Annotated in this window: 48 protein-coding genes and 1 pseudogene (1 of these 49 cut by a window edge); 27 read left to right on the top strand and 22 right to left on the bottom strand. The window is 71.5% G+C overall.

From position 1 onward, the window contains the following. Positions 1 to 375: 375 nt before the first annotated feature. From ABT342_RS08395 to ABT342_RS08385, 3 genes are all read right to left on the bottom strand, one after another. The gene (locus ABT342_RS08395; protein WP_351568859.1) at positions 376 to 918 is read right to left on the bottom strand and encodes a DoxX family membrane protein; all 543 of its coding nucleotides are present in this window, start codon (positions 916 to 918) and stop codon (positions 376 to 378) included. Positions 919 to 1,246: 328 nt separating this feature from the next. Next, positions 1,247 to 1,900, bottom strand: a complete 654-nt coding sequence (locus ABT342_RS08390; RefSeq protein WP_351568856.1) for a pyridoxamine 5'-phosphate oxidase family protein — start codon at positions 1,898 to 1,900, stop codon at positions 1,247 to 1,249. 9 nt (positions 1,901 to 1,909) lie between these two features. Then, positions 1,910 to 2,446: an HPP family protein gene (locus ABT342_RS08385; RefSeq protein WP_502965486.1), complete on the bottom strand. Its 537-nt coding sequence runs from the start codon at positions 2,444 to 2,446 to the stop codon at positions 1,910 to 1,912. A gap of 122 nt (positions 2,447 to 2,568) precedes the next feature. Here ABT342_RS08385 and ABT342_RS08380 point away from each other — a divergent pair, with 122 nt between their 5' ends. Further along, on the top strand, positions 2,569 to 3,258 hold the full coding sequence (locus ABT342_RS08380; RefSeq protein ID WP_351568853.1) for a CGNR zinc finger domain-containing protein: 690 nt from the start codon (positions 2,569 to 2,571) through the stop codon (positions 3,256 to 3,258). A gap of 60 nt (positions 3,259 to 3,318) precedes the next feature. Here ABT342_RS08380 and ABT342_RS08375 read toward each other — a convergent pair whose 3' ends face one another. After that, positions 3,319 to 4,731 (bottom strand): vanadium-dependent haloperoxidase, encoded by a 1,413-nt coding sequence (locus ABT342_RS08375; protein WP_351568850.1) that lies wholly within the window; start codon positions 4,729 to 4,731, stop codon positions 3,319 to 3,321. Between the two features lie 267 nt (positions 4,732 to 4,998). Further along, a complete protein-coding gene (locus ABT342_RS08370) occupies positions 4,999 to 5,610 on the bottom strand; it encodes a CGNR zinc finger domain-containing protein (RefSeq protein WP_351568847.1) in 612 nt (203 codons plus the stop codon). 255 nt (positions 5,611 to 5,865) lie between these two features. On the opposite strand from ABT342_RS08370, the pseudogene ABT342_RS08365 reads away from it, so the two are divergent. The 7 genes and pseudogenes from ABT342_RS08365 to ABT342_RS08335 form a co-directional block, all read left to right on the top strand. After that, positions 5,866 to 6,072: pseudogene (locus ABT342_RS08365) on the top strand (helix-turn-helix domain-containing protein); the annotation flags it as partial. A 57-nt stretch (positions 6,073 to 6,129) separates the two neighbouring features. Beyond that, entirely contained in the window at positions 6,130 to 6,810 is a 681-nt protein-coding gene (locus tag ABT342_RS08360; RefSeq protein ID WP_351568910.1) for a substrate-binding domain-containing protein, read from the top strand. A 251-nt stretch (positions 6,811 to 7,061) separates the two neighbouring features. Further along, entirely contained in the window at positions 7,062 to 7,478 is a 417-nt protein-coding gene (locus ABT342_RS08355) for a cupin domain-containing protein (protein WP_351568844.1), read from the top strand. Between the two features lie 155 nt (positions 7,479 to 7,633). Then, entirely contained in the window at positions 7,634 to 8,149 is a 516-nt protein-coding gene (locus ABT342_RS08350; RefSeq protein ID WP_502965485.1) for a cobalamin B12-binding domain-containing protein, read from the top strand. A gap of 116 nt (positions 8,150 to 8,265) precedes the next feature. After that, positions 8,266 to 9,585: a methylaspartate mutase gene (locus tag ABT342_RS08345; protein ID WP_502965492.1), complete on the top strand. Its 1,320-nt coding sequence runs from the start codon at positions 8,266 to 8,268 to the stop codon at positions 9,583 to 9,585. A 201-nt stretch (positions 9,586 to 9,786) separates the two neighbouring features. Then, a complete protein-coding gene (locus ABT342_RS08340) occupies positions 9,787 to 11,814 on the top strand; it encodes an FAD/NAD(P)-binding protein (RefSeq protein ID WP_351568838.1) in 2,028 nt (675 codons plus the stop codon). After that, positions 11,811 to 13,508: an AMP-binding protein gene (locus ABT342_RS08335; protein WP_351568835.1), complete on the top strand. Its 1,698-nt coding sequence runs from the start codon at positions 11,811 to 11,813 to the stop codon at positions 13,506 to 13,508. Before ABT342_RS08340 ends, ABT342_RS08335 begins: the two co-directional genes overlap by 4 nt. Positions 13,509 to 13,619: 111 nt before the next feature. Here ABT342_RS08335 and ABT342_RS08330 read toward each other — a convergent pair whose 3' ends face one another. Then, complete coding sequence (locus ABT342_RS08330; RefSeq protein WP_351568832.1) at positions 13,620 to 14,195, bottom strand: CGNR zinc finger domain-containing protein; 576 nt, start codon at positions 14,193 to 14,195, stop codon at positions 13,620 to 13,622. Between the two features lie 159 nt (positions 14,196 to 14,354). On the opposite strand from ABT342_RS08330, the gene ABT342_RS08325 reads away from it, so the two are divergent. From ABT342_RS08325 to ABT342_RS08310, 4 genes are read left to right on the top strand one after another with little or no spacing between them, the layout of a single operon-like run. After that, positions 14,355 to 14,810, top strand: a complete 456-nt coding sequence (locus ABT342_RS08325) for a VOC family protein (RefSeq protein ID WP_351568829.1) — start codon at positions 14,355 to 14,357, stop codon at positions 14,808 to 14,810. Between the two features lie 46 nt (positions 14,811 to 14,856). Continuing rightward, entirely contained in the window at positions 14,857 to 15,783 is a 927-nt protein-coding gene (locus ABT342_RS08320; RefSeq protein ID WP_351568826.1) for a pyridoxamine 5'-phosphate oxidase family protein, read from the top strand. 57 nt (positions 15,784 to 15,840) lie between these two features. After that, complete coding sequence (locus ABT342_RS08315) at positions 15,841 to 16,038, top strand: ferredoxin (RefSeq protein WP_351568823.1); 198 nt, start codon at positions 15,841 to 15,843, stop codon at positions 16,036 to 16,038. Then, complete coding sequence (locus tag ABT342_RS08310; RefSeq protein WP_351568820.1) at positions 16,035 to 17,294, top strand: NAD(P)/FAD-dependent oxidoreductase; 1,260 nt, start codon at positions 16,035 to 16,037, stop codon at positions 17,292 to 17,294. Before ABT342_RS08315 ends, ABT342_RS08310 begins: the two co-directional genes overlap by 4 nt. Before the next feature lie 163 nt (positions 17,295 to 17,457). On the opposite strand, the gene pssA is transcribed toward ABT342_RS08310, so the two are convergent. The 9 genes from pssA to ABT342_RS08265 all read right to left on the bottom strand — a co-directional run bounded on the left by pssA (position 17,458) and on the right by ABT342_RS08265 (position 28,250). Next, entirely contained in the window at positions 17,458 to 18,321 is an 864-nt protein-coding gene (pssA, locus tag ABT342_RS08305; RefSeq protein ID WP_351568817.1) for a CDP-diacylglycerol--serine O-phosphatidyltransferase, read from the bottom strand. Next, on the bottom strand, positions 18,308 to 18,955 hold the full coding sequence (locus tag ABT342_RS08300; protein WP_351568814.1) for a phosphatidylserine decarboxylase: 648 nt from the start codon (positions 18,953 to 18,955) through the stop codon (positions 18,308 to 18,310). Before ABT342_RS08300 ends, pssA begins: the two co-directional genes overlap by 14 nt. A gap of 170 nt (positions 18,956 to 19,125) precedes the next feature. Next, complete coding sequence (locus ABT342_RS08295; RefSeq protein ID WP_351568811.1) at positions 19,126 to 20,331, bottom strand: acyl-CoA dehydrogenase family protein; 1,206 nt, start codon at positions 20,329 to 20,331, stop codon at positions 19,126 to 19,128. A gap of 2 nt (positions 20,332 to 20,333) precedes the next feature. Continuing rightward, complete coding sequence (locus ABT342_RS08290) at positions 20,334 to 20,846, bottom strand: MaoC family dehydratase (RefSeq protein WP_226727006.1); 513 nt, start codon at positions 20,844 to 20,846, stop codon at positions 20,334 to 20,336. Positions 20,847 to 20,851: 5 nt separating this feature from the next. Next, complete coding sequence (locus ABT342_RS08285) at positions 20,852 to 21,817, bottom strand: HpcH/HpaI aldolase/citrate lyase family protein (protein ID WP_351568807.1); 966 nt, start codon at positions 21,815 to 21,817, stop codon at positions 20,852 to 20,854. Next, on the bottom strand, positions 21,814 to 23,841 hold the full coding sequence (locus tag ABT342_RS08280) for an ethylmalonyl-CoA mutase (protein WP_351568804.1): 2,028 nt from the start codon (positions 23,839 to 23,841) through the stop codon (positions 21,814 to 21,816). Before ABT342_RS08280 ends, ABT342_RS08285 begins: the two co-directional genes overlap by 4 nt. A gap of 10 nt (positions 23,842 to 23,851) precedes the next feature. Then, complete coding sequence (gene ccrA, locus ABT342_RS08275; RefSeq protein ID WP_351568801.1) at positions 23,852 to 25,189, bottom strand: crotonyl-CoA carboxylase/reductase; 1,338 nt, start codon at positions 25,187 to 25,189, stop codon at positions 23,852 to 23,854. A 381-nt stretch (positions 25,190 to 25,570) separates the two neighbouring features. Continuing rightward, positions 25,571 to 26,377 carry a TetR family transcriptional regulator gene (locus ABT342_RS08270; protein ID WP_351568798.1) on the bottom strand — a complete coding sequence of 269 codons (807 nt, stop codon included), beginning with the start codon at positions 26,375 to 26,377 and terminating at the stop codon, positions 25,571 to 25,573. Between the two features lie 91 nt (positions 26,378 to 26,468). Continuing rightward, entirely contained in the window at positions 26,469 to 28,250 is a 1,782-nt protein-coding gene (locus tag ABT342_RS08265; RefSeq protein WP_351568795.1) for a 3-hydroxyacyl-CoA dehydrogenase family protein, read from the bottom strand. 353 nt (positions 28,251 to 28,603) lie between these two features. Here ABT342_RS08265 and ABT342_RS08260 point away from each other — a divergent pair, with 353 nt between their 5' ends. Next, on the top strand, positions 28,604 to 29,179 hold the full coding sequence (locus ABT342_RS08260) for a HEAT repeat domain-containing protein (protein ID WP_351568792.1): 576 nt from the start codon (positions 28,604 to 28,606) through the stop codon (positions 29,177 to 29,179). Positions 29,180 to 29,201: 22 nt separating this feature from the next. Here ABT342_RS08260 and ABT342_RS08255 read toward each other — a convergent pair whose 3' ends face one another. Beyond that, entirely contained in the window at positions 29,202 to 30,782 is a 1,581-nt protein-coding gene (locus tag ABT342_RS08255; protein ID WP_351568789.1) for an alpha/beta hydrolase, read from the bottom strand. 108 nt (positions 30,783 to 30,890) lie between these two features. After that, the gene (locus ABT342_RS08250) at positions 30,891 to 31,931 is read right to left on the bottom strand and encodes an Rv2578c family radical SAM protein (RefSeq protein WP_351568787.1); all 1,041 of its coding nucleotides are present in this window, start codon (positions 31,929 to 31,931) and stop codon (positions 30,891 to 30,893) included. Between the two features lie 129 nt (positions 31,932 to 32,060). Between ABT342_RS08250 and ABT342_RS08245 the strand changes: the two genes are divergently transcribed. From ABT342_RS08245 to ABT342_RS08190, 12 genes are all read left to right on the top strand, one after another. Next, positions 32,061 to 32,450 (top strand): VOC family protein, encoded by a 390-nt coding sequence (locus ABT342_RS08245; protein WP_351568784.1) that lies wholly within the window; start codon positions 32,061 to 32,063, stop codon positions 32,448 to 32,450. A gap of 174 nt (positions 32,451 to 32,624) precedes the next feature. Beyond that, positions 32,625 to 33,098, top strand: a complete 474-nt coding sequence (locus ABT342_RS08240; protein ID WP_351568781.1) for an SRPBCC family protein — start codon at positions 32,625 to 32,627, stop codon at positions 33,096 to 33,098. A 245-nt stretch (positions 33,099 to 33,343) separates the two neighbouring features. Continuing rightward, positions 33,344 to 35,698 (top strand): MFS transporter, encoded by a 2,355-nt coding sequence (locus ABT342_RS08235; protein ID WP_351568779.1) that lies wholly within the window; start codon positions 33,344 to 33,346, stop codon positions 35,696 to 35,698. A 477-nt stretch (positions 35,699 to 36,175) separates the two neighbouring features. Further along, positions 36,176 to 38,527: an ATP-binding SpoIIE family protein phosphatase gene (locus ABT342_RS08230; protein ID WP_351568776.1), complete on the top strand. Its 2,352-nt coding sequence runs from the start codon at positions 36,176 to 36,178 to the stop codon at positions 38,525 to 38,527. A gap of 235 nt (positions 38,528 to 38,762) precedes the next feature. Further along, positions 38,763 to 38,954 carry a hypothetical protein gene (locus ABT342_RS08225; protein WP_502965484.1) on the top strand — a complete coding sequence of 64 codons (192 nt, stop codon included), beginning with the start codon at positions 38,763 to 38,765 and terminating at the stop codon, positions 38,952 to 38,954. A 159-nt stretch (positions 38,955 to 39,113) separates the two neighbouring features. Next, positions 39,114 to 39,947: a M55 family metallopeptidase gene (locus ABT342_RS08220; protein WP_351568773.1), complete on the top strand. Its 834-nt coding sequence runs from the start codon at positions 39,114 to 39,116 to the stop codon at positions 39,945 to 39,947. After that, positions 39,940 to 41,295, top strand: a complete 1,356-nt coding sequence (locus ABT342_RS08215; RefSeq protein WP_351568770.1) for a M20/M25/M40 family metallo-hydrolase — start codon at positions 39,940 to 39,942, stop codon at positions 41,293 to 41,295. The genes ABT342_RS08220 and ABT342_RS08215 overlap by 8 nt, the downstream gene beginning before the upstream one ends. 89 nt (positions 41,296 to 41,384) lie before the next feature. After that, positions 41,385 to 43,388: an LpqB family beta-propeller domain-containing protein gene (locus ABT342_RS08210; RefSeq protein WP_351568768.1), complete on the top strand. Its 2,004-nt coding sequence runs from the start codon at positions 41,385 to 41,387 to the stop codon at positions 43,386 to 43,388. A gap of 16 nt (positions 43,389 to 43,404) precedes the next feature. Beyond that, entirely contained in the window at positions 43,405 to 44,349 is a 945-nt protein-coding gene (locus ABT342_RS08205; RefSeq protein WP_351568765.1) for a S66 peptidase family protein, read from the top strand. Positions 44,350 to 44,482: 133 nt separating this feature from the next. After that, positions 44,483 to 46,333 carry a CocE/NonD family hydrolase gene (locus tag ABT342_RS08200; protein WP_502965491.1) on the top strand — a complete coding sequence of 617 codons (1,851 nt, stop codon included), beginning with the start codon at positions 44,483 to 44,485 and terminating at the stop codon, positions 46,331 to 46,333. 182 nt (positions 46,334 to 46,515) lie between these two features. Further along, positions 46,516 to 47,442, top strand: coding sequence for an NACHT domain-containing protein (locus ABT342_RS08195; RefSeq protein WP_351568762.1), 927 nt, complete (start codon positions 46,516 to 46,518; stop codon positions 47,440 to 47,442). A 583-nt stretch (positions 47,443 to 48,025) separates the two neighbouring features. After that, positions 48,026 to 48,286 (top strand): hypothetical protein, encoded by a 261-nt coding sequence (locus tag ABT342_RS08190; RefSeq protein WP_351568759.1) that lies wholly within the window; start codon positions 48,026 to 48,028, stop codon positions 48,284 to 48,286. Between the two features lie 10 nt (positions 48,287 to 48,296). Here the strand turns inward: ABT342_RS08190 and ABT342_RS08185 are convergent, their stop codons facing one another. After that, positions 48,297 to 49,376, bottom strand: coding sequence for an adenosine deaminase (locus tag ABT342_RS08185; RefSeq protein WP_351568756.1), 1,080 nt, complete (start codon positions 49,374 to 49,376; stop codon positions 48,297 to 48,299). 32 nt (positions 49,377 to 49,408) lie between these two features. Next, positions 49,409 to 50,161: a GntR family transcriptional regulator gene (locus ABT342_RS08180; RefSeq protein ID WP_351568754.1), complete on the bottom strand. Its 753-nt coding sequence runs from the start codon at positions 50,159 to 50,161 to the stop codon at positions 49,409 to 49,411. An 87-nt stretch (positions 50,162 to 50,248) separates the two neighbouring features. On the opposite strand from ABT342_RS08180, the gene ABT342_RS08175 reads away from it, so the two are divergent. After that, entirely contained in the window at positions 50,249 to 51,145 is an 897-nt protein-coding gene (locus tag ABT342_RS08175; RefSeq protein WP_351568752.1) for an arginase family protein, read from the top strand. Between the two features lie 75 nt (positions 51,146 to 51,220). On the opposite strand, the gene ABT342_RS08170 is transcribed toward ABT342_RS08175, so the two are convergent. From ABT342_RS08170 to ABT342_RS08160, 3 genes are all read right to left on the bottom strand, one after another. After that, entirely contained in the window at positions 51,221 to 51,574 is a 354-nt protein-coding gene (locus ABT342_RS08170) for a VOC family protein (protein WP_351568749.1), read from the bottom strand. A 37-nt stretch (positions 51,575 to 51,611) separates the two neighbouring features. After that, positions 51,612 to 52,421 (bottom strand): class I SAM-dependent methyltransferase, encoded by an 810-nt coding sequence (locus ABT342_RS08165; RefSeq protein ID WP_351568746.1) that lies wholly within the window; start codon positions 52,419 to 52,421, stop codon positions 51,612 to 51,614. 114 nt (positions 52,422 to 52,535) lie between these two features. Continuing rightward, positions 52,536 to 54,050: a bifunctional phosphatase PAP2/diacylglycerol kinase family protein gene (locus ABT342_RS08160; RefSeq protein ID WP_502965483.1), complete on the bottom strand. Its 1,515-nt coding sequence runs from the start codon at positions 54,048 to 54,050 to the stop codon at positions 52,536 to 52,538. Positions 54,051 to 54,129: 79 nt separating this feature from the next. Here ABT342_RS08160 and ABT342_RS08155 point away from each other — a divergent pair, with 79 nt between their 5' ends. Further along, on the top strand, positions 54,130 to 54,254 hold the start of the coding sequence (locus ABT342_RS08155; protein WP_351568740.1) for a TIGR03086 family metal-binding protein. Its footprint extends 466 nt past the window's final position; 125 of the gene's 591 nt are visible here — the first part of the coding sequence; its start codon is at positions 54,130 to 54,132; its stop codon lies off the right edge, out of view.

Raw genomic sequence — 54,254 nt, 5'->3', positions numbered from 1 at the left:
TACCCCCGAGCCAACTGCACACCCGCCACATACAACTCACCCGCAACACCCACCGGCACCGGCCGAAGAGACTCCGGGCGGGCCCGCGGCCGTTCGCGGGATCGGGGAAGGATCCCGCGCAGGCGCCCGGGTGGCCCGGCTGGTCAGGCCGTGCCGGGCCGGTCCGATCGACCGGCCCCGGGCATCCTGTGGATCGTGTCGGGCGCGAAGTCCGCACGAGGGAAGAGACAGGACCTCAGCGGGCTCGGCGACGTCCGGTGCGATTCGGCAGCGCTCCGAAGGGGCGCGGGGCTGTATCGATGTGCGGCTCCGTCGCGTGGGCGCGACCAGCCACGACGCACCCGCGGGTATCGCACCGGACTTCCAGCGGAGCGTTCAGCGCACGCCGGCGCCCGCCTTCTCCCGCTGCTCCTCCGCGCGCTCGTGGACCGTCGGCCGTTCGGCGCCGCCCCGTACCGCAGCCGTGGCGACCGAGAGGCATGCCGCCACCAGCACCAGGTTCTTGATGATGTACTGCCCCTCCATCGAGGGGACGAAGGGGTGCTGCCACACCTCGCCAGGCAGGATCGCCAGGGTGGCGAAGACTCCCGCCATGTGCACGAAGAAGACCGCGAGCGTCAGCGGCAGCAGCCGTCCGGTGATCAGGCCGACCCCGATCAGGACCTCCATGGCGGCCAGCAGAGGCTGGGACACGCTCGGCGGCACCATGTGGAACGTCATCACGCTCATCGCGTGGGTGGCGATGTCCTGGGCCGGGCTCAGGCCGGGGATGAGCTTCAGCACGCCGAACCAGAGGTACAGCACGCCCACGCTGACCCGCAGCGCTGCGGTCTCCCGGCGGCGGTAGCCGGCGGAGAAGGAGGACAGCCAGCGGCGGCGGTGCCGGAGCGGGCGCGGGGGTCGGAGGGTGCGTCTCATGGGGTTCCTCGGTCAAGGAGCGGGGCAGCGAGCTGCCGGGGTGCCAGGGCCTGTCTTCTGGATCAGGCCGGATCAGCGAGTGGGGTCGGATGTGCGTGTGCCAGGGCACGCGAGCCCGGCCGGATCCGAAAGACAGGCCCTGGGGAAGGAGTCCCCGCCGGCGGCGCGGTGGCGGCGGCACGGCGTCCCGGGACACGCGTACGGCAGCGGACGGCCGGCCCGGACGGCGGTCCGCTGCGGTACGCGGTGACGGCGGGCGGCGATGCGCTCGGCCCGCTGGTGTGTGTCCGGCCCGTCGGGTGGTCAGCCCCGTCGGACCGTCGTGCGCTCAGGCAGGTGCCTGCTCGGCCGTCGTACGCCCGGCCTGCGCGCGCTCGGCCTTGAGCTGCGCGTTCTCACGTTCGAGCTGGGCCATCCGCTGCCGCAGCGGGCCGAGCGCGTCCTCCAGCTCGGCCGCGGTGTAGCGCGGCTCGATGTGCTGGGGGCAGTTCCAGTCGTACGCCTCGACGTCGATGAGGATGATCCGCTCGACGGTCGCCCGGTACTCGCCGGGCACCAGGTCACCCGCGCCTTCGGGCCATTCGCCGGGCCCCACGGCGCGGGCTCTGCCGAGGATCTTCAGTCGGCTTCTGGACGGGTAGTCCATGAGGAACAGCGACACCCGGTTGTCGGAGTCGAGGTTCCCGGTCGTGATGTACTGCTTGTTCCCCCGGTAGTCGGCGAAGGCCAGCGTCCGGTCGTCGAGGGCCCGCAGGAATCCTTCGGGGCCGCCCCGGTGCTGGACGTAGGGCCAGCCCGTGGAGCCCGTGCTGGCCAGGTAGAAGCTGGTCCTGGTCGCGGCGAACTCGGCCTCGGCGGCGGTGAGCCGGTCCGCGTCCGGAGGTCCCGCGGTCATGTGCGCGTAACTGGCGCGGCTGCCGCCCAGCGCCTGGTGCCGCTGGACCGGTTCGGTGAAGAGCAGTTGCCCGTATCGGCTGGTCATCGGGGTCTCCTACCACCAGTAGGTGGGGTAGCGAGGCGTCTTTCCGCTGCGTCCCGCCAGGATGCCGACGGCGACGATGACGATCGTGGCCAGCAGCAGAAGCAGCAGGAACGTCGCGGTCGCGGGTTCGGTGAGCACCACGATGACCGAGGTCGCGGCGGCGGGGGAGTGCGGTGTGCGGGCCAGCGCCATCGCGCCGATGGCGAGTCCGCCGGCCACCGCCGCCGTCCACACGGAGCTGCCGCCCACCGCCAGGGCGAGGAAACCGACGACGGCGGAGATGAGCTGGCCGCCGATGACGCTGCGGGGCTGGGCCAGCGGGAGCGCCGGGGCGGCGAAGACGAGCGCCGCGCTGGCGGCGAGCGGCGGGATGAGCACCGCCTGGTCGAGCACCTTGCCGATGCCGACCAGGAGGACCAGCGCCGTCACCCCGCCCAGGGTGGCGATCGCGATGGCGGCGGTCGCCGCGCGGGCCGGGGCCTTGCCTGCAAGAGCGGTGGCGAATCGTCGTGAGGAGGTGAGCTCGGTCACCTGGGTGTCGGACACAGATGTGTTCCTTCCGCAGAGTCTGCGCTGAACCAATGCTGAACTTTTGAGCTAATGCGGAATCATAGTTTCATGCATTAGTTGCGTGCAGGTTGCTCGGGTACGGCAGGCAGGATGGGGTGATGGGCGACAGGACGAACCAGGAGTGCGGCGTGCGGGCGGTGGATCAGCTTCCGCTGTCCGGCGAGCCATTGCCGCTGGACCTGGTGAACACGACATACATCAAGGGCGGGGTGCGCGGTCACCTGGTGGACGCGCTCACCTGCCCCGAGGAGCTCGACCAGTGGCTCCAGGCGCACCGGGAGCGGTTCAGCCCGGCCCTGGCCTCCGCCCTCGGGCCGGCGGGGCCCGCGGGCGCGGCCCACCTCGAAGCGTCGCTCGTGCTCCGTCACGCGCTGCGCGAACTGGCCGCCGCCCGGACCTCCGGCCGGGCCCCGGAGCCGGTGCACGGTGCGGTGGTCAACGCGACGGCCAGGCTCGCCGCGCAGTGGTGGGAGCTGTCTCCCGGGGCGTCGTTCGAAGCGGTCCCCAGATGGCTGGAGTCCGATCCGCTGCGGGCGGCGCTCGGGGAGATCGCGGCGGCGGCGGTCGGCCTGTTCGCCGGTGAGCAGGGCGACCGGATCCGGGCGTGCGCCGCGCCGGGCTGCATCCTCTACTTCGTCAAGAGCCATGCCCGCCGCGAATGGTGTACGGCGGGCTGCGGAAACCGGGTACGGGTGGCCCGGCACAGCCGCCGTGTGCGCGGCGACGGCGCCGCGGACACCGACACCGGCACCGGCACCCGTGCGGGCGCCGGCACCTGCACCGACTGACCGGCCGGCCGCCTCCCCGAGGGGCTGCGGCCGGCCTGCCCGACGGCTCGGCCGCGCGGGCTAGTTCAGGATGCTCTTGTACACCTGGTCGGAGACCTGGGTGCCGAGGTCGAGAGCCGCGGCGTTGTCCCACTCGAAGTGGACGCCGATGTACTTACGGCTGTCGGCCTTCTCCTGGGCCGCCCCGCTCAGGGTCGTGAACGAGCGCGTGACGCCCTTGGCCAGCGGGTCGTCGGTGCCGGCGGTGAAGGAGATGTTGTCGGTGCCGAAGTAGCTGCGCACGATGCCGGCCCAGGCGCCGGCGACACCGGAGTGGCCCGAGACGTACGTCGGGAAGTTCGGGGAGAAGCTGTTGCCCGCGAGGTCCTGCTCCTGCGGCTCCCACGTCGGGTCGGCGACCAGGTCGGGGTTGGGCACCTCGCCGGCGCGGCGGATGGCGTCCGTGGGCCGCCAGACGTCCCAGTCGCTTTCGAACTTGGAGTCCCAGATCGCGATCGCCGCGTCGGCGAGCGCCACCGAGGTCAGGCCGAAGAGCTTGGCGCTCTCGAAGGAGCTGCCGTTCGGCCGGTACTTCTTGAAGATCACGATGGTGTGGTCGTACTGCTGGCCGACCGGCTTGTACGTGCCGTCCAGGTCGTTGGCCCAGTAGTGGGCGATCTCCGTCTGGTCGGCGGTCCGCTCGGTGGAGTTCTTCCGGCCGATCCGCTTGATCTCGTTGACCTGGGCTGCGTACTCGGGGCTCTTCAGCAGCTCCTCGGGCGAGGAGAAGCCACCGATGTTGCCCGGGCGGAACTGGTCGCCGGAGGCCAGCGCGAAGGGCTTGACCTTGCCCCAGTTGGGCGCGCCGGCCGGCCGGCCGGGGGCGGGCGCCCAGTAGCCGGGACCCTCGGTCGCCACGTACGGGGTGGTGTCGCCGGAGTTGTCGTAGGCGCGGTTGGCGACGAGCGCGTTGCCGGTCTTGATGCCGAGCTTCTTGCCCTTGTCGCGCTGCGCCGCGTTCCCGCTGTCGGGCATCGCGAGCGCCGCCTTGAGCTTGGCGTCCAGGTCGGTGCGCGGGTAGTTGGGGAAGGCGTTCTTCAGCGTGGTGTACGCCGCGTAGTCGATCGCCGTGTTGAGCGAGCCGTAGGAACCGGCGGCGGTCGTGTCCTTGGTCAGGTACGGCTTGCCGATGGTGCGGATGGAGTTGACCGCGTCGTAGATGGCGAGGTCCATCATCGCGCCGCCACGGGTCAGCGGCCCGGGGGTGCCGCCGGCGTGGCGGAAGATGTCCAGGATCGCGTTGTTCCAGTACAGGACGTGGTCGTTCGAGCCGCGCGAGGTCGAGGGGATGGACGCCGCCTCCTCGGCCGTGGTGCCCGTCTCGTCGACGGCGTGGGCCTGGGCGGGCGCGAGGGTGGCGATTCCCGCGATGGCCGCGATCGTGGCGACTGCGGTCTTCAGGGCGGTCCTGCCCTGACGTGCGGTGCGGAGCATGAAGTGATCCCTGTCTGTCGGCACCTGGCGCGTCTCAGGACGAGAGGCTTCCAGGGCGGTGCTTTCTCGCCTTGGAAGCTATGGCTTCGCCGCACGCGGTCACCGGGGTGTTTCTGGATGACAGTCATCGGGAAGTCCGATGGGCTCCACAGGGCCGTCTTCAATTTATTGAATGGCCATGTGTTCCTAACGGGATATTCACGTTCCAGGCGTGAGGCAGGGGGAGGGGTGCCCGGCGGGTGCGAGGGCCGGCGGGGCGGACGCACCTCAGGCGGTGCGGTGGTGGCGGGCGTAGTGCCGCGCGGCTCTGGCCCGGTTGCCGCAGCCGGTGGAACACCACTCCCGTCGTGACCGTGCGTGGTCGAAGAAGAAGACACACCCGGGTGCCGGACACGCTCTCGGCTCCAGGCCGGAGGTCCCGTCCAGGACGCGGATCAGGGCGTGGGCGATCTCGGCCTGGACGGCGAGGACGGGCGGGGTGATGCTCACCTCGACCGACGACGGCGTCCCGTCCGCCTCCCAGCGCAGCAGCGGCCACGGGCGGCCCATGCTCGATGCCCGGTTGATCTGGGCCACGTCCCAGCCGTCGGGCTCGCGCTCGTGCACATAGGCGCTGACCAGCCGGTGCGCCGCGTCCCGGAGCAGGATGAAGCAGTGTGTGTCGGTGGGGGTGATCCCGTTGAGCGCGTCGTCCGGAAGGTCGGTGGCCAGGCGGCCGCGACAGGAACGCAGCCACCAGATGAGGTGCTCCGGTGTGCGCAGCCCGTCACGGAGCGTGCCCCGCACCGGAAACACGGTGTTGACGAACTCGAGCGGTAGCGGCTCGCCGTTCAGGGGAGGAACATCCGCAGGTGCCGTAACTGGGGCATGGAGGAACATGCCACTCCTTAAGGGGTCAAATCGGGACGGGGCTTGTCGCGGGCGCACGGGTCGTGGCAGGATCAAAAACCTAACGCAACATAATTCGGTAGACCGTTAGTCCGTTAGGCTGATGAGAGTGTCCCGGAGAGGCGGCCCGTGGGGAAGGGGTCGTGCACAGCCGGGAGACAGCCGATCCCAGGATGTCGGTCGCACGGCTCCCCAGAGGTCCTGCGGCCCATATCCCCGAGGATCGGTTTCGTAGTGCCGTGATTCGTGTTACTTGGGGGGAAGTACGTGACGTTAGACCTTGCGCTCTATCAACTGAGAACCTTTCGGGAGGTCGCCCGCCTGGGTAGTTTCACCAAGGCGGCACGCAGTCTTGGTTACGCCCAGTCGAGCGTGACGTCGCATATTCGCTCGCTGGAGTCTCGCGTCGGTATGCAGTTGGTCCAGCGGTTGCCGCACGGTGTTCGCCTCACGGCGTCGGGCGAGATCTTTCATCAATACGCGAAGCGTATATTCCATGTGGTCGACGAAATGGCCAGTGCGCTCAATCCGTCGGGCGAGATGGAAGGGCGCGCGGCGGTCGGCGCCTCCGCGCTCCTGCTGGAGACCCGCGTCGGTTCGCTGATACGCGACTGCCGCTACCGGTACCCCCGGGTGCAGGTCTCCCCGCGCCAGCTGACGATCAGCAACGCGCGTGAGGCGGTCCGCGGCGGCGAGGTGGATCTGGCCCTCGTGCACGGCGACTTCAGTGGATCCGAGCCGGTCCCGGCCGGAATCGTGGTCGAGGAACTGCCGCCGCTCGAAGTAGTGCCGGTCGGTTCGGCGGCCCTGGTCGAGTCCGCCGACCCGGCGGCCGCACTCGCCTCGGTCCGGGTGCTCGCGGTCGACCCCGACTGTGCGTCGCACCAGGTTCTGGTCACCGCCCTGCGTGAGCTGTACGGCATCGACGCGCAGGTCATCGAGGCCGGATCCATGGGCGGCGCGCGGGAGCTCGCCCGGGCCGGCTACGGCATCGCGATGCTCCCCGCCGAATCGGTGCGGCCCGCCGACGGGGGCAGCGGCCTCGCCGTGCTGCCGGGCCTGCCACGGGTCCGTCTCGACGTACGCGCCCTCTGGGTCGGCCGGGAGTCCGCGATGTCGGCGGTCTCGGCGGTCTGTGACGTGGCGACCCGCATCGGCAAGGAAAGGGAAAGGGTTCCCCAAATGGCGTGAGTTTCGTCACCCGGCCTTCATCGGGCCTTTATCTGAAATACGGGCGTTGACCATCGCCCAAGGCGGGCGGACCGAGCAGCGGATTATTCGCTGTCCGGTCCGCCCGCCTTCTTTTATTTGCCCTCCGCTGTCGCCGGAACACCCCCATCGGAAAACGTGATACCGCCCATCGAGGGTTTCGTGGAACGGTTCGGTTTGGGCCCGCATAACCTTTTCCAGGTATGTGGATAATTTCCCGGAGAGGTAAATAAGTGTCCGACATCGCTTACATCCCGAACGCGTTCCGCAGTGGTTTCGAACTCGACAATCTCGACTGGGTCACCTGGTCGGAGCCGGGCCGGGTCGGAGTCGAGCACCACGTCCTGTGGGCGCCGGACGAGTCGAAGGGCGAGGACTCGGTCGGCCTGCTGCTGCGCTTCCCCGCCGGCGCGCACGGTGACTTCCACGAGCACCTCGGCTACGAGCTGATGCTGGTGCTGGACGGCGTCCTGGACCACAGCGACGGGATCTCGTACGTGAAGGGCGACCTGGTCGTCGAGGGCCCGGGGACCGAGCACCAGATGTCCAGCCGTACGGGCTGCACCGTGCTGGCGATCCGCACCCGCCCCGCCGCCGCCCGCACTCCGCAGAAGGAGCTCCGCCCCGTAGGCATCACGGCCGCTCCCTGACCGGTCCGGGGCAGGGCGGCCCCACGCCCTGACCGGCCGCCCTGCCCCGGTCCTCCCTCCCCGGGCCGTGTCCTCAGAGCCCCGAGCCTTCGCGTTGCCGCAGTCACCGCGCGTCCGCCCGCGCACCCGCACCCGCCGACCGAAAGAGCCCTGCCTTGTCTTCGTACTCCGTCCAGCCCCTCCCCACGCGCCCGCCGCAGGAGCTGGAGCCGAACACCGAGAACTCCGCCGTGCGACGTGGCCGCCGGGTGCTCGTCTCCAGCGTCTCCTCCGACTCCCACACCTGGAACCTCGTCTTCCTGCAGCTCCTGCTGGAGGAGATGGGCCATGAGGTGACCAACATCGGATCCTGCGTGCCCGACGAGCTGCTGATCGAGGAGTGCCGGCGGATCAGGCCGGACCTCGTCGTCATCAGCAGCGTCAACGGGCACGGGGCGCTCGACGGGGCCCGCGCGGTCCGCCGCCTGCGGGGCGAGTCGGACCTGCGGGACCTGCGCGTCGTCATCGGCGGCAAGCTGGGTGTGCGCGGCGCCGAAGCCGGCACCTACGGCCCGGAGTTGGTGGCCGCCGGATTCGACGCCGTCTTCGAGGACGCGGCGGGAGTCGCGGAGTTCCGCCGCTACCTCGCCCTGCAGTCCACCCCCGAGCTCGCCGCGTCGGGTGCGCGGTGACCGCCACGATCCCGGGGCCCGCCGGCCACGACGCGCGGCCCGCGTCGCCGTCGGCCGCGTCGCCGTCCGTCGCATCGCTGTCCACAGCGACGCCGCCCACCGTGTCGCCGCCCACCGTGTCGCCGTCCGTCGCATCGCACCCGACACCGTCGCCCGCCGTCGAACTCGGCTCGTTCGCCGCGGCGGTCGCCGCCGCGGGCCGGGCCGGGGAACTGGTCGTACAGCCCCGGATGGGCTTCGCCGACATCCCGCGCATGCGCGACGGCCTGCACCGGGTGAAGCAGGCACGCGCCCGCACCGTCGGCACCCTCACGATCGACAGCTACACCCGCGTCGGCGACAACGACTCCGCCCGGCTCGCGCTCGCCGACGGCACCGACCTCAACGGCTACCCCATCGTCGCCCACGGCGCCGACACCACCCGCGACCTCGTCGCCGGGCTCACCGGCGACGGATTCGCCGTCCAGGTACGCCACGGCTCCGCCAACCCGCTCGGCATCATCCGCGCCCTGCTGGACGCCGGACTCGACGCCACCGAGGGCGGGCCCGTCTCCTACTGCCTCCCGTACAGCCGGACCCCCATCCGGGAATCCGTCGACGCCTGGGCGCGCAGCTGCGAGCTGCTGGCCTCCCGCCCCGGCAGCCATCTGGAGAGCTTCGGCGGCTGCATGCTCGGCCAGCTCTGCCCGCCGAGTCTGCTCGTGGCGCTCTCCGTGCTGGAAGGGATCTTCTTCCGGCAGCACGGGCTGCGCAGCGTCTCGCTGAGCTACGCCCAGCAGACGCACCACGACCAGGACGTCGAGGCCCTGCTGGCGCTCCGTACGCTCGCGGGCGAGCACCTGGCCGGACTCGACTGGCACGTCGTCCTCTACACCTACATGGGCGTCTTCCCGCGGACGACCGGGGGAGCGCTCGGGCTGCTGCGCGACAGCGCCCGGCTGGCCGCGCTCACCGGCACCGAGCGCATGATCGTCAAGACGCCGGCCGAGGCGCACCGGATCCCCACCATCGAGGACAACATCCACGCACTGGAGGAGGCCGCGCTGGCCGCCGCGGCGCACCGGGGACGGACCCCCGCCACGGGCGACGAGTTCGGTGTCCTGGCCGAGGCGCGGACGCTGGTCGAGGCGGTGCTGGAGCTCCACCCGGACGTGGGCCGCGCGCTGACGGTGGCGTTCGAACGGGGCATTCTCGACGTTCCGTACTGCCTGCACGCCGACAACGCCCAGCGCTCACGCAGCTATATCGACGCCCGCGGCAGCCTCCAGTGGCACACCACCGGCTCCATGCCCATCCCCGCACTGCCCGCGCCCGGCCGCGACCGGCTCCGCGCCGACGATCTGCTCGGCATGCTCTCGCACACCCAGGAGGCGTTCGACAGAGCCGCCCTGGACCAGGGCAGCGAGAGCGGCGACCGCGCCGCGCTGTCCGGCTGACCACCGACCGCGCAGCCCGTACCGGCTGACCACCGACCGCGCCGCGCTGTCCGGCCGACCACCGATCGCGCAGCCCGTACCGGCTGACCACCGACCGCGCAGCCCTGTCCGGCTGCCACTGCGCACCGGCCTGTCGGGTCGTGCGCACGCCCACCCTGGGCCTCCTTCCCGCGCGTTCCTCCTCACCACCTAGGAAGTTCTGTGTCCGGCTCTTCATCCGATACGCGCCCACTCGTCCTCGCCATCATCGGCAGCGGCCCCCGGGGCATCTCCGTTCTCGAACGGCTCGCCGTCCGCGCGACGGCCGAGGCCGAGGAGGCGGCCGGCGGCGGAGCCACGCCCCGCCCGGTGCGCGTCCACCTCATCGACGCCACCGAGGTCGGGGCCGGCCGGGTGTGGCGTACCGACCAGGACGACTGGTTCACCATGAACACGGTCATCAGTCAGGTGACCATGTACTCCGGCGACCCGGACGGCGGTCCCGCCCGCCCCGGCGCCGGTCCCTCGCTCGGCCAGTGGATCGAGCACCGGGCCGCCGAGTTCGGCGAGGAGCCGCTCGGCCCGGACGACTACGCGCCGCGCGTCCGCTACGGCCACTATCTCGTCGACGTCTACCGGACGATCGCCGACAGCCTGCCGGCGCACGTCCGGCTCGTCCCCGTCACCGGCCGGGTCACCGCCCTGCGGACCGGCACGGACAGCGGCTATCTGCTCAGCCTCGACGGCTCCCCGCACCTGCTGGAGGCCGATCGCGTCGTCATCGCCACCGGCCACCCCTTCAACGCCCCGGACGGCTTCGAGCGCGACATGCTCGACTTCACCGCCCGTGTGCCCGGCACCCGTTATCTGTGCGGCGACTCGGCGGCCGACATGCCGCTGGACGAGGACGCGATCCCGGCCGGCACGGCGGTGGGCATCCGCGGCCTCGGCCTCTCCTTCTACGACGTGATGCTCTCGCTGACCGTCGGCCGCGGAGGCGAGTTCCACCACGGCGAGGGCGGCACGCTCGTCTACCGGCCCAGCGGCCGGGAGCCGCGCATCGTCGCCGGTTCCCGCAGCGGCCTGCCGATCCCGGCGCGCGGCCGCAACCAGAAGGAGCCGAACTTCAGCCACAAGGCCCTCTTCCTCACCCACGACGCGCTCCTGGCCGCCCGCGCCGCCCGCCGCGCGGCATCCGGCAGCGACCAGCTGGACTTCGCCGAGGACGTCCTCCCCCTGCTCCTCCACGAGGTGGAGCACATCTACTACGTCACCCACGTCCGGATCTCCCAGGGGCAGGCGGCCGCCGACACCTTCGCCGACGTCCACGCCGCCGCGCTGCGCTCCGGAGCGGACCGGGGCCCGCTGCTGGCGGAGGCCGGGCTGGCGAACGTACCGCCCGTCGATCTCGACGCTCTCGCCCGGCCGTTCGGCGAGGCGCGGTTCGACTCTCCCGAGCAGTTCCGCGAGCGGCTGCTGAAGGTGATGGACGAGGACCTCGCTGCGGCCGCGCTCGGCACCCTGGACGGTCCGCTCAAGTCCGCGCTCGACGTGCTGCGCGACATCCGCAACGTGGTCCGCGAGGCGGTCGACTACGGCGGCCTGCTGCCGGACTCGCACACCGGCTTCTTCCACGGCCGCTTCCTGCCGGTCAACGCGCTGCTGTCGGCCGGGCCCCCGATGTCCCGGGTCGAGCAGCTGAGGGCGCTGATCACGCAGGGCGTGGTGGAGGTGGCCGGTCCCGGCACCCGGTTCGAGGCCGACGAGCGGGCGCGCGCCTTCCGGGTGAGCTCCCCGCAGGTGGCCGGATCCGGACGGCTCGTGCACACCCTCATAGACGCCCGCATCCCGACCCCGGACCTGAGCCGGGACACCTCGCCGCTGACCAGCAGGCTCGTCGAGGAGGGCATGGTCCGCGAGTACGTGATCGAGGGACCGGTCGGCAGCCGCCACGTCACCGGCGGTCTGGAGGTCACCCCCAGCCCGTTCCACGTGGTCGACGCGGAGGGCGAGCCGCAGCGCGATCTGTACGCGATCGGCATCCCGACCGAGCACACCCGCTGGTTCACCCAGGTCGGCAGCAGCCGCCCCGGGGTCAACACGCTCTTCTACCGGGACGCCGACGCCATCGCGGCGGACGCCCTGCGCCCGGTCGAGGCCACGGCGCGCCCGGTGCCGGAGCCGCTGATCATCCCGAGCCAGACGGGCGCCTCCGGTGTGGTCGTCGCCGGCCGGGGGGACGCGGCATGAGCGCCCTGTCCCCCACGGAGGAGTTCCTGGCGGCCCGGGACGTCCTGCTGCTCCACCGCACCGATCCGGCCAAGGCCGCCGCGGAGTTCCGCTGGCCCCGCGCGGCGGAGTTCAACTGGGCGCTGGACTGGTTCGACACCATCGCCGGTCGCCGGGACCGGACCGCTCTGCGGATCGTCGGCTCCGGCGGCCCCGACACCGACCGGCTCATCGGCTTCGGCGAGCTGGCCCGCAGGTCCGGCCAGGTCGCCAACTGGCTGCGCCACATCGGTGTGCGCCGTGGTGATCCGCTGCTGCTGATGCTCGGCAACCGCGAGGAGGTGTGGGAGACGATGCTCGCCGCCATCAAGCTCGGCGCGGTCGTGATCCCCACCTACACGACGGCGACCCCGGCGGAGCTGTCCGACCGGCTGCGGCGCGCGGACGTGCGGTACGTCGTCGCCGAGGCCGCGCTGGCCGACCGGTTCGCCGGGGCCCCGGGGGAGTGGACGGGCATCGGCGTCGGCGGCCGGGCCGAAGGCTGGCTGCCGTACGAGGAGGCCGCCCAGGCCCCCGTCGACTTCACGCCGGACGGACCCACGCGGGCGGACGACGCGCTGTTCCGCTACTTCACCTCGGGCACCACGTCGAAGCCCAAGATGGTGGAGCACACCCACGTCAGCTACCCCGTCGGGCATCTCTCGGGCATGTACTGGAACGGGGTCGTGCCGGGCGACGTGCACCTCAACATCTCGGCCCCCGGCTGGGCGAAGCACGCCTGGAGCTCGTTGTTCGTCCCCTGGAACGCGGAGGCGACCGTCGTCGCCCTCGACGCCGCGCGCAGCACTCCCGCGCAGGTGCTGGAGATTCTCCGCAGCCGGCGGGTGACGACGTTCTGCGCGCCCCCGACGGTCTGGCGGGGCATGGCGGCCGAGGGGCTCGGCCCGCGGCCGCCCGCCCTCAGGGAGGCCGTGGCGGCCGGCGAGCCGCTGGAGCCGTCGCTGATCGAACTGGTCGCCCGGGAATGGGGCGTCGACCTGCGGGACGGCTACGGGCAGACCGAGACCACCGGCCAGATCGGCAACCCGCCGGGACACACCCCCGTCCCCGGCGGCATGGGCGTCGCGCTGCCCGGCTACACGGTCGTCCTGCTCGACCCCGACACCGGCCGGGAGGTTCCGGACGGGCAGCCCGGAGAGATCTGCCTCGACCTGAGGGACCGTCCACTGGGGCTGATGCGGGGGTATGTCGGCGACGAGGCCCGTACGGCGAAGGCCTTCGCCGGCGGCTACTACCACACGGGTGATCTCGCCGTCCGCACACCGGAGGGCGGTCTGACCTACCTGTCCCGCGCCGACGACATGTTCAAGGCGTTCGACCACCGCATCTCGCCCCGTGAGCTGGAGGACGTGCTGCTGCGTCATCCACTGGTGGCCGACGCGGCGGTCGTGCCAGTGCCCGATCCGGTGGGTCTGTGGGCGCCGAAGGCCTATGTGGTCCGCTCGTCGGGGCGCCCCGACGACTCCGAGGCGCCCGGGGCGGCGCGGGCGATCCTGGAGCGGGTGCGGGCGGAGCTGCCGCCCGAGAAGTGGGTGCGGGTGGTGGAGTTCGTGGCGTCCCTGCCGCGCACGACGTCGGGCAAGGTGCGCCGGGCGGAGCTGAGGGAGCGTGCGCCGGGCGGCGCCGAGTACCGGATCGGCGCCGCGGAGGGCTGATTCCCCCCGGTGCGTCGCCGTACGACGAAGGGCCTGGGCCTCGGTTTCACGAGGCCTGGGCCCTTCGTCGTACCCGGCCGGTCTCGTACCCGGCCGGTCACGGTCCCGGAGTCAGGGCCGGCGGCCGCGTTCGTAGTGCCGCTGAGCCTTGGCGCGGTTGCCGCAGCCGGACATCGAGCACCAGCGCCGGGTGCCGTTCTTGGACACGTCGAAGAAGTGCAGCGGGCATTCGGGGTTCGCGCAGCAGCGGATGCGGCCGGGGCGGTCGGCGACGAGCCGAAGCCAGTTCTCGCACGCGGCCCAGGCGGGCAGCCAGAACGGGGCGTCCACCTCGACATCGGTGTCCGGCACGCCGTCGGGCCGCAGCAGCCGGCGGACCCGGCCGTGGGCCAGGACGGCGTTGAGGGCGGCCACCGCGTCACCCGGTGGCCGGGCCGGATCGGTGGCGACGGCGTCGAGCGCCGCGCGGGCCTGGCGGAGCCGCTCCAGCGTGGCCCGGTCGGCCGCCAGGGGGCGCTCGCCCAGGGCCCGGCGTACCGAGGTGCCGCTGAGCCACACCGTCAGTCCGCCGAGGGATTCCAGCAGGTCGTGATGGCAGTCCGCGTCGACCCAGCGGGTGTTGAGGAGATCGATGGAGAGGGGCTCGCCGGTGAGTGGCCGGGGATCGGCCTCGATGGAGGGCGGCACGGGGCAGGTCCTTCCTTCGCGGTGGGCGGTGCGACACCCAGACAACCATAACCGGTCATCTCTTGATCACCGGTTGACGAGGTGATGCCTAACCACTAATGTCATCTTCACTGGTTACGACATCCCATCGTGGCCCTTACCGAAAGCGTGTGATCGATCATGAGCAAGGCCCCCAACCTGCAGACGGGCCACGTCGGCCTGAACGTCACCGACCTGAGCCGCTCGCTCGACTTCTACCGCGAGGTCTTCGACTTCGAGGTGATCGCGGAGGGCAAGGAGGACGACCGCCGCTGGGCCTTCGTCGGCCGCGAGAACCGACTGATCCTCGCCCTGTGGCAGCAGAGCAACGGCGAGTTCGCCAAGGACAAGCCCGGTCTGCACCACCTGTCCTTCCAGGTGGACACCATCGAAGAGGTCAAGGCCCACGAAGAGGTCCTGCGCGGCCTGAACGTCGAGTTCAACTACGACGGCGTCGTCCCGCACGGCGAGAACGGCACCTCCGGCGGCATCTTCTTCACCGACCCCGACGGCATCCGCCTCGAGATCTACGCCCCGACCGGTGCCGACCCGGCCGCCGCGCCCACCCCGGGCGCGCCGACCTGCGGCTTCTTCTAAACCGGCGCACCAGTCGCACCGTTCGGACCGGAAAGGAATGCCTGCCGTGGCCAGCTATCACAGCGGTGAGATCGCCGTACAGGAGCGTGCTGAGCTCTCCGACGAGGCGAGCTTCTCCCTTGGAGCCATCGGGGAGACCGTCCCCGCCGTCGCGGCGGCATTCCTTGCCGAACAGCCGATGATCGTCGTCGGCGGCACGGACCGGGCAGGGCGGCTCTGGGCCACCCAGCTGACGGGAGAGCCGGGCTTCCTCCGGGCGCCCGACCCCCGCACCCTCAGCATCGACGCCCTCCCGCTCCCGGAGGACCCGCTGGCCGAGGTCCTCACCGGCGCCGGTGACCCCGCGCTCATCGGCATGATCGCCATCGAGCCCGCCACCCGGCGCCGTATGCGGATCAACGGCCGCGCCCACCGGGAGGGCGACGGCCTGCGCGTCGACCTCGACCAGGTCATCGCCAACTGCCCCAAATACCTGCAGAAGCGGGACTACCGCCTCCTCGCCCCGGCCGAGGAGGAGGCCGCGGCCCGCACCCGTAGCGCCGTCGACAGCACGGAGCTCAGCGCGGACCAACAGCGCCGGGTGCGCGCCGCGGACACCTTCTTCGTCGCCACCGCGTCCGACCGCGGCGACGCCGACGCCTCGCACCGCGGCGGCAACCCCGGCTTCGTCCAGGTGCTCTCGCCGACCCTGCTGCGCTGGCCCGACTACATCGGCAACGCGATGTTCCTGACGCTCGGCAATCTCGCGCTGAACCCGGCCGCGGGCATCGTGATCCCCGACTTCGAGACGGGCGCCACCCTCCATCTCACGGGCACCGCCCACACCGTCTGGGACGCCGACGAGATCGCCCGGGTCCCCGGCGCGCAGCGGCTGGTGGAGTTCTCCGTCGAAGCCGTACGGGACATCTCCGCCGCGTCGCCGCTGCGCTGGACGGCGCCCGGCTACTCCCGCTTCAACCCCCCGGTCGCCTGAACCACCTGACCGCTCGGTCTCAGCCCCAGTCGACCCCGACTCGCAACGGAGCAAGCCATGCAGATCACCGTGGACATGAATCTCTGCGAGAGCCACGGGCAGTGCGTCTTCGCGGCGCCCGAGATCTTCTCCTTCGACGACGAGGAGTATCTGGTGTACGACGCCGCCCCCGACGCCGCTCTGCGCGACAAGGCCGAGAAGGCCGCGGCCGTCTGCCCGGTGCGCGCCATCACCGTGAGCCCGGCCGCGGCGTGAACGGCACCGGAACCGGCCCCGAAACCGGCACCGCGACCGGCCCCCGTGAGCTGGTGATCGTCGGCGCCTCCCTCGCCGGGCTGCGGGCCGCCGAGACCCTGCGCTGCGAAGGGTTCACCGGCACCCTGACCATCGTGGGAGACGAGCCGCACCTGCCCTACGACCGGCCCCCGCTCTCCAAGCAGGTGCTGACGTCGCGGAACGACCAGCCCCCCGGCACCGAACTGCCGCTGCCGGACCGGCTGGACGCCCGCTGGCGGCTCGGCCTGCCGGCCGTCGGCCTCGACCCGCACGCGCGCACCGTCACCCTCGCGGACGGCGACCGCCTCGCTTACGACGGCCTGCTCATCGCCACCGGAGCCGCCGCGCGCGGCCTGCCGACGGGTGAGGTGATGCCGTCCGAGGGTGTGTTCACCCTCAGGAGCTGGGACGACACCCTCGCACTGCGCGACCGGCTCAACTCCAGGCGGCGGCTCGTCGTCATCGGTGCCGGATTCCTGGGCGGCGAGATCGCTGCCGCCGCCCGCGCCCGGGGGCTGGACGTCACACTCATCGAGGCCGGCGGCCAGCCGCTGGAGCGTGCCGTCGGAGCGGTGGCCGGTGCGTACGTCGCCGCGCTGCACCGCGAGGCGGGCATCGAGCTGCTGACCGGTACCACCGTCACGGAGTTCCACACCGACGCCGAGGGCCGCCTCAGCGGCCTCACGCTCTCCGACGGCTCGCGGCTGGACACCGACACGGTGGTCCTCGCCCTGGGCGCGGTCCCCGCGACCGGCTGGCTGGCGGGCTCGGGAATCGCCCTCGACAACGGTGTCCACTGCGACCGGTACCTGCGGGCCCTGCACCCGGACGGCTCGGTGGTGCCCGCGGTGGTCGCCGCCGGCGACATCGCCCGCGTGCCGCACCCGCTGGCAGGTGGTGAGCCGCTGGCCCTCGGCCACTGGACCAACGCCGTGGAGCAGGCCGCGACGGCTGCCCGGAACCTGCTGCGCCCGCAGCGGCCCGAGTGGTTTACCGGTGTTCCTTCCTTCTGGTCCGACCTGCACGGAGCGAAGATCCGCTCGGTGGGTCTGCCGTCCGCGGCGGACGAGGCCGAGGTCGTCGAGTACGACCTCCCCGGCCGCCGCCTGGAGATCGGCTACCGCAGGGCCGGCCGGCTCGTCGGAGCCCTCACGATCGGCCGGACCTCCCGGCTCGCGGCCTATCGTCTGGAACTCCAGGAACCGCTGGAGACCGCGCCGGAATATGCAAGCTGACCGGACCCGGCGAATGACTCGGCCCGTACCCCTTTTCGGGGTACGGGCCGTTGTTTTATATGGCCTGCCGTGAGTCGGAAATGCGCATGCGCGAGGTGCTGGAGGCATGACGAAAGGGGCCGCCGGGTGCGATGCACCCGGCGGCCCCTTTCGGAACGAGGATCTACGGAAGCTGGGCCGAGGCCCGCGCCTCGCGGCGGTTCCCGCGGAACGTGTTCACCCGCCGCGCCGTCGCGAACAGCGGAATCGTCGCCGCCAGCACGATCTGCAGCGCGCAGCCGGTCTGGAGCAGCAGCTGTCCGCCCGGCGCGTCGAACGCCCACGCGGCCAGCAGGCCCATCGCCGCCACGATCCAGCTGAGCATCGCCACCGCGAGGACACCCCGCGGCTTCGGGTACTCGACCCGGCTCACCATCAGCCAGGCCGTACCGATGATCGCCAGCAGCGTCGGGATGAACGGCAGCTCGAGCAGCACGATCGAGACGACCGTCAGCGCGCCGAAGGGGCTCGGCATGCCCTGGAACATGCCGTCCTTCATCGTCACGCACGAGAATCTGGCCAGCCGCAGCACGACGGCCAGCAGGACGACGATGGCGGCCACCGCCGACACCTTCTGGTGCGCGTCGTTCGCGACCACTCCGTACACGAGGACGAAGTACGCCGGTGCCAGGCCGAAGCTGATCAGGTCCGACAGGTTGTCCAGCTCCGCGCCCATCGGCGAGCTGCGCAGCTTGCGCGCCACGAGCCCGTCGCACAGGTCGAAGATCGCGGCGCAGAGCATGAGGATGACGGCGGTCGCGGCGGAGTGCCGCGCCATGCCGCTCTCGTCGCTGCCGACGATGTGCGGGATGAGGATTCCGGTGGTGGTGAAGTACACCGCCATGAATCCACACGTCGCGTTACCGAGAGTAAGCGTATCCGCTATCGACAGCCGCAGTGAGAGCGGCATCTCTTCGGCGTCGTCCGCGGACTCGGCGTCCGCCTCCGCGACCCAGCCCGCCTGGGTCTCGGGATCAATCACGGTCAATTCGAGTCACCCCCGCGGTCGTGGTCTGACCGACCTCGACTGCGACCTCGACACCCTCGGGCAGGTAGATGTCGACACGCGAGCCGAAGCGGATCAGGCCGATGCGCTCACCCTGCTCGACCTTCGTACCCTGCGGAATGTACGGAACGATGCGCCGGGCGACCGCGCCGGCGATCTGGACCATTTCGATGTCGCCGAGCTCGGTGTCGAAGTGCCAGACAACGCGCTCGTTGTTCTCGCTCTCCTTGTTGAACGCCGGAACGAAACCGCCGGGCACATGCTCGACGGACGTCACCGTGCCCGCGAGGGGCGCGCGGTTGACGTGGACGTTCAGCGGGCTCATGAAGATGGCGACGCGGGTCCGCCCGTCCTTCCACGGCATGATGCTCTGCACCACACCGTCGGCGGGGGAGATGACCCGGCCCTGGGCGATCTCGCGCTCGGGGTCGCGGAAGAACCACAGCATGCCCGCCGCGAGTGCGGTGGTGGGCACGGCGATGGCCGCGGCTCGCCTCGACCGGCGCGCACGCGCCAGGCTCAGCGCCGCGGTCGCGACGGTCGGCAGGAGCCACGGCGATGCTCCGCGCGCGAGGCGGACACGGCCGCGAGGTGCAGAGGTTTGGCTGTGGGGCATGGATGACCTTCGTAGCGGATGATGCCGCGCTGGCAACACGGGGACGGCGGCTTTCCGGCGATGCTATCGGTTGCGGACCGCAACTGGGCAAGCCGGAAGTCGAGTCGACGGCCGGAAGACGATGACTGGGTGTGATCTTCTTCGCGGCCGAACCGACTCAAAAGGGTTGTCTACCCCTGGAACCGGTACTCCTCGAGGAGTCGACGACCAATGATCATTTTCTGGATTTCGGCGGTACCTTCGCCGATCAGCAGCATCGGCGCCTCCCGGTAGAGGCGCTCGATCTCGTACTCCTTGGAGAAGCCGTAACCGCCGTGGATACGGAAGGCGTCCTCGACGACTTCCTTGCAGTATTCGGAGGCGAGGTACTTCGCCATCCCTGCCTCCAGGTCGTTTCGTTCCCCGGAGTCCTTTTTGCGTGCCGCGTTGACCATCATCGCATGGGCGGCCTCGACCTTGGTAGCCATCTCGGCGAGCTTGAACTGGATGGCCTGGTGCTGCGCGATCGGCTTTCCGAAAGTGTGACGTTGCTGGGCATAGGAGACGCCCAGTTCGAAGGCACGCTGAGCGACGCCGCAGCCACGCGCCGCCACGTTCACGCGACCGACTTCCACGCCGTCCATCATTTGGTAAAACCCTCGGCCGGTGGTGCCGCCGAGTACCCGATTGGCCGGAATGCGCAGTCCGTCCATGATGAGTTCCGTCGTGTCGACGCCCTTGTAACCCATCTTGTCGATCTTCCCGGGAATGGTGAGGCCGGGCCGGACCTCTCCGAAGCCGGGCTCCTTCTCGATCAGGAAGGTCGTCATCGACTTGTGCGGGGCGGTGCCCTCGGGGTGTCCCTCGTCACTTCGTACGAGAACGGCCACGAGCGTCGACGTTCCGCCGTTCGTCAGCCACATCTTCTGGCCGTTCAGGACGTACTCGTCGCCGTCCTTCACCGCCTTCGACGTGATCGCCGACACGTCCGAGCCGAGGCCGGGCTCGGACATGGAGAACGCGCCGCGCACCTCGCCGGCCGCCATCCGCGGCAGGAAGTACTCCTTCTGCTCCTGCGTGCCGTGCTGCTTGAGCATGTACGCGACGATGAAGTGCGTGTTGATGATGCCCGAGACGGACATCCACCCGCGGGCGATCTCCTCGACGCACAGCGCGTACGTGAGAAGGGACTCACCCAGACCCCCGTACTCCTCGGGGATCATCAGCCCGAAGAGGCCGAGCTCCTTCAGGCCGTCGACGATCTGCTGCGGGTACTCGTCGCGGTGCTCCAGCTCGGTGGCGACCGGAATGATCTCCTTGTCGACAAATTCCCTGACGGTGGCCAGGATCTCCTGCTGGATGTCGGTCAGACCGGCGGTCTGGGCGAGTCGGGCCATCGTTACTTCCCCTGTTCCTTCAGCTCGGGCCGGCCCGGCTGCTCGCCGCCGCGCTCCTTGATGTACGTCTCGGTGGGGACCATCACCTTGCGGCGGAACACGCACACGAGCGTGCCGTCCTGCTTGTAGCCCTTGGTCTCGACGTAGACGATCCCGCGGTCGCTCTTCGACTTCGACGGGGTCTTGTCGAGGACGGTCGTCTCGCCGTAGATCGTGTCGCCGTGGAAGGTCGGCGCCACGTGCCGCAGCGACTCGATCTCCAGGTTGGCGATGGCCTTGCCGGAGACGTCCGGCACGGACATGCCGAGCAGCAGCGAGTAGATGTAGTTCCCCACGACGACGTTCTTCCCGAAGTCCGTCGTCTTCTCCGCATAGTTGGTGTCCATGTGGAGGGGGTGGTGGTTCATGGTGAGCAGACAGAAGAGGTGGTCGTCGTACTCGGTGACCGTCTTCCCGGGCCAGTGCTTGTAGACGGCCCCGACCTCGAACTCCTCGTAAGTGCGTCCGAACTGCATGGTGCTCAGGCCTCCGGGGCTTCGAACTTCGACGTACGCTGCATGCCGGCCGCCCGGCCCTTGCCGGAGATGACCAGCGCCATCTTGCGGCTGGCCTCGTCGATCATCTCGTCGCCGAGCATCGCCGAGCCCTTCTTGCCACCCGCCTCGGACGTGTAGTACTCGTACGCGTCCAGGATCAGCTCGGCGTGGTCGAAGTCCTCCTGGGAGGGCGAGAAGACCTCGTTGGCCGCCTCGACCTGGCCCGGGTGCAGCACCCACTTGCCGTCGAAGCCGAGGGCGGCGGCGCGCTGGGCGACCGCCCTGTAGCCGTCGACGTTCTTGATCTGGAGGTAGGGGCCGTCGATCGCCTGGAGGTTGTTGGCGCGGGCGGCCATCAGGATCTTCATCAGGATGTAGTGGTAGGCGTCGGCCGGGTAGCCGGGCGGCTGCTCGCCGACGACCAGGGACTTCATGTTGATGGAGGCCATGAAGTCGGCCGGGCCGAAGATGATCGTCTCCACGCGCGGCGACGCCTGGGCGATCTCGTTGACGTTGTTGAGGCCCTGGGCGTTCTCGATCTGCGCCTCGATGCCGATCCTGCCGACCTCGAAGCCCATCGTCTTCTCGATCTGCGTCAGCAGCAGGTCGAGGGCGACCACCTGCTGGGCGTCCTGGACCTTCGGCAGCATGATGCAGTCGAGGTTCTGGCCCGCGCCCTCGACGACCGTGACGACGTCACGGTACGTCCACTCGGTGGTCCAGTCGTTGACGCGCACGACCCGGGTCTTGCCCGTCCAGTCGCCCTCGTTGAGGAACTTCACGATGGTGTGCCGGGCCTCGGGCTTGGCCAGCGGCGCGCAGGCGTCCTCCAGGTCCAGGAAGACCTGGTCGGCCGGCAGGCCCTGGGCCTTCTCCAGGAAGCGCGGGTTCGAACCGGGCACCGCGAGGCAGGAGCGTCGCGGACGCAGGCGGTTCACGGGGCTGGTCATGCGGGGACCTCCAGAGGGTCGAGCTTGTTCGCTTTCCGGATCTCGTCGACGATACGGCCGATGATCTCCGTGATACCGAAGTCCTTCGGGGTGAAGACGGCGGCCACGCCCGCGCGCTTCAGTTCGGCGGCGTCGGCGTTCGGGATGATCCCGCCGACGACCACCGGGATGTCGGGGGCGCCCGCCTCGCGGAGCCGGACCAGCACGTCCGGCACCAGCTGGGCGTGCGAGCCGGACAGGATCGACAGACCGACCGCGTGCACGTCCTCGGCCACGGCCGCGTCCACGATCTGCTCCGGCGTGAGCCGGATGCCCTGGTAGACCACCTCGAACCCGGCGTCGCGGGCCCGCACGGCGATCTGCTCGGCGCCGTTGGAGTGGCCGTCCAGACCCGGCTTGCCGACCAGGAAGCGCAGCTTGCCGACGCCCATGTCGCCGGCGGTGCGCTCCACCTTGCGGCGGACCTCACAGAGCGCGCTGCCCTCCTCGGCGGCCACGGCGACCGGCGCCGACGAGACCCCGGTGGGGGCCCGGTACTCGCCGAACACCTCGCGCAGCGCCCCCGCCCACTCGCCGGTGGTGACCCCGGCGCGGGCGCACTCCAGGGTCGCCTCCATGAGGTTGTCCGTCCCCTTCGCGGCCTCCTTGAGGCGCTCCAGGGCCTTGCACGGGCGCGGATGGTTGAACGGCGGCTGGTAGCGGGTGTCGCGCCACCGCTCCATCGCGCCCACCACCCGGGCCTCCACCGCCGAGTCCACCGTCATGATCGCGGTGTCGAGGTCCGCGGTGAGCGGGTTCTCCTCGGTCGTCGCGAAGATGTTGACGCCGACGATCTTCTCCTGGCCGTCCTCGATCCGGGCCCGCCGCTCGGCGTGCGAGGACACCAGCTGCGACTTGAGGTACCCGGACTCGACGGCGGCCATCGCGCCGCCCATCGCCTCGATCCGGTCCATCTCGGCGAGCGACTCCGCGACCAGGGCGTCCACCTTGGCCTCGATGACGTGCGAGCCCGCGAAGATGTCCTCGTACTCCAGCAGATCGCTCTCGTGCGCGAGGACCTGCTGGATGCGCAGCGACCACTGCTGGTCCCAGGGCCGGGGCAGCCCCAGGGCCTCGTTCCACGCCGGGAGCTGGACGGCACGGGCGCGGGCGTCCTTCGAGAGCGTCACGGCCAGCATTTCGAGGACGATCCGCTGGACGTTGTTCTCCGGCTGGGCCTCGGTCAGGCCGAGCGAGTTGACCTGGACGCCGTAGCGGAACCGGCGCTGCTTCGGGTCCTCGATGCCGTACCGCTCCCGCGTCACCTGGTCCCAGATGCGGCCGAAGGCGCGCATCTTGCACATCTCCTCGATGAAGCGGACGCCCGCGTTCACGAAGAACGAGATCCGGGCGACGACATCGCCCTTGCGCTCCTCGGGGACCTGCCCGGACGCGAACACCGCGTCGAGCACGGCGATCGCGGTGGACATCGCGTACGAGATCTCCTGGACGGGGGTGGCCCCGGCCTCCTGGAGGTGGTAGCTGCAGATGTTGATCGGGTTCCACTTGGGGATGTGGTTCACCGTGTAGGTGATCATGTCCGTCGTCAGGCGCAGCGACGGGCCGGGCGGGAAGACGTGCGTCCCGCGCGAGAGGTACTCCTTGACGATGTCGTTCTGCGTCGTCCCCTGGAGCTTGGTGATGTCGGCGCCCTGCTCCTCCGCGACCACCTGATAGAGCGCCAGCAGCCACATGGCGGTGGCGTTGATGGTCATCGAGGTGTTCATCTGCTCCAGCGGGATGTCCTGGAACAGCCGGCGCATGTCACCGAGGTGCGAGACCGGGACCCCGACCCGGCCGACCTCGCCGCGGGCGAGGATGTGGTCGGGGTCGTAGCCGGTCTGCGTCGGGAGGTCGAACGCGACCGACAGCCCGGTCTGGCCCTTGGCGAGGTTACGCCGGTACAGCTCGTTGGACGCCTCTGCCGTGGAGTGACCGGCGTACGTGCGCATGAGCCACGGCCGGTCCTTCTGACGCTCTGTCATGTGAGGAACCTCAGATGTTCCGGAAGCGGTTGATGGCGTCCAGGTGCTGGGCGCGCATCTCCTCGTCGTGCACGCCCATGCCCTCGCGGGGGGCGAGCGCGAGCACGCCGACCTTGCCCTGGTGCAGGTTGCGGTGCACGTCGTACGCGGCCTGGCCGGTCTCCTCCAGGGAGTAGACCTTCGACAGGGTCGGGTGGATCTTGCCCTTGGCTATCAGGCGGTTGGCCTCCCACGCCTCGCGGTAGTTCGCGAAGTGCGAGCCGATGATCCGCTTCAGCGACATCCACAGGTAGCGGTTGTCGTACTCGTGCATGTAGCCCGAGGTCGAGGCGCAGGTGGTGATGGTGCCGCCCTTGCGGGTGACGTAGACGCTCGCGCCGAAGGTCTCGCGGCCCGGGTGCTCGAAGACGATGTCGATGTCCTCGCCGCCGGTGAGCTCGCGGATGCGCTTGCCGAAGCGCTTCCACTCCTTCGGGTCCTGGGTGTGCTCGTCCTTCCAGAACTTGTAGCCCTCGGCGTTGCGGTCGATGACCGCCTCGGCGCCCATCGCGCGGCAGATGTCCGCCTTCTCCGGGCTGGAGACGACACAGATCGGGTTGGCGCCGCCGGCCAGCGCGAACTGGGTGGCGTAGGAACCGAGTCCGCCGCTCGCGCCCCAGATCAGCACGTTGTCGCCCTGCTTCATCCCGGCGCCGTTGCGGGAGACCAGCTGGCGGTACGCGGTGGAGTTGACCAGGCCCGGTGCCGCCGCCTCCTCCCAGCTCAGGTGCTTGGGCTTGGGCATCAGCTGGTTGGACTTGACCAGCGCGATCTCCGCCAGGCCGCCGAAGTTGGTCTCGAAGCCCCAGATGCGCTGCTCGGGGTCGAGCATCGTGTCGTTGTGGCCGTCCGAGCTCTCCAGTTCGACGGAGAGGCAGTGGGCGACGACCTCGTCACCGGGCTGCCAGGCGTTGACGCCCGGGCCGGTGCGCAGGACGACGCCCGCGAGGTCGGAGCCGATGACGTGGTACGGCAGGTCGTGGCGCTTGGTGAGCTCGGAGAGCCTTCCGTACCGCTCCAGGAAGCCGAAGGTCGAGAGCGGCTCGAAGATCGAGGTCCAGACGGAGTTGTAGTTGACCGAGCTGGCCATGACGGCCACGAGGGCCTCACCGGGGCCGAGTTCGGGGACCGGGACCTCGTCGAGGTGGAGGGACTTGCGGGGGTCCTTGTCGCGGGTGGCGAGGCCCGAGAACATCTCGGTCTCGTCCTTGTGCACGGTCACCGCACGGTACGACTCGGGGAGGGTCAGTGCGGCGAAGTCGGCGGTCGTCGAGTCCGGCGACTGGATCGCGTCCAGGATTTCCTTCACGGTGTTGCCTCCGGCGAAGAGCGGTCCCGAGGGAGGGATCGCTGAGGGGTACGTCGGTGCTGCTATGGAGGTGTGCCGTCGGTTCGGCGGGTGGTGCTGTGGCAGCGCTTGGTCGGCGCGGGAGGTTGCCTGTGACGCAGGCGTCCGGGCGCGCAGCCGATGGCTTGCGGGGACAGCCGGCGTACGAGAGTTCTCTGCACGCCGGCCGCCCGGACAAGACCAACGTATGACACCCGGTGCCAAGTGACAAGACACTGAGTGCCAACAATTTCTCTCAGATGTCATCTGCCCGTCACAGATGAGCGATGATCGATCGAATGCGGGAAAACAGAACGGCCGCCCCCGGGAAGGGGGCGGCCGTAGACCGTGTTGTCGGCGGGCTCAGCGCTTGCGGAGCGCCGCCTCGATGGTGCGCATGACCTCCGGCAGCGGCGCGTCCGTCCGTGCCACCGCCACCAGCACCTCACCGCCCGAGTGCACCGTGGCCGCCGGCCCGTGGTCGGGGATCGCGCGGCCCGCGCCGATGCCCGTGCCGAACGTGTCGCGGACGATCGCGAACGCGTGGTCCAGCTGGGCCTCCACGTCGCCCTGGCCCCCGGCCCGCAGCCAGCGGCGCAGGACGTGGTTGTGGGCGGTGACGACGGCGGACGCCGCCACCTCGGCGAGCAGCGGGTCGTCGTTGCCGTCGTGGTGGTCGCGCTCGTCGAAGTGGCCGAGGAGATAGCGGGTGAACAGCCGCTCGTAGCGCGCCACCGACGCGATCTCGCGCTCGCGGAGCGTCGGCACCTCACGGGTGAGGCGGTAGCGCTCCACCGAGACCGCGGGCGACGCCGCGTACATCTTCATGACTTCCTTGATGCCCCGGCACACCGTGTCGAGCGGATGCTCGTGCGCCGGGGCGGCGTTCAGCACGGCCTCGGCCCGCACCAGCGTGTCGTCGTGGTCGGGGAAGATCGCCTCTTCCTTGGAGCGGAAGTGCCGGAAGAAGGTCCGACGGGCGACCCCGGCCGCCGCCGCGATCTCATCGACGGTCGTCGCCTCGTAACCCTTGGTGGCGAACAGTTCCATGGCCGCTGCGGCGAGTTCTCGCCGCATCTTGAGCCGCTGAGCGGCGGCGCGACTGCCTGCGGCACTTTCCGGAGCGTCGGGAGAGGTCGTGGCACGGGGTGACTTGGCGGACTGGGACATGCCCTGAACGTACTGCATTTGTGCAGGAGAGCGCGCCTGTGGGGGTGGGCTGCCCAAGGGATCGAGCAGCCCGCCCCAGGGCCCCTGCGGCTCAGCGCCGGGCATATTCGCGGAAGCCGCGCCCCGTCTTGCGTCCGAGGCAGCCCGCGGCCACCAGGTGTTCCAGCAGCGGTGCCGGGGCCAGCCCCGGGTCGCGGAACTCGCGGTGGAGCACCTTCTCGATCGCGAGCGAGACATCGAGCCCGACCACGTCGAGGAGCTCGAAGGGCCCCATCGGGTACCCGCCGCCGAGCTTCATCGCGGCGTCGATGTCGTCCAGCGAGGCGTAGTGCTCCTGGACCATCTTGATCGCGTTGTTGAGGTACGGGAACAGCAGCGCGTTCACGATGAAGCCGGCCCGGTCGCCGCAGTCCACCGGGTGCTTCTTGATCCTCGTGGTGACCGCGCGGACCGTCGCGTGGACATCGTCCGAGGTCAGGACCGTACGGACGACCTCGACGAGCTTCATCGCCGGGGCGGGGTTGAAGAAGTGCATCCCGATGACGTCCTGCGGGCGCGAGGTGGCGCGGGCGCAGGCGACGACCGGCAGCGAGGAGGTGGTCGTGGCGAGCGCGGCGCCCGGCTTGCAGACCTTGTCGAGGGTGGCGAACAGCTGCTGCTTGATCTCCAGGTCCTCGGCGACGGCCTCCACCGCCAGATCGACCTCGGCGAACGCGTCGAGCGAGCCCGCCGGCGTGATCCGGGCCAGCGTCTCGTCCCGGGCCTCGCCCGTCATCCGGCCCTTGTCGACGGAGCGCGCGAGCGACTTGGCGATCCGGGCCTTCGCCGTCTCCGCCTTCTCCTGGCCGCGGGCGGCGAGGACGACGTCGTACCCGGCCTTGGCGAAGACCTCGGCGATCCCGCTCGCCATCGTGCCCGAACCCGCCACGCCCACGGAGCTGACCGGCCGGCCGCCGGTGCCCTGCGCGGCCTCCCGCGGCGTCAGCGCGTCGGGCACGACCGTGCCGCTGTCCGGCGCCTCGTACGTGTAGAAGCCCCGGCCCGCCTTGCGGCCGGTCAGGCCCGCCTCGCCCAGCTGCTTCAGGATGGGCGCGGGGGCGTGCAGCCGGTCACGGGACTCGGCGTACATGGCGTCGAGGACGGTACGCGCGGTGTCGATGCCGATCAGGTCGAGCAGTGCGAGCGGGCCCATCGGCAGACCGCAGCCCAGCTTCATCGCGGCGTCGATGTCCTCGCGGGACGCGTACTTCGCCTCGTACATCGCGGCGGCCTGGTTGAGGTAGCCGAACAGCAGTCCGTCCGCGACGAAACCGGGCCGGTCGCCGACCGCGACGGGCTCCTTGCCCAGGTCGCGGGCGAGCGCGGTGACGGCCTCGACCGCCTGCGGGGCGGTCAGCACCGAGGAGACCACCTCGACGAGCTTCATCGCCGGGGCGGGGTTGAAGAAGTGCAGGCCGAGAACGCGCTCGGGGTGCGCCGAGTCCGCGGCGAGCCGGGTCACGGACAGCGCGTTGGTGCCGGTCGCGATGATCGCGTCCGGGCGGACGACGGCGTCGAGGGCGCGGATGAGCTGCTGCTTGGTCTCGTACGACTCGGGCACGACCTCGATCACGAGGTCCGCGTCGGCGGCCGCCTGGAGGTCGGAGAAGGTACGGAAGCGGGCGAGGACGTCCCGCCGCTCCTGCTCGGTGATGCGCTCGCGCTGAACGGCGCGCGCGGTGGACGCCTCCAGCGTGGCGGCGGCGTGCCGGACGGCGGCTTCGCTGATGTCGATGCCGATGACCTCACGGCCGGCGCGGGCGAGGACCTCGGCGATGCCGGTGCCCATCGTGCCGAGGCCGACGACGGCGATGGTGGAGAGAGGGGTGTCCATCACGGGACTCCAGGAATGAGTGACGACTAGAGGGGAGGGCACACGCGCCGAAGAACCGAAGAAGGCGGCGCACATGTGCTTGTCGCGGTGAAGAAGCGACGGACCCTGTCCCGGAGTCACGCCGTACAGAACTGCCGAACCGACAACACTCGGGGCGGCTGCGTCACCAGGCCGCCAAGAGCAGTGCGGGGAGTGTGTCCCGCTCACATGAGGTTAACCGGTGAGTAATGAGCGCGCCAGCCCTCGTGGGGCACTTCGTGAATGTGATCTGCGCCGCGCCAGGGCCTGATCCACCGGCCAGGCCCTAGGGGGAGCCCGGCCTGACCAGCCGGACACCCCCTAGGCTGCTCGGCATGGACGCGGACCTGCTCGACCTCGCACGGCGTACCGAAGCGGAGCTGACCGGACCGGCCGACCACGAGCTGCACCGGCGCCTCACCGCCACGACGGACCTCGACCGTCTGGCAGCCGTACTGACCGAGGCGCAACGCCCGTTATGGGCGCGGGAGATAGCCGCCTTCCGGCTCGGCTGCGCCGGCGACCGGCGGGCCTTCGAATCGCTCGTCCTGCTCCTCAACCACCGCGACCCCGAGCGGTGCGTCTCCGCCTCGTACGCCCTCACCCGGCTCGGCGACCCGCGCACCGCACGCGCCGCCGCCGCGCTCGCCACCAATGAGCTGCGCGTCGCCTACGCCCTGACTCCCGTGCGGCTCCTGGGGGCGCTGCGCGCCCCCGAATCCGTCCCCGCGCTGATCACCGTCCTCGGGCGGCGGCTGACCCCGGGCGATCCGCACTGGCGCGTCGCGCTCGCCTGCGTCGAGGGCCTCGGCGCCCTCGCCGACGAGCGTGCCCGCCCGGTCCTGGAGGCGGCCCGCGCCCACCCCCGGCTGTCCGCCGCCGCCTCCGCCGCGCTCAGTCGCCTCCCGTAGACACGCCCTGGGCGCGAACGCGTCAGTTCCGGTGGCCGAGCACCTGGTGCAGCGCCGCGCCGGCGCGGGCGGTGTCCGTCATGCCGTCGCGCGCCGAGGCCTTCCGGGGCTTCGGTTCCGCGGTCGCCGCGCAGGCGGCGTCGGCCTCGGCGGCGCCTGCCGCGCGCGGCACCTTGCCCGTGGCCAGATAGGCCGTCAGGTAGCGGTCCAGGCAGGTGTTCCCGCCGAGGGTGACCGCGTGGTTCCCGCCGCCCTCCTCGACGATCAGGCGGGAGCCGGTCAGCTTGCGGTGCAGGGCGACGCCGCCCTCGTACGGGGTGGCCGCGTCGTCCGTCGCCTGGAAGATCAGCACCGGGGGTAGCGCGCGGTTCGTCACGTCCACCGGCTTCAGCGGCGCCACGGGCCATGACGCGCACGGAGCGTTGTACCAGGCGTTGTTCCAGGTGGAGAAGGGGGCCTTCGCGTGGACCGCCCAGTTGTCGGCGTGCCAGGTGCCCCAGTCACGGGGCCATGCCGCGTCCCGGCACTGCACCGCCGTGTAGACGGAGTAGCCGTTGTCGTCCTCCTTGTCGACGGCGCCGTAGCTCTCGTACGCCTCGACCAGCGGACCGGCGTCCTTGTCGTTCACATAGGCCGCGAACGCCTCGGCCAGATGCGGCCAGAAGCCGTTGTAGTAGCCGCCCGGCAGGAAGGTGTCCTCCAGCTCGGCCGGCCCGACCCGCCCGGCCGCGGGCCGCACCGCGAGCGCGTCGCGCATCGCGTACCACGTGGCCTCCACCTTCGCCGGGTCGCCGCCCAGCCGGTACGTGGCGTCGTTCCTGGCGACCCACGCGGCGAAGGCCTTGTGGCGGGCGTCGAAGCCGTAGTTCTGGCCGATGTTGTCGGCGTACCAGACGCCGTCGGGGTTCACCACCGAGTCGAGGACCAGGCGCCGCACCCGGTGCGGGAAGTGCTTGGCGTACACGGCACCCAGGTAGGTGCCGTACGAATATCCGAAGTAGTTGATCTGCTCGGCGCCCAGGGCCCGGCGGACCACGTCCAGGTCGCGCGCCGTGCTCACGGTGTCCATGTAGGGCAGTAGATCGCCGTACCTGGCCGTGCACGCCTCGGTGAACGCGACCGCCCTGAGCAGCTGCGCACGCTCCGTCTGCGCGGTGTGCGGGACCGACCCGGCGCGTACGGGGGCGAAATGGCCGGGCCTGCAGTTGAGCGCGGGCTTCGACTTGCCCACACCGCGCGGGTCGAAACCGATGACGTCGTACTGCGCCGCGACCTTCGCGGGCAGCGAGGCGGCCACGAAACCGGCCAGCCTCCGCCCGCTCCCGCCCGGCCCGCCCGGGTTGACCAGCAGCGGCCCCTGGAAGGTCTTGGCGGTGTGCCGCACCCGGGACAGCGCGAGCGTGATCTGCCTGCCCTGCGGCCGGGTGTGGTCGAGCGGCACGTTCAACTCGGCGCATTCGAGCCTCGGATAGTCCTCCGATGCGCAGCTCCTCCACGTCAGCGTGTTCGCGCCCGTCCCTGCGGTCGCCGCGGACGGCACGCCGGTGACCAGCCCGGCCACCGCAGCCCCGGCGGCGACCAGCACGCCTGTGCGCCTGTACATATGGCCTCCCGTGTGGCGGGGGCCCGGCCCGGAGCGGGCCGGCCCCGGGGCAGTGTTCCCGGAATCCCGCCCGGAAGGTCACGATCACCGCGGAAGTGACCCGTTTGCTCACAACAGGGACAGCTGCGTGCCGCCCGGCCCGGTGTGTGCGGGCGCGTCCGGTGCGTCGGGCCGGTCGGGCACCGGGATCCGCCGGGGTGTGCCGCGCTGCGCCGGACCGATCCCGAACTCGGTGGCGAGTTCGTGCACATGGCGTGTGATGCGGCGCTGGTACCACTTGGGTGCGTAGGCGCCCTCGGCGTACAGCCGCTCGTAGCGCCGCACGAGATGCGGATGCTCCCTGCCCAGCCATGCCATGAACCACTCGCGCGCTCCGGGCCGCAGATGCAGGACGAGCGGGGTCACGGACGTCGCGCCGGACGCGGCGATCGCCCGTACGGTGGCGCGCAGCTGATCCGGATGGTCGCCCAGGAACGGGACGACCGGGGCCATCAGGACGCCGCAGCCGATGCCGTGTCCGGTGAGGGTCCGTACGACGTCGAGTCGTCGCTCGGGGGAGGGCGTACCGGGCTCCACCGTCCGCCAGAGCTCGCGGTCCGTGAACCCGACGGAGACGCAGACGCCGACCTCGGTGACGTCCGTGGCCTGTCGCAGCACGTCCAGATCGCGCAGGATCAGCGTCCCCTTGGTGAGGATCGAGAAGGGGTTGGCGTGGTCGCGTAGGGCGCCGATGATCCCGGGCATCAGCCGGTAGCGCCCCTCCGCCCGCTGGTAGCAGTCGACATTGGTGCCCATCGCGATGTGCGCGCCCTGCCACCCCGGGGAGGCGAGCCGGCGGCGCAGCAGCTCGGGCGCGTTGATCTTGACGACTATCTGGGAGTCGAAACCGAGTCCGGTGTCGAGGTCGAGATAGCTGTGCGTCTTACGGGCGAAGCAGTACACGCATGCGTGGGTGCAGCCCCGGTACGGATTGACGGTCCATTCGAACGGCATGCGTGAGGCGCCCGGCACCCGGTTCACGATCGAGCGGGCGCGGACCTCGTGGAAGGTGATGCCGCGGAACTCGGGGGTGTCGAACGTCCGGGTGGTCACCGAGTCCGCCCCGAAGAGCGCGCTCGTGGTGTTGTCGGCCAGATTGTCCCAGCGCACGGGGCCTCCTTGGTAGCACTGAGCCAGAGAATAGAACATGCGTTCGCTTGATCGCTGCTGGAGTGGGGCAGACTCTCCGATGAGCGCGTGGCCTTCGGCGGGCCCGCCACCGGACTGGGAGGTCCTGACGTGACCAGTAAGTTCACCGAGCTCGCGGTCGACTGTGCCGACCCCGGCTGTCTCGCCCGGTTCTGGTGCGCGGTCCTCGACTACGAGGTGCGGGACGAGCGCGACGGAGTCGTCACCATCGGCTCCCCCGCGGTGCCTGAGGGCAAGGGCCACCCCGGCCCCGTGCCACCGGTGTTGACGTTCGCGCGCGTGCCCGAGGGCAAGGCCGTCAAGAACAGGCTCCACATCGACGTCAACCCGACCGACAGGGAGCAGGACGAAGAGGTCCGCCGCCTGCTCGGCCTGGGTGCCCGGCACGCCGAGGTCGGTCAGACGGGCGAGGAGAGCTGGGTGACACTCGCCGACCCGGAGGGGAACGAGTTCTGCGTTCTCGCGAGCCGTCGCCCCTGATCGGGGGCTCTTGACCCAGCGCGTCGCAGACCCGATTTTGGGCGGCCGCGCGGGAGGTGATTGGCTGTCTCACGCGGGGGTCACCCGGGGCGGTCCCGAGGGATCACCCGCCGGATCACCCGCTGGGATCACTCGCTGGGACCACCCCGAGAACCAATCGCTGGAGGATGAGCAATGGCGCAGGTCGAGGCCACGACGGAACGGGTCATCGCGGCGGACGCGGAGACGGTGTTCGACACGCTGGCCGACTACAAGGACACCCGCGCGAAGCTCCTGCCCGGGCACTTCAGCGAGTACCAGGTCCGTGAGGGCGGGGACGGCGAGGGAACCCTCGTCCACTGGAAGCTCCAGGCCACCAGCAAGCGCGTCCGCGACTGCCTGCTGGAGGTGACCGAGCCGACTGGGGGCCCCGCCCATGCCGCAGGCTATGGGGGAGGTCAGCTCGTCGAGAAGGACCGCAACTCCTCCATGGTCACCACCTGGACCGTCACCCCGGCGGGCGAAGGCCGCTCCCGGGTCGTCGTCACCACCGTCTGGGACGGCGCCGGCGGCATCGGCGGCTTCTTCGAGCGGACCTTCGCGCCCAAGGGCCTGGGCCGGATCTACGACCAGCTGCTCGCCAAGCTGGCGGCCGAGGTCGAGAAGTAGCCCCCGCCGCGCGGTCGGTCTCGTAGTCACCTCGCACACTCACCGTTTCGAGTGGTTTTCCCCGCGGCTCCGGGGCGCGCCCAGCGCGCCGGAGCCGCGGGAAAGCCCCTGTTGAGCGCCCGGAGCGCGCCCCGCACGCCCCGTCCCGCCCGGCTCAGGACCCCGCTCCCCGATAGCGTTCCGCTTGCTCCCCCTTGGCGCGTAATGCGAAGAATGACGCCTCGCAGCGACGAGGGGAGAGTCACGTGGGCGGGATCACGCTGGTGGAGGACGGGCGGACCGAGGGGGAGACGGCGGCCCCCTGGGACCCCGGGCCGCCCGCCGAACCCACGCCTCCCGGCCTGAGCCGCCGCCGCGTACGCCTGGTCTTCTTCGCCCTGATGCTCGCGCTGCTGCTCGCCGCGCTGGAGCAGATGATCGTCGCCACCGCGCTGCCGAAGATCGTCGGCGAACTCCAGGGCCTGGACCGGATGTCGTGGGCCATCACCGCCTATCTCCTCACCGCCACCATCGGGTTGCCGGTCTACGGGAAACTCGGCGATCTCTACGGCCGCAAGGGCGTCTTCCAGTTCGCCATCGTCGTCTTCGTCATCGGCTCCGCCCTGGCCGGCTGGTCCCGCACCATGGACCAGCTCATCGCCTTCCGCGCCATCCAGGGCATCGGCGCGGGCGGCCTCATGATCGGCGTCCAGGCGATCATCGCCGACATCGTCCCCGCCCGGGAACGCGGCCGCTTCATGGGGCTGATCGGAGCCGCCTTCGGGCTCGCGTCCGTCGCCGGACCCCTGCTCGGCGGCTTCTTCACCGACCATGTCTCCTGGCGCTGGTGCTTCTACTTCAACGTGCCGTTCGGACTGGTCACGCTCGTCGTCGTCGCCGTCGTCCTCAAGCTGCCCAAACCGGCGACGCGGGCGCGCTTCGACGTACTCGGCGCACTGCTGCTCGCCGCCGCCTCCACCTGTCTGGTGCTGCTGACCAGCTGGGGCGGTACGGAGTACGACTGGACCTCACGCGTGATCCTCGGCCTCGCCGCCGGGGCCGCCGGAACGACTCTGCTGTTCCTGGTCGTCGAACACTACGCACCCGAACCGCTCATCCCGCTCCGGCTGTTCCGCGACCCGGTCTTCACCATCACCGGCCTCGTCGGCGCGGTCGTCGGCGTCGCGCTCTTCGGCGCGGCCAGCTATCTGCCGACCTTCCTCCAGATGGTCGACGGCGCCAGCGCGACGGAGTCGGGGCTGCTGATGCTGCCCATGGTGGGCGGTGTCGTCGTCGCCTCGATCGTCTCCGGCCACCTCATCTCCCGCAGCGGCCGCTACAAGATCTATCCGGTGGTCGGCAGCGCGGTCTCGGTCGTCGGCATGTGGCTGCTGTCCTGGCTGGACGCGGACACCACACGGTTCCAGTACTCGGTCTGGCAGGCCATCCTCGGCGTCGGGATCGGGCTCGTGATGCCGGTCCTCATCGTCGCGGTGCAGAACGCCGTTCCGCCCGCCGACCTCGGCACCGCCACCAGCGCCAACAACTACTTCCGGCAGATCGGCGGCAGCGTCGGCGCCGCCGTCTTCGGCACGCTGTTCGCGGAACGGCTCACCGACGCGCTCGCGGGCCGGCTGCCCGCGGAGGCCGCGCTGCCGGCCCCGGAAGCGATCACCCCGCAGCTGGTCCACGCCCTGCCGCCCGAGCTCCGGGCCGAGTACATCCAGGCGTACGCGGACGCGATGCCGCGGATCTTCCTCTACCTCGTGCCGGTGCTCGTCGTCGGCCTCATCCTCGCCTTCTTCCTCAAGGAGAGTCCGCTGGTGTCCGTACCGCATGCCCGTACCGAGTCCCCGTCGTCCCCGGCGTACGTCGCCGGTGTACCCGTCTGCGGCACCACCGTCCCGCGTGCCGCGCTCACCCTGATCGACGTGCACGGACAGCAGATCGGGCGCGGCGGCAGCGGCGAGGACGGGCGCTACGCGCTCAGCGTGCCGGGGCCCGGCTCGTACGTCCTGATCGCCGCGGCCCTCGGTCACCACCCGCAGGCCGTGTCCGTCACCGTCGGCGACCGTCCCGTCGACCTGGACGTCGTCCTCGGCGGCGCGGGACGGCTCGCCGGGACCGTCGTCACCGCCGACGGCTCCCCGGTACGCGACGCCGCGGTCACCCTGACCGACGTACGCGGCGACGTCGTCGCCACCACGCGCAGTGGGCGCGAGGGCGGCTACGTGATCGGCGAACTGGTGGCAGGCGAGTACACCCTCGCCGCCAGCGCCCCCGCCTTCCGCCCCGCGGCGCTCCCGGTGAGCGTCCAGGCCTCCCGCGAGACCCGCCAGGACATCGAACTCGCGGGCGGCGCGGTGCTGCGCGGGACGGTGCGGGCGGGCGGCGGCCGGCCGGTCGAGGACGCGCGGGTGACGCTGCTGGACGCGGCGGGCAATGTGGTCGACACGCTGACGACGGGCGCGGACGGTACGTTCCGCTTCGTCGATCTGTCGTCCGGTGAGTACACCGTGATCGCGGCGGGCTATCCGCCGGTCGCGACGGTCCTCCAGGTCGCGGGGGGCGGCCGCACGGAACGCGACCTCCAACTGGGCCACGAGGACCGGCCCTTCTAGGGCCTGGCATGGGAGGTGGGTGGGGTGCGGGTGGGCGGCGCCTGCGGCGGACTTCTTTCCCCTACCCGCCCCTTCCCGGAGCTGGGGCTGCGCCCCAGACCCCGTTTGCGGGGGCTCCGCCCCCGAACCCCCGCTCCTCAAACGCCGGAGGGGCTGGGAAACCCAGCCCGTCTGGGGGTCCCCCCACGCCCGCAGGGCGTAGGGGGAGTTTGAGGACACGGCCGGAGGCCGTACGGGGGTCTGGGGGCTTGCCCCCAGTTCGGGATGGGGGTACCTCCCAGGCGAAGCTCTGGGGGAGGGCGGGTAGTGGACAAGGGCCCGCCGCAGGCGCCCCCGCCCCGCCCCCCCCGCCAGGCAAACGCGCCGTCCCCCGAACCGGGGGTGATTGTGGGGATGCCCGGCGGGCAGGGGGCGCGGACCCCTACCGTGGGGTAGCAGGCGCGGGTCCACGGCGCGCCGTGGAAGGAGCCTCCGCCCATGGACCGTGTCGTTCCGCCGGAGCAGCCCGCCGCAGTCGGCCGGATTCCCCTCGCCGTGGTCGTCATCGACGGCGACGGCCTGGTGTCGCACTGGTCCACCGGCGCCCGGCGGCTGTTCGGACGGAGCAAGGAAGCCGCGCTCGGCCGGGCCGCCGGGGAACTGCTCCCGGTCTCGGGCGCGCTCGCGGAGGACGGCTCGCCGGGCGGCACGGCCTCGTATCCGGCGGCCGGGCGCGCCCGGCTGTCCAGGCAGGGGGAGGACGGCCGGATCGACGTGTTGTGGTGGGCCTATCCGCTCGTCGGCCCCGGGCCCGAGCGACTGCTCGTACTCGCCGCCGACGCGGCCCGGTTCGACGCGGCCCACAGCGTGGAGCGCATCGCGCCCGGCTTCGCGCTGCACACCGACTTCCCCGGCTCGGACGAACTGGCCCGCAGGCTCCCCGAGATCCTGCCGAGCATGAGCGTCCAGGAGTCCACCCGTATCGTCGCGCAGGTGCTGGAACTGGGCTATCCGGTGATCGAGTTCAGCCTCCAGGACCGGGTGCCGGTCACCCCCGACTGGGGGGTGCCGAGGCGCGACGGCGTACGTCGCGGGGCGCGGCGGCAGGCGGCCGGCCCCGACCCGGAGCAGGACCTCGAATACGCCGCCGTGCGCGAACGCCTCGAGTTCCTCAACGAGGTGAGCGGCCGCATCGGCTCGTCGCTCGACCTCGCCCGTACGATCCACGAGGTCAGCGCGGCGGTCGTGCCGCGGTTCACGGACGTCGCCGGCACGTTCCTGCGCGAACAGGTCGTCGCGGGCGAGGGCTTCCCGGACGGGCCGCCCGACGCCACGACCCTGTGGCACCGCGTCGCCGTGGAGCACGTCGACGCGCCCGGCCGCTGGGACGACGTCGTACCGGTCGGCGAGTCCATGCCGTTCCCCGTGGACACGCCGTTCTTCCGGTGCATGACCACGGGCGAACCGGTGCTGGTGCCGCGCATCAGCGAGGAGATGGGCACCGCCATCGCGGACCGGTTCGAGAAGCGGGACGTCCGGCCGCTGATCAACGGCCGGTCGATGTTGGTGGTGCCGCTCAAGGCGCGCAACGTGGTGCTGGGCTTCATGATCCTGCTGCGCCACCCGGAGCGCGCGGTGTTCAACGACATGGACCGCGTGACGGGCGCGGAGCTCGCCGCCCGCGCCGGGCTCGTCCTCGACAACGCCCGGATGTACACGTACCAGGAGAGCGTCGCCGAGACCCTCCAGCACTCGATGCTGCCGCAGGTCGCTCCGCGCATGCCGGGCTGCGACACGGCCACCCGCTATCTGCCCGGCACCTTCCTCGGCCGCGTCGGCGGGGACTGGTTCGACTCGATCAAACTGCCCGGCTCGCGCACCGCCCTGGTGGTGGGCGACGTGATGGGTCACGGCCTCAACTCGGCCGCGATGATGGGCCAGTTGCGTACGGCCGTACAGACCATGGCCGCACTCGACCTCCCGCCCGACCAGCTCCTGCGCAACCTCGACGATCTGGCTCAGCGGCTCGGCGAGCACTACCTCGCGACCTGTCTGTACGCCGTGTACGACCCGATCGCGGGCGAGCTCCTGATGGCGAACGCGGGCCATGTCCCCCCGGTCCTCGTACGAGCGGCCGACGGCCGCAGCGAGCTGCTGGAACTGCCGACCGGCGCGCCGATCGGCGTCGGCGGGGTCCCCTTCGAGACGGTCCGGGTGGCCGTCGCGCCGGGCGACCGCCTCGTCATGTGTACGGACGGACTGGTCGAGGTGCGCGGCGAGGACATCGGGGTCGGGCTCGCCACGCTCTGCGAGTCGGCGGCGCACCCGGCGGCCTCCATGGACGACGCCTGCGACACGATCATCCGTGCCCTGGGTGCCCGCGGCGGTCGCAAGGACGACGTCGCGCTGCTCATGGCCCGGCTGGGTGGCATCGCGGCGCAGGACATGGCCCGCTGGCAGCTGCCCGCCGAGCCGGGCGAAGTGGCCACGGCCCGCCGACTGGCGCGTGAGCAGCTCGCGGCCTGGGCGCTCGACGAGCAGGCCGACACACTCGAACTGCTGGTCAGCGAGGTCGTCACCAACGCCGTACGGCACACGGACAGCGCCCGGATCGAGCTACGGCTCGTCCGCACCGACGCCCTGCTGTGCGAGGTCACGGACGACGGGCACACCCTGCCCGCGCTGCGCGCCGCCGGTCCGGACGACGAGTCGGGGCGTGGGCTGAGCGTGGTGAGCGCCCTGGCGAGAGAGTGGGGTACGAGCCGCTCGGGCGCGGGCAAGTCGGTCTGGTTCGAACTGCAACTGCGGCCCTCCCGCCGGGTACTTGCTCCCGCTACCCACGGGCGGTAGACCGATCGTCATGACGGTGACGAGTCGGTACAGGGACGCCTGGGAAGGGTTCTGGCGCGAGGCGCCTCACGAGTGGGAGGTGAAGGCCATCCTTGACCTGGCGGTGCGAGCACCGCCGCATCACTCCGTAATCCATCTGGTACTCCCGGTGCATCGTCGGGGGCAACAGCCACGTCCCCAGCAACCCGAGCGGGTCTCGTACTTGCTCCGGCGGCCGGAAGGACCGCCGCCGAAGATGCTGCCCGTCCTCCGGCACGGCATCACGCCAGCCGCGGTCCCGGACGCCGAAGTGCCGGAGCTGTTCCGCTCGGCGGGGCTCGGCGTCCTGGCGAGCGGGGAACTGCCGCTGGCCACGACCGAGTACGCGGCGGACGGCTCCCGTATCGAACTGCCGTCGACCTGGCTCGTGGTGGGCCGGGAGGACTGATACGTGGGCTGGGGCCGGGCCGCTGGGCCGACGATCCGATCCGATCCGATCCGGGCCCGGCCGGAACGGTCCGGTCCGTACCCGTCCGGCCTGTTCCCTTCCGGTCCGGTCCGGTTCTGTCCGGTTCGGCGGGTCGGGCCGCGGGGAACGCTCAGCTCCATGAGGATCCTGATCAGCGCCGACATGGAAGGCGCCACGGGTGTCACCTGGCCGGCCGACGTGCTCCCCGGCACCCCCCAGTGGGAGCGCTGCCGGTCCCTGTTCACCTCCGACGTGAACGCCGCGGTGCTGGGCTTCTTCGACGGCGGAGCCGATGAGGTGATCATCAATGAGGCGCACTGGACCATGCGCAACCTCCTGCTGGAGCGCCTCGACGAACGGGCCGAGATGCTGACCGGGCGCCACAAGTCGCTCTCCATGGTGGAGGGCGTGCAGCACGGCGACGTGGACGGCATCGCCTTCGTCGGCTACCACACGGGAGCAGGCACGGAAGGGGTGCTGGCCCACACCTATCTCGCCAACTCGATCACCGGCGTGTGGCTGAACGGCACACGGGCGAGCGAGGGTCTGCTCAACGCCCATGTGGTCGCGGAGTACGGCGTCCCGGTGGTTCTGGTCACCGGCGACGACCTGACCTGCGAGGACGCGCTGGGGTACGCGCCGGAGGCACACAAGGTCGCCGTCAAGGACCACGTCTCGCGGTACGCGGCGGTGTGCCGCACCCCGGCCCGTACCGCCGCCGACATCCGCGCCGCCGCCAAAGAGGCGACCTCGCTGGCCGTCCGCCACGAGCCGGTGCGCGGGGGGCCGTTCACCGTCGAGCTGGAGTTCGACGCGGAGCACCTCGCCGCGGCCGCCACCGTCGTGCCCGGCGCCGTCCGCGGCGGCGAGCGCCGGGTCGCGTACACCAGCGAGACGATGTATGAGGCAATTCGCACCTTCAAAGCGGTCACGACGATCGTCTCGGCCGCCGTGGAGGAGCAGTATGGCTGACGTGACCCGCACCGAATCGCAGACCGGTACGCCCATCGACGAAGCGGCCCTCGCCGAGGTCGTCACGTTCACCTCCGAGCTGATCCGCATCGACACCACCAACCGCGGCGGCGGGGACTGCCGCGAGCGACCCGCCGCGGAGTACGCCGCCGAGCGGCTCGCCGCCGCCGGACTGGAGCCGCTGCTCCTGGAGCGCACACCGGGCCGTACGAACGTCGTGGCCAGGATCGAGGGGACCGACCCGGCCGCCGACGCCCTCCTCGTCCACGGCCATCTCGACGTGGTCCCCGCCGAGCCCGCCGACTGGTCGGTCCACCCGTTCTCCGGCGAGGTCCGTGACGGGGTCGTCTGGGGCCGCGGTGCCGTCGACATGAAGAACATGGACGCGATGGTCCTCGCGGTCGTACGGGCCTGGCAGCGCGCGGGTGTCAGACCCCGCCGGGACATCGTGGTCGCGTACACGGCGGACGAGGAGGCCAGCGCGATCGACGGCTCGGGCTTCCTCGCCGACGAGCACCCCGAGCTCTTCGAGGGCTGCACCGAAGGCATCAGCGAATCCGGCGCCTTCACCTTCCACGCGGGTCCGGGGATGGCGCTCTACCCGATCGCGGCGGGGGAGCGGGGCACCGCCTGGCTGGAACTCACCGCCCACGGCAGGGCCGGCCACGGCTCCAAGGTCAACCGGTCCAACGCGGTCACCAGGCTCGCCGGGGCCATCGCCAGGATCGGTGCGTACGAATGGCCGGTGCGGCTGACCCCGACCGTGCGGGCCGCCCTGGCCGAGCTCGCCGCGCTGCACGGCATCGCCGCCGACGTGGACGCCCCCGACTTCGACGTGGACGTCCTGATGGGCAAGCTCGGCCGCGCCGCGGCGCTCGTCGAGCCGGTGGTGCGCAACAGCACCAATCCGACCATGCTGGACGCCGGGTACAAGATCAATGTGATCCCGGGGCACGCGACCGCCTATGTGGACGGGCGGATGCTGCCCGGCGCCGAGGACGAGTTCCGCGAGACCCTCGACCGGCTCACCGGCCCCGACGTCGACTGGGAGTTCCACCACCGGGAGGTCGCCCTGGAGGCGCCCGTCGACTCCCCGACCTTCGCCAGGCTGCGCGCCGCGATCGAGCGCTTCGACCCGGACGGGCATGTCGTCCCGTTCTGCATGTCGGGCGGCACCGACGCGAAGCAGTTCTCCCGCCTCGGCATCACCGGCTACGGCTTCTCACCGCTCAAGCTGCCCGAGGGCTACGACTACGCGGCGATGTTCCACGGCGTGGACGAGCGCGTCCCCGTCGAGGCCCTGCACTTCGGCGTCCGCGTCCTCGACCATTACCTGCGGTCCGCATAGGCCCGCACGGGCCCACCTGGGCCGACGCACATCTCGCACGTCCACGCAGGATTTCGTCGCTCGCGCAATTCGTACAAGGGGAGTTGGGAATGGTGCCCACGGGGCCCTACGGGACCTGGCCGTCGCCGATCGACGCCGCGCTCGCGGCCTCGCACGACGGCCGCCCGGAGTTCGTCGGCACGGTCGGCGACGAGGTGTGGTGGACCGCCCCGCGCCCCGCCGAGGGCGGGCGGCGCGCGCTGGTGCGGCTGAGAGCCGGAGCGGAGGAGGAATCGGTTCTCCCCGCTCCGTGGAACGTACGCAGCCGGGTCATCGAGTACGGCGGCAGGCCCTGGGCCGGGGTCGCACGCGCCGAGGGCGGCCCGCTGATCGTGTTCGTGCACCATCCCGACCAGCGGCTCTACGCGTACGAGCCGGACGGCGGCGGCGAGCCCCGGCCGCTCACGCCGGTGTCCGGGGTGGGCGGCGGACTGCGCTGGGCGGATCCGGTCGTCCACCCGGACCGGGGCGAGGTCTGGTGCGTACTGGAGGAGTTCACCGGTGAGGCGCCCACCGATGTGCGGCGGGTGATCGCGGCGGTGCCGCTGGACGGTACGGCGGCGGACGACCGCGCCGCCGTACGGGAACTCACCGACGACCGGCACCGGTTCGTCACCGGTCCCCGGCTGTCCCCGGACGGGCGGCGCGTCGCCTGGATCGGCTGGGACCATCCGCGGATGCCGTGGGACGGCACGGAGGTGCTGCTCGGCGAGGTCACGGACGACGGACCGTTCGACGCGGTACGCCGCGTCGCCGGAGGCACCGACGAGTCGGTCACCCAGGCCGACTGGGCCGCGGACGGCTCGCTGCTGTACGTCTCGGACGCGGACAACTGGTGGGAACTGCGGAGCATCCGGCCGGACGCGCTCGACGGCGGCGACGGGGCACCGACCGCCACGGTCCACTGTCCCGGCCGGGAGGAGGAGTTCGGTGGAGCGATGTGGAGGATCGGGCTCACCTGGTTCCAGCCGCTGGAGGGCGGGCTGATCGCGGTCGTCCACGGCAGGGGCACCACCGCCCTCGGGATACTCGACCCGGAGACAGGGGAGATCGTCGATGCCCCGGGCCCCTGGACCGAATGGGCGCCGTCGCTCACCGCGTGCGGCACCCGGGTGATCGGGGTCGCCGCGAGCCCGCGCAGCGGGTACGAGGTGGTGGAGCTCGACACCCGCACCGGCAGGACCCGGGTCATCGGCTCGGCGCACGTCGACCCGGTGGACCCGGCCTACTACCCCGAGCCGCAGATCCGCACGTTCACCGGCCCGGACAACCGGGAGGTCCACGCCCACATCTACCCGCCCCACAACCCGGACCGGACGCCCGCCGACGAGCTGCCCCCGTACGTGGTCTGGGCACACGGCGGGCCCACCGGCCACGTCCCGCTCGTCCTCGACCTGGAGATCGCGTACTTCACCTCGCGCGGCATCGGAGTCGCCGAGGTCAACTACGGCGGCTCGACCGGCTACGGCAGGGAGTACCGCAACAGGCTGCGCGAGCAGTGGGGCGTCGTCGACGTCGAGGACTGCGCGGCCGTCGCCGAGACGCTCGCCGCCGAAGGCACCGCTGATCCGGCGCGGCTCGCGATCCGTGGCGGCAGCGCCGGCGGCTGGACCACCGCGGCGTCCCTCACCGGCACCGACGTGTACGCGTGCGGCACGATCATCTATCCCGTCCTGGACCTGCTGGGCTGGGCCGGCGGCGAGACCCACGACTTCGAGTCCCGGTACCTGGACTCACTCGTCGGGCCGCTCGCCGAGGTGCCCGGCCGCTACCGGGAACGCTCGCCCATCGAGCACGCGGACAAGATCTCCGTACCCTTCCTGCTGCTCCAGGGCCTGGACGACCCGATCTGCCCGCCGGTGCAGAGCGAGCGCTTCCTCGCGCGGATGGCGGGGCGCGGTATCCCGCACGCCTACATCGCCTTCGAGGGCGAGAGCCACGGCTTCCGGCGCGCGGACACCATGACCCGCGCCCTGGAAGCCGAACTGTCTCTGTACGTGCGCACCTTCGGCATCGCCCGCACCGACGTCCCCGCACTCGACCTCAGGAAATGAACGGGAGCCCGCGACCGTGACGGACGAGACCCGCACGCCGCCCCTGGTCCGGCCCGGACGGCTGTCGCCGGGGGCCCGGATCGCCGTCGTGGCACCGAGCGGCCCGGTCCCGGCCGACCGGCTCGAAGCGGGACTGGAGATCCTGCGCGGCTGGGGGCTGGAGCCGGTCGTGATGCCCCATGTCCTCGACACCCACCCGGACCTCGGCCACCTCGCCGGACAGGACGCGGCGCGCGCCGGCGACCTCCAGGCGGCGTGGTGCGATCCGTCGGTCGCGGCGGTCATGTGCGCCCGGGGCGGGTACGGCGCCCAGCGCATGGTGGATCTCGTCGACTGGTCGGCGATCCGCGCGGCGGGGCCGAAGGTCTTCATCGGCTACAGCGATGTGACCGCGCTCCACGAGGCCTTCGCGGTGCGGGCCGGACTGTCGACGCTGCACGGCCCGATGACGGCGGCGATGACCTTCCTCAAGGACCCCCGCACCCAGGAGTCGCTGCGCGCCACGCTCTTCGAGCCCGAGTCGGTGATGACGCTCGGTCTCGGCACGGCCCGCTGTCTGGTGCCGGGGCGGGCCGGGGGCGTCACACTCGGCGGCTGCGTCAGTCTGCTCGCCGCCGATCTGGGCACGTCGCACGTGCGGCCGTCGGCCCGGGGCGGGCTGCTGCTGATCGAGGACGTGGGCGAGGAGCCGTACCGGCTGGACCGCATCCTCACCCAGCTGCTGCGCTCCCGCTGGCTGGACGGGGTGGCGGGGATCGCGCTCGGCTCGTGGGCGGAGTGCGGTCCGTACGAGGAGGTCCGGGCGCTGTTCCTGGACCGGCTGGGGGGCCTCGGCGTGCCGGTCGTGGAGGAGTTGGGCTTCGGGCACGGGGCGACGGCGCTGACGATGCCGCTGGGGGTTGCGGCGGTGCTGGACGCGGACGCGTGCGCGCTCACGCTCGACGTGCCCGCGTTGCTCTGAACTTCCCTCTCCACCGGTCGAGTTCTTCACTGAATCTCCGTCAAGAAACACCTGTCCCGGTCGTTGACGGGGCTCTGACACGTGTCACAGCATGAGCGCGACCAGTACTTACCCGTCGGTAAGTGCCCTCAGCGTGGAGGTGCTCGTGTCCCGTGCCGTGCCCCGTGCCGTGCCCCGTGGCGTGTCCCGTGCCGTGTTCCGTACCGTGCCCGGATCCGCCAAGCCGCTCGCCCTCGCGATCAGCGCGTCGCTCGCCGCACCGCTCGTCCTCGCCGCGCCCGCCGGAGCCACCACCGCACCGCCCGCCACCGGCCGGTACACCGTCACCGCACTGAAGTTCACCGTCGAGGCGGGCGGCCGAAGCTGCACCGTCGACGCCGACCTGTACCGGCCCGAGGGCGTCGACAGCGGCCATCGGGCACCCGCCGTCCTCACCACCAACGGCTTCGGCGGCAGCAAGGCCGACGGTTCGACCGACGCCACCGCCAAGGCGTTCGCCGCCCGCGGCTATGTGGCCCTCGCCTACTCCGGCCTCGGGTTCGGCAAGTCCGGCTGTCTGATCTCCCTCGACGACCCGGCCATCGACGGCCGCGCCGCCTCCCGGCTCGTCGACTTCCTCGCCGGCACCCTGGCGGCCGACGACGGGACCAGGGCCGACTACGTCACCAAGGACGCCGCGGACGATCCGCGCGTCGGCATGATCGGCGGTTCGTACGGCGGAGCGGTCCAGCTCGCCACCGCCGCCGTCGACCACCGCGTCGACGCCCTCGTCCCGCTGATCACCTGGAACAACCTCGAATACTCGCTTGCCCCGAACGGCGTGGACGCGAAGACCCCCGGTGCCTTCAAATGGCAGTGGGCGAACGGCTTCTACCTCATGGGCGAGGGCCAGCCACTGCTCAACCCCAGCCTCGATCCGTCCCGCATCGGCTCGCTCGGCTGTCTGCACTTCGTCGCCGACGCGTGCCGGACCGTGCGGCTGCTCAACTCCGGCCGCTACCCGGCCGACAGGACCGAGGCCATGCAGAGATTCGCCCGCAGCGTCTCCCCGGTCTCCTACCTCCGCCAGGTGAAGGCCCCGACACTGATCGTCCAGGGCCAGGCCGACAGCCTGTTCAACCTCAACGAGGCACAGGCGAGCTACGAGACGCTGAAGGCGCAGGGCACCGAGACCAAGATGATCTGGCAGTCCTGGGGCCACAGCGGCGGTATCACCGATCCGGCGGCGGGTGAGCTCAATCTGGGGCAGGGCAACCTGGAGACCAGCTACGTCGGGCGGCGCATCCTCGCCTGGTTCGACCGCTACCTCCACCGGGACACGTCGGCCGACACCGGACCCGCCTTCGCGTACTACCGGGACTGGCAGAGCGGCTACGGGACCGCCGCCGCCGTACCGGCCCCGAACAGCAAGCTGTACCTGTCCGGCGACGGCAAGCTCGTCGACAGTCACGCCAAGGTCGCCCGCGGCTCCCGCGAATACCGCAACCGGCTGCTTCCGACGAGCCATTCGGAGTCCTCGCTCGCCGGGATGATCGGCCTGCCCGACCCCAAGCCGTACGACACCAGGGGCACCTACCTCGGCTGGACCAGCGACCCCTTCAAGGCCCCGGTCGACGTCGTCGGCTCCCCGAAGGCCACCCTCAAGGTCGTCTCGCCGAGGACCGAGCAGGTGCAGAACTCCGGGGACGCCGCCGACAAGCTGGTGCTGTTCGCCAAGGTGTACGACATCGCACCGGACGGGACGAAGACACTGGTGCACCGGCTGGTGGCGCCGGTACGGGTGCCGGACGCCACCAGGCCGTTCACGGTGAAGCTGCCCGGCATCGTGCACCGCTACGAGACCGGCCACCGAATGGAGTTCGTGATCGCGGGCAGTGACAGTGCCTACTTCGGCAATCGCGGCATCAAGCCGGTGACGGTCACCAGCGCCCCCGGGGACACCGGGGTCCTCGAACTCCCCGTGGTACGTGGTGCGTTGAGCTGACACCTGCGCTCACGGCACCATAGGGGCCTACGGGCGCGGGCGACGGGGGAGCGATGCGATGACGGGGTCGGGAGGGGCCGGCGCGCGTCGACAACCGGGTCACCGGAGGATCGGTCGGGTGGCTCCTCCAGGCGGGCTCCCTCCACATCCACCTCCCGCCGCTGACCGTCCGCTCGCGCACCATGCGCCTGGCCGGGGCGGTGGCGTCCGGCGCCGCCGCCGCTGCCCTGCCGGGGCAGCCCGGCGCGGGCGCCCGGGTCGCCGGGGCGCTGCTGGCCCTCCTCGACCTGACACAGCTCGTCGGGCTGGTACGGGCCATCGGCGCCGGGCGCGAGATCGTCGTCCCGGAGAGCGAGCTGACGGCCGCGGTCGCCCCGCTCGCGGGCCGGCTGCGGGAGACGTACGACAGCGAGGAGCGCCTCGCCCGCATCCACAATCCGGTACCGCTCAGGGTGCGCTGGGCCGCCGGGAGGCGGGAGCTCACCGACCCGTGGATCAAGGCCCCGCACGACGGCGGAGGCGACCTCACCGACGTCGAGGGACTGTTCACCGGCCTGCCCCGCGGCCGGCTGGTCCTCCTCGGCGCGGCGGGCGCCGGCAAGTCCGTCTTCGCCCTGCGCCTCGCCCGCGCGCTGCTGGACAGCGAGGCCGCCGGAGCGCCGTTGCCCGTCGTGCTGCCCATCGCGGGCTGGAACCCGGCCGAGGACGGCCCGTGGCGGTGGGCGGCCGCCAGGATCGCGGGCCTGTACCCCGAGCTGGGCCGGTCCGAGCCGGAGCGGCCGGCCGTCGCGGAAGCCCTGCTCAACACGGGCCGGATCCTGCCCGTCCTCGACGGCTTCGACGAACTGCCCGCCGACTACCGCGCGAAGGCGCTGCGGGACCTCAACACCGCCCTCGGTGCCGACCGGCGGCTGGTGCTCACCAGCCGCCCCCAGGAGTACGCCGACGCGGTCGGGGCCACCAACGTCCGGTGTGGCTCGCCTTCGCCGTACCGGCCTGCCTCGCCGTCCTCTCGGGCGCCGCGGCCACCAGACGTGAGTCGATGCCCGCGCCACGGCAGTTCGCCTTCCCGCAGGGCTGGTGGATACAGGAGCCGCTGCGCTCGCTGAGCGCCCCGGCGGACACGGTCTCCGCAGCGAGCCCGTGGGAGGTGCTCAAGCTCGACAGACGGGCGTCACTGATTGCCTCGGGGGCGGTACGGCAGTGTGGTGACGGCGAGCTCACGCTCGCCGAGTCCGCGCTCGGCGCCGCCGTTCTGCTGGTGATGGGCGGCCTGACACCGGACCGGTGGGGGGACGTGACCCCGCTGCGGTGGGCACTGGTCGTCACCGCCTGGGTGGCGGCCGGAGTGCTGTGCGGAGTGGCACGCTCGGCGTGGGGCCGTTACGTGGTCGCCCGGATCGGGCTGGGGGCCACCGGCCGGCTGGGCCGGCGGCCGCGGGGCTTCCTGGAGGACGCCCACCGGCACGGTGTGCTGCGGCAGAGCGGTGGCGTCCATCTGTTCCGGCACGCCTTGCAGTGCGCGCAGACCGGCAACCTCGTGCGCTGGACCTGCCACGACAAGGTCGAGGGGTTGCCCCGGCAGGTGTTCGGATGGATGGTCGCCGAGGTCGCCGAGGTCGCCGAGTGCGGCAAGGCGGCCTGCACGGAGGCGCAGGAGGACCGGTTCGCCGCCCGCTTCCGTGGTTCAGCATGCCGAAGGGCCATGACTGGAAGAACCCGGACGGTGACACGGTCTACGTCGAGTTCACCGGGGACATCGCGCCGGACAAGGAGTGGCCGGGTGTCCAAGGGCTCTACCAGATGCAGATGCTCCGCGCGTTCGCCACGGGCGGGAAGTACTACCTGCTGGGGTTCCGGATAGAGATCGATCCGGAGTACGCGGACGTGGCCCGCAAGACCCTGAACGACGTCGTCGCCCAGACCTCACCGGCCACGCCCCCGCGCCCCTGACCGGCTGCTCCTACAGCGCCGCGTACCCCGGCCGTACCACCTCGTCGATGATCCGGCGGCGCTCCGGCAGCGGCAGGAACGCGGACTCGACGGCCGCGACCGTGAACGCCTCGAAGACCTCGGGGCCGTAGCCGAAGGCGTCCACCATGTGCTGGAACTCGCGGCTCATGGTGGTGCCGGAGACCAGGCGGTTGTCGGTGTTGAGCGTGATCCGGAAGCCGAGCCGGCGCAGCAGGTCGATCGGGTGCGTGGCGTAGTCCTTCGCGGCGCCCGTCTGGAGGTTGGAGGTGGGACAGACCTCCAGCGCGATGCCGTTGTCGCGGACGTACGCGGCGAGGTGCCCGAGCGTGGCCGTGCCGTCGTCGTGGACCTGGATGTCGTCGGTGATCCGGACGCCGTGCCCGATCCGCTCGGCGCCGCAGACCTGGACCGCCTCGTGGACGGACTCGGCGCCGACGGCCTCGCCCGCGTGGATCGTGAAGTGGCAGTTGTGCCGCTTGAGGTGCTGGAAGGCGGGGAGGTGCTCGGCCGGCGGGTTGCCGATCTCGCCGCCCGCGATGTCGAAGCCCGCGACGCCGCGCTCGCGGTGGGCGACGGTCAGCTCGGCTATCTCCAGGGAGCGCCGCGTGTGCCGCATGCCCGTGAGCAGCGTACGGACGGTGATACGGCCACCCGCCCGGCGCTCGCCCTCGCGGAAGCCCTCGTTCACCGCGTCCACGACCTCGTCCAGGCTCAGCCCGCGCTCCAGGTGCTGCTCGGGGGCGTAGCGCACCTCGGCGTAGACGACCCCGTCCGCCGCCAGGTCCTCGGCGCACTCGGCGGCGACGCGGAAGAGGGCCTCGCGGGTCTGCATCACCGCGCAGGTGTGGGCGAACGTCTCGAGGTACCGCTCCAGCGATCCGGAGTCGGCGGCGTCGCGGAACCAGACACCGAGCGCCTCGGGCTCCTCGGTGGGCAGCGCGTCGTACCCGCAGTCCCGGGCCAGCTCGATGATGGTGGCGGGGCGCAGCCCGCCGTCCAGGTGGTCGTGGAGCACGGCCTTGGGGGCGCGGTGGATCCAGTCGACGGTGAGGTTGTCAGACAAGTGCATGCAGCGGGAGTGTACGGCATCCCGGTCCGTGATCAGTTCGACTGGAGGACGGGCAGGGCCGGAGCCCCCGTCGGCAGCATGTGCTTCGCCGCCATGACCGGCACGTCCCCGGCCCGTACGACCTGCGTGATCAGTACGGCGGGGGTATCGGCAGGGCGGTCGAGCTGCGCCCCGCGCCGCTGCCCCAGCAGGGTCGCCGTGACCCCGGAGTGCGCGGTCAGCGAGAACCCGCGCGAGGCCCCGGCCAGCACCGCGAGCATCGAGGTCCGCTCCGCGTCGCGGGCGTCGCGCAGCACCTCGCGCAGCGCCTGTCCGAACGCCGGATGAGCTCGTTCCAGTACGTCGTCGGGCGCCGCCCACTCATGGCTGAGGGCGGCCGCCAGGCCCTCCCCGTGCAGCACGGACTCCCAGAACCGCAGCTCGGCACGGGCGGGCGCGAGCAGGTGCTGGGTGGTGAAGTCGGTCGGCTCCTCGACGGCCCGCAGCAGCCCCCGCACCCGCAGCGGCGCCCCCGCGGACAGCTGCTCCTCCAGCGGCTGGATGTGCTCGAAGCCGCGCCGCGGCGGATGGGCGTTGACGGTCCTGCCGACCCCGCGGCGCACGGTGAGCAGCCCGTCCTCCTGGAGCAGCAGCAGCGCCTCGCGCAGCGCGGGCCTGCTGACACCCAGCTCGGCCGCGAGCCGGGGCTCGGAGGGCAGGGTGGAGCCCGGCGGGTAGGTGCCGTCGTGAACGGCGTCCGCGATGCGTTCGTACAGGGCGACGACAGGCCTCACTTGTCTGCTCACCAGGTCACCGTAGTGCACCCTCGACACTTGTCAGACAAGATCGTGAATTGATTGAAGATCAGGAGCGTGGCGGCGAGGATGTCCGGCATGCGGAACATCGTGGTGATCGACGCGCCCTCCAACCTCGGCCTGCGCCCGCCGGCCCCCGGCACCGTGCCCGGCTGCTACAAGCTCGCCGGAGCCCTGCGCGAACAGCGAATCGTCCAGCGTCTTCGGGCCTTCGACGGCGGAGTCGTCGTCCCGCCTCGCTACGACCGTGGCGACTGGCAGGAGGGCGACGGCGTCTTCAACGCCGCGGCGCTCGCCGCGTACACGCCGAAGCTCGCCGACCGCATCGAGCACCATCTGCGTGCCGGTGATTTCCCGCTCGTGCTGGGTGGCGACTGCTCCATCCAGCTCGGCGCCTCCCTCGCCCTGCGCCGCCTCGGCCGCTACGGACTGGCCGCCGTCGACGCCTCCGCCGACTTCCGGCACCCGGGCAACTCCGACCGCGTCGGCGCGGCGGGCGGCGAGGAGCTGGCCCTCGCGACCGGGCGGGGGCAGGACGATCTCACCGATCTGGAGGGGCTGCGGCCGTATCTGCGCGACGAGGACATCCGGCTCTTCGGCATGCGCGACGGCGACGAGGACCGCGAGGAGCTCGCCGGGCTGAAGATCCCGACCGTGACCGTCGGGGAGATCAGGCAGTGGGGCGCGGCCGACCTCTCGGGAGCCGCGGCCTTGAGCCTCGAAGTGCCCGCTCTGGAAGGCTTCTGGGTGCACCTCGACGCCGACGTGCTCGACCCGTCCGTCATGCCCGCCGTCGACAGCCCCGATCCCGACGGGCTGCTGCCGGACGAACTCCTCCCGCTGCTGCGGACGTTGGTGCGCTCCGACCGCTGTGTCGGCCTCAACGTCACCATCTACGACCCCGACCTCGACCCGGACGGCACGGCCGGGGCGCTCCTGGCGGACCTGGTCGTCGGGGCCCTCGCCGAGGACTGACTCGCCGGCCCCGGACGGAGCGACGGGCGCCTCCGGACCCGTAGGCACCCGTGTCCTCTGCTCCGAGTCCGTGCCCTACGCGACGCCCTTGCGGTCCACGTACTCGAAGACGGACCCGTCCGGATGGACCGCGATCAGGTTGCGGCCCACCGGCGTCGGCACCGGGCCCGCGATCACCTTGGCGCCGACGTCGGTGAGCCTGCTGTGCGCGTCGTCCACATCGGCGACCGCGATCGTTGCCGTCACCTTCCGCAGCACCTCCAACTCCGCTTCGGGGCCGCTCATCAGCAGGAAGCAGCCGACAGCCGCCACCGCGACCCCGCCGCGTTCGAAGCGGAGCGCCTCCGCGCCGGTGAGGCGTTCGTAGAAGGCGACCGACGTGTCCAGATCGTCGACGCAGATGCGCAGCGTGGTTCCGATGATCTCCATACGGCCGAGGGTAGTTGGCGCCCTGCCGGCGCGGCAGTCACACGCGGCAGATCACTTCGCCGTGCGGCACCAGGAACCACGCGTCGTCCTGCCGCCCCCACTCCCGCCAGGCCTCGGAGGCGGCGGTCAGCTCGGCGGCGCTCGCGTGCCCGCCGGCCACCGCCAGTTCCGCGTAGGACGAGGCCGTCGTACGGTCCGCCCACAGGCCGCTCCACCAGGCGCGCTCCTCGGGTGTGCTGAAGCACCAGGCGGTGGCGGTCGCGGTGATGTCGGTGAAGCCCGCGGCCCGCGCCCAGGAGAACAGCCTGCGGCCGGCGTCCGGTTCGCCGCCGCTCGCCCTGGCCACCCGGTGGTACAGCTCCTGCCAGTCGTCCAGGCCCGGCACCTCGGGGAACCAGGTGAAGGCCCCGTAGTCGCTGTCGCGCGCCGCGACGACGCCGCCGGGACGGCAGACCCGCCGCATCTCGCGCAGCGCCCGCACCGGGTCGCCGACGTGCTGCAGCACCTGGTGGGCGTGGACGACGTCGAAGGAATCGTCGGGGAAGTCCAGTGCGTGGACATCGGCGACCGCGAAGCGGACGTTGTCCAGCCCGCGTTCGGCCGCCACCTCGCGGGCCTGCTCCAGCACCTCGGCCGCGGCGTCGACCGCGGTGACCGTGCCGGGCGCGACCAGGGCCGCCAGATCGGCCGTGATCGTGCCGGGGCCGCAGCCTATGTCCAGCACGTCCATGCCGGGGCGCAGTTCGGGGACCAGGTACGCCGCGGAGTTGGCGGCGGTCCGCCAGCGGTGCGAGCGCAGCACCGACTCGTGGTGCCCGTGGGTGTAGACAGCGGTGTCCTTCGCCATGGCCGTACTCCCTCTCGTGAAGTGGTACGGCCACGGTACGCCCACGTGTCGAATGATGAGATCGGCGTCTTGATATGTGGACTTACGTGTTGGGTGCCGCGCGGTGAGCGGTCCCTACGGCGGGCAGTACACGACCAGCGCCTCGCCCGCCTTGTCCACCACCAACTCGCTTGGGGACTCGGTGACTTCACCGTCGTATGCGAGGGGAGTGCCGGGCGCGAGGCCGGAGATCCGCAGCCGCCGCAGCCGTACCGCCGCATGCGCGGGGGAGCGGCTCAGCGGCCCCGCGAGCGCCGCCGCGAGCAGCCGCAGCCCCGGGCCCCGGCCGCCGTGCACCACGCGTACGTCGAGCAGTCCGTCGGCCAGATCGCGCCGCCTGCCCGGCGTGGGCCCGACCCGCTGGTACACGCCGTTGCCCGCGAACAGCAGCCACAGCGGCCGCCGTTGCCCGTGCAGCTCCGCCTCCAGCGGGTGCTCGCCGCGCAACGTCCGCACCGCCGCCAGCACCCCGGCCGGCCAGCCGCCGATGCGCGGCGCCCAGTGCTCCCGGATCCGCACCAGCTCCGGATAGACGCCCAGGCTGAAGGTGTTGAGGAAGTGGCCCTCCGACGCGCCGCCGGGTCCGGGCCTGAACCGGCCCAGATCGACCCGGACGGCGTCGCCCGAGGCCAGGGCCCGGCAGGTGTCCTGGAGCTTCTCCACGCCCAGGTCGTACGCGAAGTGGTTCAGCGTGCCGCCAGGGAACACCGCGAGCGGCAGACCCTTGCGCGCGGCGACCACCGCCGCCCGGTTGACCGTGCCGTCGCCACCCAGGACACCGAGCGCCCGGCAGTGCGCCGCGGCTTCCTCCAGGGCCGCATCGAGCTCCTGCGGCGCGCACTCCACCAGCCGGGCCTGCGGCAGCGCGTTCCTCAGGAGCCTCGCGCTCTCCGCCGAGCCCGCCGAACGGTTGACGACGACGACCAGATCCCGGCCGCCCGGCAGCGCGGGCGCCTCGATGTGCGGCCGCCCCGGCGGAGGCAGCTGAGCGCGCGACGGTACGAGACCGCGCACCGCGAACGCCGCCCCCACGCCGAGCGACACGCCCACCAGCACATCGCCGGGAAAGTGCGCGCCCGTGTACACCCGGGACAGCGCCACGGCGGCGGCCACGGGCGCGACCGCCGCGCCCCACCCCTTGGACTCCATCGCCACACCGGTCGCGAAGGCCGCGGCCGAGGCCGAGTGCCCGGAAGGGAAGGACGTGGTGAAAGGTTGCCGCTTCAACTGCCGGACGAGCGGAACCGCGTCGAGCAGCGGCCTCGCCCTGCCGAACGACCGCTTGCCCACGGTGTTGACCGTCACGGAGGCGAGCGCCAGCGAGGCGACGCCCCGCACGGCGGCCCGCCGCGCCCGGGTGTCACGCCCTGCCAGCGCCATGACGGCGGCCGTGCCGAACCACAGGCGCCCGTGGTCGGCACTGTGGCTGAGCTTCGGCAGGACGCGATCGCCGCTGGGCCAGTGGTGGGTGGCGACCGCGTGGAAGGCTCGCCGGTCCCACCCGCCGAGCCGGGAGGCGAGGCGCGCGAGCAGGGCGGAGGAGTCGGGTCCGGACACAGAACGCGCGTACCCGGCCCGCCCATGACCCATGCGCGTCCGGTACGGACTCACCCCGTTGCGCGGGCCGGAGCGCTCGCGTCGGCGAGGGGGCGGGAGCACAGTGGACCCTATGGACTCCACGGACCGTACGGACGACCGACTCCTGGACCGGCACGCCGAGGCCCTCGCCCTCTTCACCGACCGGGTGCACGCCGTCCGGGCCGACCAGTGGGACGCCCCGACGCCCTGCGCCGA

This window comes from Streptomyces sp. NPDC000410, assembly GCF_040300305.1.
In the GTDB taxonomy this organism is placed as follows: Bacteria; Actinomycetota; Actinomycetes; order Streptomycetales; family Streptomycetaceae; genus Streptomyces.
Note: the sequence above shows the minus strand (reverse complement) of the source record. Positions and strands in the feature narration are given on the sequence as shown.

Coding starts and splice junctions, on each gene's coding strand:
- ABT342_RS08395 (WP_351568859.1), bottom strand. CDS start 918: ATGAGACGCACCCTCCGACCCCCGCGCCCGCTCCGGCACCGCCGCCGC.
- ABT342_RS08390 (WP_351568856.1), bottom strand. CDS start 1,900: ATGACCAGCCGATACGGGCAACTGCTCTTCACCGAACCGGTCCAGCGG.
- ABT342_RS08380 (WP_351568853.1), top strand. CDS start 2,569: ATGGGCGACAGGACGAACCAGGAGTGCGGCGTGCGGGCGGTGGATCAG.
- ABT342_RS08375 (WP_351568850.1), bottom strand. CDS start 4,731: ATGCTCCGCACCGCACGTCAGGGCAGGACCGCCCTGAAGACCGCAGTC.
- ABT342_RS08370 (WP_351568847.1), bottom strand. CDS start 5,610: ATGTTCCTCCATGCCCCAGTTACGGCACCTGCGGATGTTCCTCCCCTG.
- ABT342_RS08360 (WP_351568910.1), top strand. CDS start 6,130: ATGGCCAGTGCGCTCAATCCGTCGGGCGAGATGGAAGGGCGCGCGGCG.
- ABT342_RS08335 (WP_351568835.1), top strand. CDS start 11,811: ATGAGCGCCCTGTCCCCCACGGAGGAGTTCCTGGCGGCCCGGGACGTC.
- ABT342_RS08325 (WP_351568829.1), top strand. CDS start 14,355: ATGAGCAAGGCCCCCAACCTGCAGACGGGCCACGTCGGCCTGAACGTC.
- ABT342_RS08315 (WP_351568823.1), top strand. CDS start 15,841: ATGCAGATCACCGTGGACATGAATCTCTGCGAGAGCCACGGGCAGTGC.
- ABT342_RS08300 (WP_351568814.1), bottom strand. CDS start 18,955: ATGCCCCACAGCCAAACCTCTGCACCTCGCGGCCGTGTCCGCCTCGCG.
- ABT342_RS08295 (WP_351568811.1), bottom strand. CDS start 20,331: ATGGCCCGACTCGCCCAGACCGCCGGTCTGACCGACATCCAGCAGGAG.
- ABT342_RS08290 (WP_226727006.1), bottom strand. CDS start 20,846: ATGCAGTTCGGACGCACTTACGAGGAGTTCGAGGTCGGGGCCGTCTAC.
- ABT342_RS08285 (WP_351568807.1), bottom strand. CDS start 21,817: ATGACCAGCCCCGTGAACCGCCTGCGTCCGCGACGCTCCTGCCTCGCG.
- ABT342_RS08280 (WP_351568804.1), bottom strand. CDS start 23,841: ATGACAGAGCGTCAGAAGGACCGGCCGTGGCTCATGCGCACGTACGCC.
- ABT342_RS08270 (WP_351568798.1), bottom strand. CDS start 26,377: ATGTCCCAGTCCGCCAAGTCACCCCGTGCCACGACCTCTCCCGACGCT.
- ABT342_RS08265 (WP_351568795.1), bottom strand. CDS start 28,250: ATGGACACCCCTCTCTCCACCATCGCCGTCGTCGGCCTCGGCACGATG.
- ABT342_RS08260 (WP_351568792.1), top strand. CDS start 28,604: ATGGACGCGGACCTGCTCGACCTCGCACGGCGTACCGAAGCGGAGCTG.
- ABT342_RS08255 (WP_351568789.1), bottom strand. CDS start 30,782: ATGTACAGGCGCACAGGCGTGCTGGTCGCCGCCGGGGCTGCGGTGGCC.
- ABT342_RS08240 (WP_351568781.1), top strand. CDS start 32,625: ATGGCGCAGGTCGAGGCCACGACGGAACGGGTCATCGCGGCGGACGCG.
- ABT342_RS08230 (WP_351568776.1), top strand. CDS start 36,176: ATGGACCGTGTCGTTCCGCCGGAGCAGCCCGCCGCAGTCGGCCGGATT.
- ABT342_RS08225 (WP_502965484.1), top strand. CDS start 38,763: ATGCTGCCCGTCCTCCGGCACGGCATCACGCCAGCCGCGGTCCCGGAC.
- ABT342_RS08220 (WP_351568773.1), top strand. CDS start 39,114: ATGAGGATCCTGATCAGCGCCGACATGGAAGGCGCCACGGGTGTCACC.
- ABT342_RS08215 (WP_351568770.1), top strand. CDS start 39,940: ATGGCTGACGTGACCCGCACCGAATCGCAGACCGGTACGCCCATCGAC.
- ABT342_RS08210 (WP_351568768.1), top strand. CDS start 41,385: ATGGTGCCCACGGGGCCCTACGGGACCTGGCCGTCGCCGATCGACGCC.
- ABT342_RS08195 (WP_351568762.1), top strand. CDS start 46,516: ATGCGCCTGGCCGGGGCGGTGGCGTCCGGCGCCGCCGCCGCTGCCCTG.
- ABT342_RS08190 (WP_351568759.1), top strand. CDS start 48,026: ATGCCGAAGGGCCATGACTGGAAGAACCCGGACGGTGACACGGTCTAC.
- ABT342_RS08185 (WP_351568756.1), bottom strand. CDS start 49,376: ATGCACTTGTCTGACAACCTCACCGTCGACTGGATCCACCGCGCCCCC.
- ABT342_RS08175 (WP_351568752.1), top strand. CDS start 50,249: ATGCGGAACATCGTGGTGATCGACGCGCCCTCCAACCTCGGCCTGCGC.
- ABT342_RS08170 (WP_351568749.1), bottom strand. CDS start 51,574: ATGGAGATCATCGGAACCACGCTGCGCATCTGCGTCGACGATCTGGAC.
- ABT342_RS08165 (WP_351568746.1), bottom strand. CDS start 52,421: ATGGCGAAGGACACCGCTGTCTACACCCACGGGCACCACGAGTCGGTG.
- ABT342_RS08160 (WP_502965483.1), bottom strand. CDS start 54,050: ATGGGTCATGGGCGGGCCGGGTACGCGCGTTCTGTGTCCGGACCCGAC.